Raw genomic sequence first — 54,924 nt, forward strand, 5'->3', positions numbered from 1 at the left:
CGGCGGCGTTGTAGCCGGTGGTGGTGATTTCGCCGGTGATGGTGTGCCGGATCGGCATGAACGGCTCTGCTGGTGCTTCGGGCAAAGCGGATCTCCTATCGGTGGCGGGCGGTCATGCTGGCGCGGGGCGGCGGCGGAGGCGGTGTGGTGTCCACGGCCGGGCGCGGGCGGGTGCGCAGCACGGGGGTGCGGTGCGGGGGCAGGACGGCGACGGTCGCACCGAGGTCCTCGGCTGCCTCTTCGACTTCGCGGGTGAGGAACTCGATCTGCCGGCCCAGCGCTGAGAGGCGGGCGGCGATCTGACGGCCCTGCACGGTCTCCAGGGCGCTGGCGAACTGGCCGCTCGTCTCCAGAAGTTCCTGCAGGCGGACCATCGGGCCGGCGGCGTAGCCGCGCTGGACGGCGCCCAGGAGAGCGTTCGAGGCGTCACCGGCACTGTGGCCTTCGACGACGTCGCGGATGAGGTCCTGCAGGGACAGCTCCGGGGCCGGCGCCGGGCGGTTGAATCGGGAGATGTCCGAGCGCAGCACGCCGGGCGGGACCGGAGCGGGCAGGGCCTTGCCCGCCTCGTACTCGTGGGCGAAGTGCCCGATCACCTGCCAGCCCGGTACGCCCGGGTCGCCCCGCAGCGCGACCACTGTGGAGTCGTCGTCTTCGACCAGGTAAGCGAGGGTGATCGGCTGTCCGTCGGCGGCGTACCACGACTCGGTCAGCTCCAGCGCGCCACGCGCCTGCGCGGCCCGGGCCCTGTCGGTCCACAGCTGCTGTTCCTCGTCGGTCAGCGGAGCCTGGTGGTGCTGGCCGTCGCGCTGGTCGGCGAGGTTGCTGGCGATCGGGCTGTGGTCCGCCCAGGCGGTGAGGTGCGGCCACAGGGCCGCGTGCTGAGCGCGTTCGGCGGGGGAGCCGGGCGCGGCCGGCCGGTCGAGGGCCCTGCGGATTTCGGCGGCGGACGATGCCAGGCCGTCCAGGACGGCCCGCCACCCGGTCAGGTGCCGGGCGGGCGGCAACTCGTCGAGCGCGAGTCGGACGGCATCGAGGAGAGCCTCGGCGTGCGGGGCGAGGTGGGTGGTGTACGCCTCCAACGCCGCCTTGTCACGGTGGGCTCGTGCGGCTGCGGCGGCGTCTGCGTGGACGGAGCGGCCGTAGCGGTCGCGTGTCCTGTCGAGGGCGGCATCGGTCTCGCAGTCGATGACGGCCATCCGCAGCCGGAAGTCGCGTGCCTTGCTGGCCAGTGCGGACGCTGTCGGCAAGGGGCTGTCGGGGACCGGACTGTTCGCGGGTGTCATCGGGACCGCCCGCCGGCTGCGGCCGTCAGGTGGACGGTGGGAGCGTAGGTGGGCTTCGGCGGGATCGGCCGGGCCGATGGAGGGGAGGTGGCGGGCGGCGTGGAGCGCTGCGTCGTTCGGCCTGCGGCGGCCTGGGCGAGCCGGCTGCGGCGCTCCTGGAGTCCGTGGGGCCGGACGGGGCGCGGCGGGCCGGTGGAGAGGCCCGGGTTGAGGCGGATGTCGGCCTGCACGGTGTAGCCGTGGCGGCGAAGGTCGTGGACGGCCTGGCGGGTGCGTCGGACTCCGTCGCGCTCGGGCTCGCTGAGGCGGTACAGCCCGGGTTCACCGGGGACGGGCTCGAATTGCTCGCGCTCCAGGAACCAGTGGGCGAGGTGCTGGGGAATCGAGGAGGTGAAGGAGGCGACGAAGCCGTGTTCCTTGTGGTCTCCGAAGGAGAAGTGGGTGCCGGGTTGCAAGGGAGCGGGAGTCTCCAGTCGTTGTCGGGGTGGAACGGTCAGTGGCTGCGGTACGCCGACCGGGCCGCGGCGAGGGGGCGGGCTGGGGCTGCGACGGGGAGGGCCGGGCGGCGGTGGGGTGCGCTCAGGCGGGCCTGGCGCAAAAACGCTTCGCCGTCGGTGAGCCAGGTCTCGATCGCCGGCCACACGCGTGCTCGGCGCTCCTGCTCCGGCACGGCACCACCGTGGACGATCTCGTCGACCAGGGATTCCGCATCGATCACGGCGCCGGCTAGACGGGAGAGGGCTGCGGCGTCGTCGGGCCACGGGCTGTTCACGGGCCGGCACCGGTCGAGCAGCGTCGGGGCGTGGTCGACGACGATCAGGAAACGGCGCCAGGCGTGGTCGAGGAACAGCTCCGTCGAGGCGCTGACGGCGGCGGCGCTCAGCGGGGTGGCGTCGCTGTAGCGGCCGCTAGGCGTTCATGGCCTGCCAGGTGTCGTGCTCGCAGCGGATGTCCCCGAGCACGGCGGCGATGGCCGCCGTCTGGCGGGCATGGACGGCCTGCTCGTAGGCGGGAAGGTACCGGTCGGTGAGGGCCTGGGCAGCCCGCCCGGGAAACGGCGGCAGGACGATGCTGCGCGGAGCGTGGGGATCGCCGTAGCCCCCTTCGAGCCCTTCCGGCGAGAAGGCGCCTGCCAGGTAGTCGAGTTGCCGGCCGGGCCGCTCGATGAACAACAGCGTGGTGCCCTGCGCCGCGTCGGTGAGGACCGCGGCGTAGGAGATCCGCTCGCTCTGGACGGCGCGGCCGAGTTCGCCGCTGTCCCAGATCCACAGGACCAGATCTCCCTGCCAGGCAGGGTGCGCATAGACCTCGACCGAGGCGTGCCACTGGCCGGGCAGCAGGCGCGCGAGGTCACGGGCGGCGTCGCCGATGAACCGGCGGCTGCTCGTGTGCACGCTGACGCGGTGCCGCTTCGCGCAGGTGACCAGATCGACCACGGTGGTCTGGGTGCCGTCCGCGGGCAAATGCCAGACCCCGTCGTCGGCCCGCTGGAAACCACTCTCCGCGAGGGCGGTGTGCGCCCACGGGTACTGCTCGCCCGAGGCGATGGCGACGATCCCCGACTCCCGGCTGTGCGACAGGATGATTTGGGCCTCAGCCACGGGCCAGGTCCTCGCTACGGCGCAGGACGGCGCGCAGGCTGCGTCCGTACGCCCAGGCGTGCTCCCGGGCCGCCGCCTCCAGCTGGTCGTACCCGTTCTGGGCTGTCAACTGCCCGGGGTGCTTGCGGTATCTGTACACGGGGAGGGGCAGCAGGATTCCGGGAGCGAGCGTGGTGACGCCGAGGGCCGTGCAGTAGTCCTCGCCCTGGACGAGACCGCCCATCGGCGCGGCACGCACGAGGTCAGTGCGGGCGAGGATCGTGGTCGGCCCGATGGGGATCGTGTCCGCCGGCGACTTCCAATAGGTCCACACGTCGCCGGCCTCGTGCCGGCCGGGCGGGGTGGGGCAGCGCCACAGGGTGGTCGAGCCGTCGGGGTGCTGGTCCTCGCTCCAGCCCGCGCACCAGCCGACCCCGGTGGATTCCAGGGTGTTCAGCCGTACGGACATGGCGTCGTCGGTGAACTGGTCGTCATCGTCGGCCCAGTTGACGTAGGGGGTGCGCACGTGTGTGAGGGCCAGGTTCCTGGCGCAGGCGGCGCCGACCGGCCGGGGCAGCGGCAGTGTGCGGATGCGGGAGTCCTGCGCGAGCGGGGCCGGCAGGCGCTCGGGTGTGGTGCCGTCGAGCGCGATCACGGCCTCCCACGGCACGGACTGCCGGGTGAGGCTGGCGTGCATGGCGGTCAGGTAGTCGAGGCGGTCGTCGCACAGGCGGGTGGCGATGACGACCGTAATCAGGGGAGCGGGCAGGGGAGTCTCCGGCAATGTGGGGCGGTGAGGGTCAGCGGCGGACAGCCGTGCGGAGTCCGGGCGGCGCTGCTCCGGCAGCGGGCAGCGGCGTGTGCGTGGTGGGCGTCCGGCGTGTGGTGATGGCAGGCCAGTGCGCCGGGTGGTCGCTGAAGGGGGTACTGGGGTCGGTGTCCCAGGCGACGAGGGGGCCCGTGCCGGTGTGGGCCATGCTGATCACTTCGATGCCCTGCGGATGCAGGATGTAGTCCCACGGCATGCCCAGTTCGCCGGCGGTGGTGTCGGTGACCGTCATGCGCACGGGGGCGAGCCGTCCGGAGTGATCAGGTGATCGAGGGTTCGGCTGGGCCAGTGGTCGCCGTCGGTCAGCGCGGCCACGAGCGTGGGTGGGGCGTCGTCGAGGAGAACGGTGCCGAGTTCGTCCCAGCCGACGGCGATGCCGTCGATGAGGTGCTGGGCCATGGCCTCGACGTCGCGTGCGAACTTGTACTGGTAGGCGGCTAGGAGGAGTGGGAGGTGGTGGCTGGGCACGCCGTCGAGCTGGACGTGGATGCCGCTGTACCCCGTGCCGGCGGTGGGGCGGGCGATGAAGGAGTGTGTGAACAGGGAGTTCTCCGGAGCGAGCATGGGCGGGGGTGTTCGGCGGCCGTCGAAGTGGCGGGCCGGTGCGGTTACGCGCGGTGTGACCAGGAGGGGACCGGGGGGCCGGAGGCGTCGGTGCGGGCGCAGGTGTAGCCGATCAGGCGGGAGGGCTCGGCCTTCGCGGGGACGGTGGCGGCGTCGTTGCACACGAATGTGTACCGGATGGACATGCGGGGCACGTCGTGCAACCAGGCCCGGTCACCCATGCCGGGGTTGAGCTGCAACCCGGAGTGCGCGACGGCGTCGGTCTGGGTGTGCGTGTGGGAGAAGAGGATCAGCGCGCCGCCGTCTGCAGTCTTGAGGGCGTAGGCGTCCGTGAAGCGGTTGTCGGCTCCGTCGAAGACGCTGGTTCCGTTGTCACCGAAACGGGTTGCGGCATCGCTGTGGACCTTGACCTGCCGCTTGCTGGCCTTGGTCGGCGCGAACACCTTCGTCCCGGTGTTCGTTCCTCCGGTGGCGAAGTTGTCCAGCACGGCGGCACGCAGCAGGTCGGCGTCGGCCGCCAGATGCTTGTTGCCGTTGGCCGCGACGGCCGTCGCGTATCCCTCGCGGTCCAGGGCGACATCGGGCAGCTTCTGGCTGTCCAGGTCGACGACCGAGACCATCTCCCAGCGCTTGTGCCGGGGCCGTTCGGCGAACACGGCCAGACGCGAGGGGGCCTTGCCCTTCTCGCTGGAGAGGGCGGCGGCGAACCAGCGTTCCTGCCCGTCGGCCAGGCGGGGGATGTACAGCTTGGCGTTCGCTACGTCGTAGGACCACGCCTTGTACGGCTCGCGGTCCTTGGCGGGGAGCCCTTCGGTCTCGGTGTAGTCCGAGACAGACATGGCGTACAGCGGGCCGTCCTCGACCGTGTTGAGCAGGCGCCGGTTCCGGTCGGCGTTCGCGTCGTTGTTGATCTTCGAATAGTGGGTGATGACGTCGCGGGCCTGGGCGGCGCTGAGAGCGGGCACGGGCTTCGCGGCAGTATCGGCGCTGGGCGTCTTACGGGCCTGGTCGGGGGCGTCTTCGCCGGCGCAGCCGGTGAGGGCCAGGGTGAGGCAGACGGCGCCGGTGAACAGTGGCAGGGAACGGCGGGAGGTGCGGATGGAGGGCTCCAAGGATCTGCTGGGCGAAAGGGGGATCAGCGCGTACGGCTGGCCGTGGACGCGGCCTTCGCTGATGCCGGCGGAAGGGCCGAGCTCGTGCTGGGCGCCGAGTGGCGGAGGTTGACGCCGATGCCCTTGGCCGTGAGCTGCTGGACCACGCCGTGGACGCGCAGTGCGCGACCGCTGTCCCCGTACGCGGTGGGAAGGAGGAACGCCGCTTGGTGCGGGTGGTACTGGAAACCGTGGGCGTACAGCGTCATGCGGGCATCCACCGGCACGCTCTCGTACGGTGCGCCGAGGGCTCCGTCGCTGTACAGGGTCAGGGTGAGGACCTGCTCGACCTGCGGCGGGCCGGGCCGGTACGGAGGTTCTGGCTGGTTGGCTGCGTTCGTGAGCACTTGCTGCAGGGCGCGCTCGTAGCGGGGCAGCACCCGCCGGGCGACTCGCGACGCCGCACAAGCGGGATCCCGGGGAACGGCTATGCCGTTGGGTTCCTCGGCTGTGCCGAAGTGGTGGGGCTTGATGTGCGTGCCGGCGGGGACGAGTGGCGCGACGACGAACTGGTGCGGGTAGCGGGGCCGGTCGGTCACGTACAGCCGCTGGCAGGACGGCCCGTGGAGCACGGCGTCGTGGGTGAGGACGTACTGGCTGACGATGTACTCGACGTGACCGGCGTCCCAGAGCTGCTCGGTTCGGGGGAACTGGCCCGCATACTGCGCGTGGCGCTGATAGTCACTGGTCCAAAGGCCCGGCAGACGGTCGGCGAGACTGGCAGCGAAGGCGGACAGGTCGGTGCGGGGTGAGGGCATGTGTTCCTGGAGGGCGGAAGGGCTACGCGTCAGCGTGTGTGCCGTGGTGGTGCTGTCGGGAGGGCTTGCGGCGGAAGGGACGGCGTACGGGCCGGGGCGGAGGACAGCCGCGGCGCGGGCGCGAGCGGGGTGAGGGCCCGCATCCGGTCCTCGGTCACGTGCAGAACCTCACCGAGGTTACGGATCTCCGCGGCGGCATCGACGAGGTCGTAGGACAGGTCGAAGCCGTCATCCTCCTCAGCTTCCTTGGCCTTCTCCCCGGCTGCTTCGAAGAACTCGCCAAGCTGCGCCAGCAGGCCATTGACCGGGTCCAGAACCTGGTGCAACAGGGCAGCGGCATCCGCGTGGGACTCGGCTCCGTTGAGCCGGTCGGTCAGAGCGCGCAGCGCGTCGCCGTAGACATAGACGGTGGCACGGTCAGGCGGGCCGGGGACATCCCGGGTGTGGGGCTGGGGCGTCGTTCGAGCGGGGTGCACGTGAGAGCTTTCCTGGGGCAGGACGGGGTGTGGGAGCAGCCCGAGCTGGGTAAGGCGCTGGTCGATCGCCTCGATCAGGGGCGGCGCGCTGCCGCCGTAGCGGGCTTCTGGACGCTGGCGCGTACCGGTGCCCTCAGAGGGGGCCGAGTCGTAAAGGACCTCGAACAGCGTCTGGTCGTCGGGGTGCTCACGGGTCACGATCCAGCCCTCGGCATCTCCGGGCGGGCGCTCGGAAGACGGTTCCTGCGGCGGACTGATGACCAGGTAGCTGTCGTCGGGGAGCGCAACGCGCACCACGTAGGCGCTGAGCCCGAACTCGATGTCGCACACCAGGCCGCGCGCTCGCAGCGGCGTCGTGATGTGCGCGTGACGATGCCACAGCTCCTGCCACCACGGCGTGTTCACGTTGCGGTGGTCGGGAAGCGGCGCGAGCGGAGCAGCGCACGCGTCCGCGGCGTGTGCCTTGTCAGCGTCCACGGCTTCTCCCGCGGGACGCCGATCGGTGTGGCCGAGCTGGCTGGCAAGCTAGGTCGGCTTCCGGCTTCGGGTCCCGACTGCAGTCGAGTTCGTACTCGTCGCGGGCTGCGATCAGGTCGTCTTCCATCTGCACTTCACGGTCGGCGAGCTGCGCCATGAGGTCGTCGAGTTCGGCTCGGCGGTGCTGGTCTTCGGCCCATTTGGCGGCTTTCACATGAGGGGGGCGTTCCAAGAGGACTCCGTGTGTGGACGGGTGGGGGTGGACGTTGAAGGCCGTCCGGGATCGGGTTCGCGTGCGGCGAGCGGCACGGGGCTGCCCGTTGAAGGGCTATCGGCGGGGCGCATTGCCGGGGGCCGGAGGAGCGGGCGGCAGCCCCACGGCAGCCCCAGGCTCAGCACTTGCCGGCGCGGTGGGGGTGGGGGCCGGGTCGTAGCCAGCACGCAGCCTGCTCAGGCCGGCTTCGTCGACGATCGCCAGGACCGACAGCGCCCGGCTAGCCGCTGTCATCAGCAGGCTCGAGGGGGAACCCTTGGCAGCATCACGGTTCTCGCGCCGCCACCGGGCGGCGGCGACGAGGTAGTCACTCACGGCGCGTAGCGCGGGCTCGGCGGCATCCAGGACGTGGTCGGTGACCGCTTCGATTTCCGCCGGCGTCTGGGCCGCGGCGAGGGCATCCAGGTACGGGGTGAGGTCGGGGGTGGGCCAGGGCTGGTCGGGCAGCGGATGCGCCTTACGGAAAGGCTCTGCGTCGCGCCGTGCCCACCGTTTCAGGTCGCTGCGGGTGGCGAGGTTGTAACGGGCGGCGTGGATCTGGTCGGCGTCGCGGCCGACGTTGTCGTACAGGTCGAAGTCTGGGTCGCGTGGGGTGATGCGGAAGCCCTTCGGGCGGGTGCGGGGATGATGGCGTCGGCGGCAGCGAGTTGCGTGATGAGTGCCAGGCCCGCGAAGCCGTGGCACAGGGACACGTCCGCGGTCGCGCCAAGCTGACCGGGGTCGGTGCGGTCGGCATCAGGTTCTAGTGCTCGGTCGGCTCCTTGGCCAGCGGCACGCCGTCAGCTGTGTCGCATGTGCTCGGCTTTCGCGTGCAGGTGGCTGTTGCCGTCGTGGTGAAGGGCAGATGGCGCCCCTTGATGCGGCAGTGGCGGGCTGTGGGCGTCCGGTCACCGGCGAGTGCGGCGAGCAGCTGTGGACGGTGCGGGCGTGGCATGTGGGTGGGGGGTGGCGGTGGGCTTGTCCGCCGTTACCTGGCGGTAGGCGTTGATGGCTTCCCCGAGGCGGTCGACTGCATCAGCTCGACGTGCGGCGAGGATGTCGATCTGAGTGGCGGAGTGCTGCAGGACGCCCAGGGAGTTGATCGATGTCGTGCCGGCGACGGCGCGCGTCAGAGTGGTGGCTGCCTGCTGGGCGGCATCGGTGAATTGTCGGTGCACGTCGTCCAGGTGACGTGCGGCTCTGCCTACGAGGACAGCCAGCACCAGCTCGGTGCCCTCGTGGAGGAACCTGAGTTCTGACGGTGCCTTACCGAGGGCTTGGCGCACCATCTGGGAACCGGGTGCAGCGGAAGGCTGGGTGGCGGAGGTATTCATCAGGGTTAGTGGTCCGGAGAGTTGAAGGTGATTGCCACGGGGAGGGCAAGGCCGGGTGGGCCCGTGTGCGGAAGGCCAGGCCGATTCACGCAGTGTCGGAGTCGAGGTCGAGGTTCTCGAAGGAGCTCTGTCGGTAGCCGGAGACGGACTTTTCGAGCGTGGAGAGCCGCTTGCAGTGGGGGTTCTCCCGGTAGGCGTCGCTTCGGCTGCTGACGTGCTCCTGCTTGTGTGCTTCTGCCGTGGCGGTTCGGACGAAGTTTCGCGAGGAGATTCGGCCCCACCCAGATGCCGTTGCCGAGCTTCATGATGCTCTTGGGGTAGTACAGCCCATCGGTGGTGCGGTGACGGCGTGGATTGTGGCGTTCCCCGAGGTCTCGCATCAGGGCCTGGCCGGCCTTCTTGATAACCAGGCCGAGCAGTTCCTTACGCGGAGCAAGCCGCTCGCAGAGCGCTTTGAGAAGCTCGTCTCGGTGGATACGGCCGATGTCGGTGGTGACCTGCTCGGCGGCCTCCAGTGCGATCTTCCGGAGAACGGGGTCGGAGGTGAAGCTCACGGAAGGTCACGCTCCTCCCACACCGAAGCCATCTCGGCCAGTGCCGTGGCTGCATGCTCGATGACCTCTCGGGTCACGGCCCGGCCGGGCGGCGCGAACTCGGGGTCGTACTCAGTGCATGCGGGCGTCGGTGTCGAAGAGCGCCAGTTCGTGGCTGTGCAGGAGGTGCTGCACGATGAAGGATCGTCCGGCGACCTTCCACAGGCCCCGGCCGCGGTTGAGGTGGGCGATGGCGTCCATCTCAACGGAGGTCAGGCCGAGTAGGGAGGCCGCGGCGTGGAGCTGGTCGGTCTCCTGGCGGTAGATGATCCGGGTGGAGCAGTCCGCCAGGAGGCCCTCGGCCAGGGCGCGGCCTTTTGATCCGGCGTCGCCGGCGGTGAGCAGGTCGGACAGCCGGTGGATCACCATGAGGTTGGCGATGCCGAGGCCGCGGCTTAGCTTCCACTGGGACTGCATCCGCTGGAGGAGGCCGACGTGCCGCATCAGGCGCCATGCCTCGTCGTACACGATCCAGCGTCGGCCGCCGCCAGGATCGGAGAGGGCGGATTCCATCCAGGCGCTCGCGCAGGCCATCGCGAGAACGAGGGCGGTGTCGTCCCCGGAGCCGCCGAGGCGGGACAGGTCGATGGTGAGCATCGGCGCGCTCGGGTCGAAGCTCACGGTGGAGGGGGCGTCGAACATGCCGGCCAGGTCGCCGTGGACCAGGCGCCGCATGGCGTGGGCCAGGTCGCGGGCGGCGTCACCGAGCTGGCCCGACATCATCCCGGCAGCCTCGTCGAGGGCGTGAGGGTTGTTGAGGGTGGCGGCGATGTCGCCGAGGAGCGGGGTGCGGTGTGTGTCGGCGGCGCGGGTGACGACGGTGTCGAGGGCGACGTCCAGGGCGGTGTGCTCCATGGGCATCAAGTCCCGGCCCAGGACGGTCCGGGCCAGGGAGCCGAGCAGAAGCAGGCGCCGCTTGCGGATTTCGCCGACCCAGTCGGCCTCGGCCACGCTCTGTGGGCGCGGGGCTGCGTCCAGGGGGTTCAGGCGTCCGGGCAGTCCGGGACTGAGGGCGACGGACCGGCCGCCGAGGGCTTCGGCCACCGGAGTCCACTCGCCCTTCGGGTCGCACGGTACGTAGACGCGGTATCCGAAGGCGACTGACCGCAGCGCGAAGGACTTGGCCAGCGCGCTCTTGCCCTGGCCGATCACGCCGGCGAGAAGCAGGTTCGGGTTGGTGAACCCCTCGACCTTGCCGTACAGCGCGAACGGGTCGAAGACGAATGACGCCTCGGCGTGGACGTCGCGACCGATGTAGATGCCCTCGGCGCCGAGTCCGCCTTCGGCGAGGAAGGGATAGGCGCCGGCCGCGACGGCGGTGGTCATGCGGTGGGCGGGAAGTTTCAGCCGGTTCCCGCGGGCGGAGGCGGGCCCAGGGCGCCCGCTCGGTGGGTAGAGCGAGGCGGGCATCTGCTGCTCAGAGCGGGTGCTTTCGCTCTGGTGGGCACTGGCTTCCGCGCGGGCTTTGGCGGCGGCCTCGGCGAGCTGGCGGCGGGCGGCCTTGCGGCTGGCGCGGTCGGTGCCGTGGGGGGTGAACAGCGGGCTGGCGGACGCGCGGCGGGCGCGACGGGCGGGCCGGTGGCTCATCGGGGGCCCTCAATTCTGCGGGTGGTGCTCATCGCACGCAGGTCGTGGTGTGCGGGCGGAGGTCGGTGGGGGTGGTCTTGCGGCGGACGACGTGTCCGGCGGCGAGGTGGCGTTGGCAGATCGTCAGCACGGGCGGGCCATCGGGAAGCCGTTCCGGATGGCAGGCGCTGGTCCTGGCAGTGGCCTCGGTCGTGCCGGGCAGCAGGTGGAAGGCGGCGTGGACTTCGGTGGTGGCCTGCCAGAGCCTGGTGTGGGCGGTGGCCAGGTGACGTCCGGCGGCTGGGTGCGGGGGCCGGGTGTGGTCGGCGAGCCGGTCCAGAAGCTGGAGCAGAGCGGTGAGGTGGGCGTGCAGTACGTCGAGGTGCAGACGGTCCACGGGTCTAGGCGGGTCTGCGTCCGACGGCGCCAGGGCTCGGGCGTGGTGGCGGATGCCGGCGCTCGAGGCGCGGAGGTAGGGGTGCGCGTCGTCGGGGCGCGTGGAGGAGGTCAAGGTGGTGGTCCTTCCTGCCGGTAGGCAGGGTGGTGAGGGGCGTCCCGTCGTGGGTGATCCGGATTGCAGTGGGTCAGGGCGTGTACGGGCGCTGGTTCACAGGGCGGTGCGGGCGAGCGGGAGCGCGGAGAGAGCGAAGGCGTCCGGCTGCTGGTAGTTGAGCCTGCGGAGATCGACTCCGGAGGTGACGGCGTGGGTCTCGATCTGTGCGCAGGCGGCGTCCAGGAGGGCGTCGGTCTCGGCGGTGACGGTGACCAGGCCGGTCAAGGCCACGTCCGCATGCCCGGCGATGAGCTGGCGTTCGCGAGTCTTGACGTCGGCGTACTCGACGGAATCCTCTTCGGAGTCGACCTGCCCGCGGCGGGCGCGCTCGTTGGCGTCGGCGATGATCGCGGCCTTCTTGCGCTGGACGTCCCGCAGTGCGGACTCGAGCCCTTGGGGTACGTAGACGAGGGAGAGGCTGCGACGCACGCCGGCCGTGAACATCAGCCCGTGCAGGAACCCTGCCCCCATCTCGGTCCTCGGCCAGTTCTCCACCCAGTACGTCACGTGCCGCGCGCTGTCGGTGGCGAGGCGGTCGTACTCCTCGAACTGCACGACGGGACCGGCGGCTGCGGGGTCGGCCTCGGCACGGCCGGTCTCGGACCACTGCTGGAGCGCGGCGAGCGCCTTCGGGTCGTAGGCGGTGCGGATGACGGCGGCGATCTCCCGCGCGCTCAGCCATCCGGTGACCATCAGGCCGGCGCTGCGGGCGGCCTGGGCGATGGACGTGGTGGTCTGCTGCATGACGGTGAACGCCCCGGGCAGCCCTCCGCCGGCTTGGTTGATGAGGCGCCGGGCGGCCTTGAGGTCGAGGGAGATGGCGAGGTAGGTCTCATGCGGGGCGGCGGCGGGACCGGCCGAGGCGACCAGTTCGGAGTAGATCTGTCCGGCGACGGGAGTCTGGGGTTGCCCGTTCTGGGTCCAGTGGCGGGTGAGGGTGTCACCACTGTCGGGGACAGTGCGTTCCAGTACCTGCACGGTGGCGATGTGTCCGGTGCGGGCGATACCTGCCAGCGCGCGCCCCCAGCTGCTCACGTTGTGGTTCTGGGTGGCGGGGTCGAGGAGGGCGAAGGCACGGCTGGTGACGCGGGCGATGGCGGTCAGGGTCTGCTGGTGCGGGTCGTGGACGGCTGCGGCTCCGTTGGCGGAATCACCGGGGGTGACCACCTTCAGGGAGGCGACGGTGCCGGGAAGGTGGAGGACGCCGTCCTGCCGGGGCCTGGTGACGGGCCGGGCGAGCCAGAGAGTCTGGCCGGTGCGGCGGCGGTGCGCGTACCGGGTGACGATCGGTGCCCAGTCGATGAGGGAACGCCCGTGCCGACGGATGGCGACGAGCGCGCCGGATGCTGCCCACAGCGGTGCCAGGGCGAGGGCGCCGAGCAGTCCGGTGGAGATCACCGTCATCAGCAGCAGGGCCAGCGTGCAGGAGACGAGGACGAGCTGGGGCAGGGAGAGACCGAGGAGGATGCCGCGGCGACTGCGGTGCGGGAACTTCACCGTGACCGGGGCGACGGAGAGATCAGACATGGGGCGGGTCCTGGGGGCGCGGGGAGTCCGAGGGCGGGAGGTGGTGTGCACGTCCCGCCCCCGGGAGTCGGGCAGGAGTCAGAGGCCGGTCGGAGGCGGCGGCGGCGGAGCCGACCTGCTCGACGCGGCGTTCTGTGAATCGGAGGATGGGGGTGCGCCCTGCGGAGGCGGTGTCGTCGTCGGCGGAGTGGTCTGCCACCCGCCACCCTGGCCGGACGCGGGATGCGCGCCGGATCCACCTGGTCCCGGGCTGCCTCCCACCTGGCCGCTGGTGTTGTCGGACACGCTGGTCGGCGCGGGCTGGACGGCCTTCTCCAGGCCGGACTTGGCAGCATCGCCGCCGGGTGAACCGCCCGTTCCGCTGCCCTGCGAACCGTCCTTGCCCTCGGTGCCTCCGCCGGTCGGGTCGGCGGCGACGTCGCCGGGGAATCCGCCGCCGTCGGGGCCTTGCGGTGCAGCATCCGCTCCGGCGGCAGCGCCACCCGCTCCGGCGGCAGCGCCACCGGTTCCGGCGGTGGCCGCGGCTGCGGCGGCCTTGCGGGCGGCCTTCTCGGCGTGGGCCTTCGCGATCTGCGCTCCGGCGCCGCCAGCCCGGTGGATGGACTCGCCGTCGGTGCCGTCGGCTGCCCAGTGCACGAACTTGAAGACGGCGTACGGACACAACAGCACCAGGACCATGATCACGATGCCGGACATGACGTCGGCGAGCGCGGCGACGCCGTCCTTGGCCTCGGTCTTGCCCATGGCAGCGATGCCGAGGACGAAGATCACGGTCATCAGGAGCTTGCTAACCACGAGGGTGGCGGTGGCTTCGATCCAGCCCCTGCGCCACCGGCGAGCGACCTCCCAGCCGCCGCCGGCGGAGGCGAAGACCGCGAGGGTGACCATGACGAGGATGCCAACCTTGCGGACCATCATCACGCACCAGTACAGGACGGCACCGACGGCGGCGCCCAGACCGGCAACGACCGCGACGAGCCAGCCGAGGCCGGCCAGACCGGGGATCTGGTTGACCTTCACGATGCGGCGTACGGCCGAGGCGATGTCCAGCTTCGCGGCCTGGAGCAGGCCGTCGGAGACCGCGTCGACCACTTCGATGGCGACCGTGGTCAGGGAGATGGCGCAGAAGGCGAACAGGACGCCGCTCATAGTGCCGGTAAAGGCTTGAGTGAGGGCTTGTCCGTCCCGTCTGACGGCTGCCCGTACCAGTTGCGCACAGAAGGTGGCGACCAGCAGGACCAGGCCCAGCGGCAGAAGCATCTCGTAGTTGTCGCGGAACCACCCGGCGTTCAAGTCGACCCTGGTGGTGGTGTCGACCGCCTCAGCGGCCAGGTCAGCCGATGCGGCTGCCAGCTCACCTGCCGACTTCGCCATCCAGTCACCGATGGCCTTGCCAGGGTCCGAGGCGAAATCCACCGCGTCGCCGACGGCGCACAACTTGCCTGCCAGAGGCAGATCGCAGAAACCCACGGGGAGTTCTCCTCCTTTCTCGTGTCAGGCGCGGGTCACTGGGTGACGCTCGGAGCGATGGCGGCCAGGGAGCAGTCGTGGCTGGGGCGGCACTGGACGGCGAGGGTCACGGCGCGTTCCTCGGCCCCTGCGCCGCCGTTCTTCCAGGCGATCTGCTGCGTGCCGTTGATGGTGACGACGTAGATGTACGCCTCGGTGATCGCAGACGGGTCGTCGGCCAGCGCCTGCTTGAACGCGCCGGGGTAGTGGCCCTCGGTGACGTGAGCGGTGGCGTGCTGGTCCTGGTCGGCCAGGCGCGACCACAGCACCGGGTCGGGGACCTGGCCAGAGACCGAGGCCCAGTCGGCGTACTTGGTCTCGGTGGTCATCCAGGCGCGCATGCCGGCGAGTTGCTGGTCACGGCTGGTGTAGCGGGTGTCATAGGACCAGAGCATCTGGGCTGCCGCCTTGGCGTATGCGACCGGTTCGGAGATCTGTGGAGGCTTGGGCACCGATCCGGATCCGGAGGAAGGCTTGGGGGCGGCCTCGGAGGAGGACGGGCTGCCAGTCGGGGCGGGCGCGGCACTGTCCGGGGCTTGGTGGTCGTTGCCGCCGCCGGTCAGCAGGGCGACGATCCCGGCGAGGGCGAGCAGGCCGGCGACGGCGGCAGCGACGACCGCGATGCGCCGGTTGGCAGACCAGCCCGCGCCGTACGAGGACAGCGAAGAGGAGGGGAAGCGTTTCCGCATCAGTGGACCTGTGATCCCAGGTCGGAGAAGAAGGCCACGATGCCGTTCGCGGCACCCAGACCGAGGGCTGCGCCGGCGGCGACGACGGCGCCCTTCTTCCCGTTGGCCTCGGCTTGGTGTCCACCGGTGTGGTGGCCCCAGGCCCATACGCCGAGCGAGACGGCGAGGGCGCCGACGACGGCGATGATCCCGAACATGTTGATGCTGTTGACCACGTTCTTCAGCACGGCGAGGCCAGGCAACCCGCCACCCTGAGGCGAGATTCCTGGGTCGTAGGCGAGCTGTATGACGCGGTCTGCAAGAGGGACGGACATAGGTGTGGCGGGCTCCTTGCATACGCGGGCCAGGTGAGGGCCGGCGGGAAAAGTGAAGCGGAGGGGGACGTGCGCTCGGGGCGCGAAAGTGGCCGCGGCGGCGGCTTACCCGGACCTGCGTCGGGCAGAGGCGGGGAGAGTCCAGTCCTCGGGCCGGGGCGCGGCTTCGAAGCCGCCTTTTCTGCTCGGGGTTAGGGAGGGCTGTCGGGGTGCGCTACTTCGGAATCGGCGGCTCCGGTGCCGAGTTCGACGCGTACGGGTTGGCGCAGTCGTAGATCATGTATCCGCGGATCTTCTTACCGTCGGACTTCCGGGTCACCGCGCCACGGGTGTACCAGGTCTTCTCTGCGCGCTTGTACGCGAACTGGTTGTAGGCGACCTTGTCGTGCCGGTAGGCGATGCCCACGACGGCGGACTTCTTGGAAGGATCCTTGTGGACTTTGACCGCCTTGCACGAGATCGTCGTGTGGCCGGTGTCGTACGCCTGGGCTGTGGAGGCGCTGGCCAGGCCACCGGCGGCAACTGCGAGGCCGATCGAGCTGGCCGTGAGGGCGCGCCGGACGCGGGAGGGGATTGTCACGTGGACGCTCCGGGGGTTGGGAGATAGAGAGTGGGCCGTTCGACTCGTCCCGCTGGGCGGTTCGCCGGGCGAGACGGCGAGCGCGGAGGGGGTTGGCCTCCGAGCCCGGCTATCGGGCAGTCCAATGGCGAGGTCCTGGCGACGGCGGCTCGCTGGCCTGCGGGCTGACTGGGGTCAGAGGACGCGGCGGGCGGCGAGAATGTCCCAGTCCTTGATCGGGGTGATCCGGACCGGTTTGGTGGTGCGCGGTGCCTCGATCACGAGGCCCTCGCCCATGTACATGCCGACGTGCTCGGGCCGGGCGGCGGTACCGCGGCTGAAGATCAGGTCGCCGGGCTTGAGGCGAGCGGGCGAGACCGCCTTGCCTTCGTTGACCTGCGTGTACGTGGTGCGGGTGAGCGTGATGCCGACATGGGCGTACGCCTGCTGCATCAGGCTGGAGCAGTCGCAGCGGCCCATGGGGTCGGGGCCGTGCGCGTTCGTGCAGGATCCGCCCCACTGGTAGAGCGTGCCGAGTTGGTGCATCGCCCACTCGATGGCCTTTCGGGCCTTCGGGTCGGCGTCCTTGGGGATCGAGTAGCCCTTGGGGACGCTCCCTTCGGGGATGCGGCCGAAGCCTGACCCATCCTGGCCCGGCGCACAGCCGGTCGTGCTGGTCGAGGGCTTCTCGCCCTGGTGCGCGTCCTTGTCGTCCGCGTCATCGCCGGCGCCGGGGAAGGTCTTGGCGATGGCGCTCTGCAGCGCGGTGGCCAGGCTTTCCCACTGCGCATACGCGTCCGGGAAACCGGACTTCTGCACGGCTTGGGCAGCCTGGGTGACAGTCATCTGCTGCCAGCCGTCCACCTTGAGCAAGTGCTTGTAGAACTGCTCGGAGGCGTAGACCGGATCATGGATCTGCTGGGCGCTGCCCCAGCCCTGGGAGGGACGCTGCTGGAAGAGTCCGAGGGAGTCGCGGTCGCCGTAGTTGAGGTTGCGTAGTCGGCTCTCCTGCATCGCCGTGGCGAGCGCGATGATCTGTCCCTTCTTAGGGACGTCGAGGGAGAGGCCGGCGGCCACGATCGTCTGGGCATTCGGGACCTGCTCGGCGGGCAGGTCCAAGCCCTCGACGTGCACGTCTTTGCCGGAGGCGCCGTCGAGGATCTTGGTTACCTGCTCGGCGACCTTGTCGCTGTCGATATCGGTCAGGCAGCCGCTGAAGGAGCCGCTGCTCTGCACGGCATCGGCGGAGGAGGCCAGCATCATGCCCATGCCGACGATCAGGAGCGGGGAGAGGAAGACAACGCCGATGCCGGCGGCGAGACCCTTCAACCTGAGCGGACCGCTCGCCGGTCAGCAGTTTCGGGCATGGGTGGGTAGCGAGACGTCATGAACGGCTCCTTGAGAGTGCGGTGTCCGGCTGGGCGCGTGCGCGAGGCGTGGTGGAAGGACGCGGCGGCCGGGGTGGGCGATCGGAGGCGGGCCGGTGTGGGCGAGTTGCCGCTCGCTCCGTGTGTGGCCGTGCCGTGAGCTAAGTGTGCCGGGGCAGGGGGGTACCTCCGTGAGGTGTGGCAGGGGAGTAGCCAGCGGCGGTGTGCGCCGGGCGGTTCAAAAACAGTAGGCGCGGATCGGCGGTTGACCAAAAAGTTCGGCGTGAGGTGCCGGAAACCGGCACCTCAGCACGGCACTTCTTGGTCGTCGGCGGATTCGGCTCTACAGTTTTTGGACTCCCCCCTCGCCTTCCTCCGCCTGTGGCCATGGGCTTCTGCATGCCCATTTCCTGCCCGTGAGGACTCCTGTGCGAGGCGGGGTCTCCATCCGCGTTTCCGCACCCGAATTGGGGTTCCTCTTTGCCTTTTTCCCTGCATCAGGGCGACGCTCTGGCCGTTCTCTCCGGTCTCCCGGACGGCTGCGTCGACTCCGTCATCACCGACCCGCCGTACAACAGCGGTGGCCGGACCGCGAAGGAGCGCACCACGCGCTCGGCGAAGCAGAAGTACACCTCCGCCGATGCCAAGAACGACCTTGCCGACTTCACCGGCGAGAACATGGACCAGCGGTCCTACTCGTTCTGGCTCACGCAGATCATGACTGAGACCCACCGGCTGACGAAGACCGGCGGGACCGCGCTGCTGTTCACCGACTGGCGCCAACTCCCCACGACGACGGACGCCATCCAGGCCGCCGGATGGCTGTGGCGCGGAGTGCTGGCCTGGCACAAGCCGCAGGCCAGGCCCCAGAAGGGCCGGTTCACCCAGAACTGCGAATTCATCGTCTGGGCGTCCAAGGGGCCGATCGACGGCTCCCGGAACCCGGTCTACCTGCCGGGTATGTACTCGGCTTCGCAGCCCTCGGGTGCGAAGCGCCGACACATCACGCAGAAGCCGGTCGAGGTGATGCGCGAGCTGGTCAAGATCAGCCCCGAAGGCGGCACGGTCCTCGACTTCTGCGCCGGCTCCGGCTCCACGGGCGTCGCCGCCCTGCTGGAAGGCCGGGGCTTCATCGGCGTGGAGAAGACCGAGCACTACGCGTCGATCGCGGCCGACCGGCTCACCGAGACGATCCGCGCAACCCTCACGCAGGACGACGTGGTTCTCGCCGTCTGATCCGGGTCCTCTCCTGCCGCCAACACAACCGGCTCCCTGCATAGCCGCTGGCGGAGCACCACCGGAGCGGACGTGCGATTTCGCTGTCCGGTCCGTGCAACGACGCTTCCGCCCTTCTTTTATCCCGTGTCTCGTAGGAGGCCGAACTTTCAATGTCCGAAACTGCAAAGCCCTCTGAAGATGGGGAGTTGGAGCCGGTTCGCATTCCGGATCCGCAGTTGGAGGGAATCGAGGCGAGCGTGCGGCGGCTCATGGAGCAGTCGGCGCAACAGGCTCAGCAGCTCGACCACCTCGCATCCGCGCCGGCGCCGAGCGGGTCACCGTTCGCCGCGTTCGGCATGCCGGGACTCGGCGGCCCTCCAGTCGCCGCTCCGCCGGAACCCCGCCCGATCCTGGAACTTGACGGGGAGGAACGGGAAGACGAACTCGACGCCCTCTCGGACTGGGTCGACGACTTTTTCCTCCCGGTCTACGGGGCAGAGGTCACCACCGCGGCGCCCTGGTGCCTGCAGTGGCAGGAACACGACGACGTCGTGGCCTGGCTCCACGCCCTATGGCTCGCCTACCAGCAGCACAAAGACCCCGAAGCCGGGCTCTCCGGGCTGTTCGTGTGGCACCGGGACTTCCTCACCCATGCCGTCGCCGCGATCCGTGCTCCGGGCGGACCGCTGTCGGCCTGCATGACCTCCCTCGACCGGCCCGCGCACCGTCTCCTGCCCGGCCCGCCGCCGTCCGTGCGCACCGAGACCGCGGCCACAGAGGAAGCCACCGAGCCGGACGAGCCGACGTCATGACCGCGGGAGCGGGACAGTCCGCCTTCGGACTGAGCTTCGACCCTCGCGCGCTGACCGATCTCCTCCAGGCCCCCAGCGATATCCGCGACCTCACCCTCGCCTACCTGCAGGAAGTGGTGAACGCGCAACGCTTCGGACAGCGCCTCGATGGCGACCTGGAGGGATTCCGGAAGCTGTTCGTGGACCGCCGCAAGGACTGGCGCGTCATTTACGGCGTCCGTCCGGCGCCTGCGGAATCCGCCCACCCCAAGGAAATCCACGTCGTCGCGGTCCGGCCGCGTGCGGGCAACGATGTTTACGACGAAGTCGGCCGCCGCCTGGGGATGACCCGCCGGCCGCTGAGCGCTCGGACGCATGCGGCCCGCTCGCGTTCCCCGCAGCTGACCACCCGCACTCCCGTACTCCGGCCTGGTCCGCCGCCTGCTGCACTGCCGGGTCTGCCCCGTCCCGCACTCAACCCCGCGCACCATCCCACCCGCTGAACGCACGGAGCGTCGCCCATGTCCCTCAACCCGCGCCGACACCCGCCCGGCGTGCGGTCACGCAGCTCGACCATCACCGGCCACGACATCGACGCCCTGTGGGCCTACCGCGACCGCGGCGCCCTCGACGAACCACACGCCCAGCTGGTTGACCGGCACCGCACGCTGGCCAACGCCCAGATCGGCGTCACCTTCCACCTCAAGCTGCTCAACCGGCTCATGAGCGGCGAGTTCCCTGTCGACGGCGCCCTCTTCGTACGCATCGACCGCACCGTGGACCAACTGGAGGTAGCCACCGACGCGCGCGACGCCGCCACCCAAAAGGTGCTCGCCGCCCTGGAGCCCATCGAGGCCGCCGCCTCAGCGTCGAGGCCCGACGGACCACCGCTTTCGACCGATGACCGGGCGGCACTGCTTGCCATCGTCGGCGGTGCCAAGCTCCACGAACACCTCCTGACCGGCAGAGCATCCGTGACCGCCTCCTCCGGCACCTGCATCCCCTACCCCCAGATGCAGAAACTGCAACGCGCCGGCCTGATCGTCCGGGACACCAGCCACCCGGTACACGCCGGCCAGCCCGTCTCCCTCACCGACGCCGGACGAGCCGCACTGCTCGACACCCGCCGGACTTCAACGACGCACGCGCCGAAGAGCCCGGCTCGCCCCGGCGCCTCGCCGTCCACTCCCGCGAAGCGGCGCTGAACTCCACCGATCCCGAAAGGCTCTTGTTGTCCCCCACCGAACCGGCGCCGGTCCGGAAGTCCATCCTCCACGTCGACTTCGAATTGGACGGCCTCGACTCCGACGAGGAGAGGTACCTCGACTTCTACCGCAAGGTCGCTGTCCACGAGGACATGCTCGTCCCCCTCGCCGAACATCACGGCGGCCCGAACAGCTACTACGTGCTGTTCGACCGCACCGCCACCTGGGGACACCCCGGCATGCCCCAGATACTCGCCGTGCATCTGCAACGGGACTACGAGAAGCAGACATTCAGCTTCGAGCAGACACCGCTGCCGCTGCCCGCGATGGCGCAGTCCTGGCTCATCCATCGCGGCTGCCCGCACGACGCCATCGGACTCGACGCCGAATCGGGACCGCCTCCGGCGGACGAGGCCACGCGAGCACTGGAGCGACGCCTCGTCGGTGACGGCGACCACTACGCCATGGGCTACTCCTACACCAGCGACGACCCGGACGACATGGTCATCGTCGTGGTTCTGCGTGCCCGGGACGAGCAAGCCCCTGGACCGTTCCGCGTGGTGGTCGAGGAGGTCGATACCGAGAGGTGGACGCACACCCTGCGCGAGGGCGGCTTCGACAAGGCCGATGAGGCCCTGCAGTGGTGCAACGACCGCCTCACCGGCGAGGCCGCCCCTCTCCCGCCGGTCCGCCCGGCAGCCACCGCCAGCCACCCGGCCAGCGTGGCGAAAGTTCCTGCTCCGCGCCCGCCAGGCCGTTCACGCTGAGCGCTCAGCCTGAGTCGGGCGGCGCAACATAGCCGACGATCGCCGGTTAGCCAAACCGGCGATTCTCCGGACTCTTATACAGCCGCCGGGACAACTCCCGCGGCCCCTTCCCTGCATTCCCCGTGCCTTCACGGAGGTTTCTTCCGCATGCGTTCCACCCGAATTGCCATATCCGCAGCGATGCTCGGTGCGCTCGCGCTGCCGGTGCTGTCCGCCACGACTGCCAGCGCCGCGACCGTACCCACCGCAGCAACCGCCACCCCTGCCGTGAGCTGCCACAACCTGCCGCCGCTCCCGTACGAGGTGCACGCCAAGGCCGTGATCATCCGGTCCAAGGCCAGCTCGAAGTCCACCGCGCTCGGTGTGCTCTACAAGAACCACAAGTTCAGCGTGGCCAAGAAGAGCGGCAACTGGCTCTACATCACGGACAAGACGACCAGCGTCAAGGGCTGGGTCTCCGGCACGTACGTCTACCGCGACGTCCGAATGTGCCTGGACTGACTGACCGGATCCAGCACGTCCCGCGAAGCGGCGCGGGCACCGAGTACAGCCGCCCCTCGTATTCCCCAGGAACCGGCCTATCCAGAACAGGAGATCCCTTTGACCGACGGCATATCCGATGAGTCTGCGGATGTCGTGGGCGTGCTCACCGAACGGATCGAGGCCCGCTTCGACATGGGCATGGACCAGTTGAAGGCCGCGGTCGCCGCCGCTCCGACTGCGAACCCGGACGCCACCGACGTCGTCAAGTGGCACGGCCTTCTCGTCGAGGCTCAGTCCGTGCTGGAGCGCGCAGAGGACGACCTCGTCGCAGCCCTGCAGACCCAGCCCAGCGAGGTCGACGATCCGACGATGGGCCTTGCCCACCAAGTGAACGCCGCCGTCACTGCCCGCGACGGCCGGGCCATGGTCGTACGTTGGCTCCTCAACCCGGACGCTCCGGGCAAGAAGGACCTCGCCGCAGAGCGTCTGGCCCGTCTTCGGCCCCGAAGCGGCCCGGCGGTGCAGACCAGCGCCCCCAACCGGCCGGCAGGGGCACCCGCGCCGGCGTCGGCGTGGCGGCCGGTGAGGTCCGCCCGATGAGCCGGGACAAGGCCAGCACCATGGACACCGACCTGCAGAAGGTCTTCGGGAACCCGGTACCCGAGCTGTACGAGGCGGCTGCCGGCCACGATGCTCCACCCGCACTCGCCCACGCTCTGGAGCTGCGCTCGTTCCTGGCGCTCACCGAGGAGCAGGTCGCCCGCGTCCGCGACCGTGTCCATGCCGGCATGGATCCCGACCTTGACATGGACGAACTGTCGGCGGACAAGCTCCGCTTCGACGCGCAGTGGCTGGAAGCAGCACTGGAGGCCCGCGACGGCTACCGCGCAGCCCTCGGCGAGCTGCTGCGCAGCATGCCCCAGCCCTCCCAGCAGGCCCGGCCCGTACGAACGGCTCAGCTCAGGGCCACCGCCACCCTGCCCCCGTCTGCCGCCCCGGCACCCCAGCGTGCCGGGGTGGCCCAGGCCCGCCGACCGTGAAAGCCCCCGATTGCTCCACCTCACGTCCACTGACATAGCCGGACAGATCGAGGACCTGTACGGCGCACCGCTCGCCGACCTCAAAGCCCACGCACAGGACCAGCCACCCGGCATGCTCTCCGCCCTGCTCGGCATGCACGACACCCTCGCCCTGGCCGAGGGCAGCATCGACTTCCACCGCGACCACCTCACCCGGCTCATCCACCCCGAGCGGCAGATCGGCCCGCACGAGGTCTCCCACCTCCTCGACGGCACCCGTCGACTCGCCGAGGCCGTCGCCATCCGCGAGATCCAGGCCAAGTCGATCGCCGCCGTCCTGCAGAGCCTGGCCCGCGCCCCGGCCTCGACGCCTGCCTCGCCGACTCCCTCACAGCCTGCCCCGGCCGCGCCCCTTGCGGCGCAGAGCGTGGCACACAGCCGCTGACCCCCAGGCGATCCCCCTTTCCTTTCACCCAGGAGTTCCTCCCTTGGCCATCACCGCTCTGCCCCCCGATGCCGACGCCGACATCACCCGGGTCACCGAGGCCCTCGCCATGATCACCCCGCGTTGGAACGTGAGGATCCTGCTGGCACTCTCCGGCCCGCCGCTGCGCTACAGCGAACTGGCGGCCAAGGTGTCCTGGCTGCAGAACGGCCAGCTCCACCCCAAGCTTAAAACGTTGTGCGACGCCGGACTTGTCGAGCGCGCCGAACACACCGCACGGCACGTGACCTACGGCCACACCGAGCGAGTCACTGCCCTGCTGCCGGTCCTGCCGATGATCGTCACCTGGGCCGAGGAGCATCTGGAGAAGGCGGAGCGCCCGCTGGCAGCGATCGAGCAGATCGAGGACAGCCTCACCCTGCTCACCCGGCGCCACGCCGCGGCCATTCTGTGGGTGCTCAAGTCGCGTAAGGAGGTCAGCGGCCGGGTTCTGGCCCGGATCGTGATGCCCAGCAGCGACTGGACGAACATCTATCCGCCGTTGCGCCAGCTCGTTGCCGACGGTCTGGTCGACACTGAGGGAAACGGCCGGCCCTACCGGCTGTCCGCCGCCGGCGATGCCCTGGGCCCCGTGCTCGGCACGCTGTCCGCCTGGTCCGCCGGGCAGCCCCTTGACCAGGCGGTCCGCCACCCCGTCTGGGGCCAGTTGCAGGCCAAGAGCGCGCCGAGGCCGTGGGTCAGCAGCCAGTCACGGCCGACGCCCGCGGCGCTGCCACCCGCTCGGGCGGTTGGGTCGTCCCCGGTGTGGCACCACCGCGACCTCTTCTCGCACGCCGCCGCCGGCCGCCCGACGGCAGCCCTTCCGGTGGGAGGCCCGCGCCGATGAGCACTTCCTTCACCCCTGCCGAAGCGCGTCACGCTGTCGAACTGCTGGCCTCGCGCTCCTTGATCCGTCTGGTCACCGAGATCGACGACAACGGCGCCATACCGCCGCGTCGGCTCGCCGGCACCCTGCCCGACCTTTCCGCGCACCAACTGCGCAGTGCATCTGACACGGCCCGCGCCCACGGCCTCGTCCGGGTCGCGCCCGGCGCCAGTCTGGAACTCACGGACTCAGGAAGGGAGCTGGCCGACCTGTACGACGCGCTAGCCCGGTGGGCGCGACGTCACTCGCTCCCCGCCGCCGTCTGCGAGTTCAGCAGCCGTGTCCAGCATGTCCTCGGCCTGCTGGCACCATCGCTCACCCCCGAGAACGCCGACCGCCCCGCACCCCTACCCAACGTGCGCCCCATCAGCGTGGAGGCTGAGGCGGACCTGGCCTGTGCCCGCACGCTCCTGACCCAGTGGCTGGCCGGGAACTCCCAGGTGGCCAGGGCCGAGCCCGAGCGGGCCGCGTGAGCGCAGCGGTCACACCCCGGCACGCACGCCACACTGCCGGGCTGATGAGCAGCATCTACCTTCCGCGCACGGCGGACGCGTTGGCGTTCGCGATGTCCACCTACGGCATCCCGTTGCTCGTTCTGGCCACGACTGGCTCCGCCGTACTGACGGGGACCGCCTTCGCCCTGGAGTGGATCCCGCGCCTGGCAGCGTTCGGGTGGGCCGGATCGATCGTCGACCGGCGCGGCGCCTCGGTGGTCTTCCACCTCGCCTCCCTGGGACGTGCGGTGGCTCTCGCCGTCGGCGCGGTCCTGCTGTACCTCTACCCGTCCGGCACCGTGGCGACCGCGACGGTGATGGTGCTGGCGGCGACGACCGGTGTGCTCACCGAGTTCAGTTACATCGCAGTCGAGACCGCAGGTGCCGCCGCCGGCCGCCGAGCGGGGCCTCGGGCTCACCGAGTCCAGGCTGCCCTGCTCGGCATCGACCAGACCGCGACCTTGGCCGGGCCGGCGCTCGCCGGCGTGCTGTTGCTCGCCGGGCCGCCGTCGATGCTCGCGGTGGTCACCGTGCTCTCGCTGCTCGCCGCGCTGCTCGCCCTGCGCACACCGCCCTCGCCTGTAGCCCCGGCCCGTGCGCCGAAGGGGCGGCCCGGGGCTGGGCTGGTCACCGGGTGGCGCACCATCCGCTCGCTTCCCGCGCTCGGCTGGCTGGTGACCGGGCTGACGGTGTCCAACCTGTCTATCGGCCTTCTCCAAGCAGCCGGTCCCGTGATCGTCGTCCAGCACTTCGGGCAGTCCACCACGGCAGTCGGCCTGGTGTGGTCCGCCGCAGCGGCGGCCACCCTTGTGGCCGTCACCATCTGCCGGTTCGCGTTGGACCGCCTGGGTCTGTGGCCAGTGGGAGCAGCCTGCTCCCTCATCGCTTCGCTCGCCTGTCTCGCTGCTGCCCTGGCCCCCGACTATCTGTCCTACCTGGTCATGGTCGCGGTCCTGATGGCAGCCGATGGCGGCCTGGCGGTCGTCCTGCGCACCCTGCGCTCCCGCCTGATCCCCCCGGAGATGTTCGGCAGCACCCTGTCGGCCACCATCCTCATCCTTCTGCTGCCCTTCCCGGTCGCCGGTGTGCTCACCGCGCTCACCCCGCCCGACGCGCTGGGCCACGTCATCACCGCGTGCGCCGCCCTGCAAACCCTCGGCCTGTTCTGCGCCTTCGCCCGCCTGCGCACCGACCCCGCTCTGCGCACCTGACCCAACTGTCCCCGGCCCGTGGAGAACCTTTATGACCATCGCCGCCCTCGGGTCGCACCGAGCGACCGGCCGCACCATCACTGAGCAGTTCCACGCCTTCGACGCCCGCAACCCGCACGTATACCGCGCCCTGGAACGCCTGGCCGCCCGCCGCCTGGCCGCCGGAGCCACACGGGTCAGCCTCAAGGACCTCTTCGAAGACCTGCGACGTCAACTCCCGTACGGCGTCGCCGGGCTGAACAACAACTTCACGGCTCTCTACGCCCGTCGCCTGATCGACGACCACCCCCACTGGGCCGACGCGTTCGAGCTACGCCGTCGCCGCGCCGCCTGAGACACCCCCCTTTTCCCGCCCTACCATCCCTCGATACGGAGAACTCCTCTTGCCCGCTCGCCCTGTTGTACTTGTCGTTGCTCCCGGAGCTGAGAACTACCGCGGCTACTGCCTTGAGCAGGTCGCCGACGCCTACGACGTCGTGCTGCTCACCGGCACCGAACCGTCCTGGGAGAAGCCGCACATCACCGATCACGCCGTCGTGGACCTCAGCGATCCTGCCGCCCTGCTGGCAGGGGGCCAGGCTCTGGCCGGACGCCACGACCTCGCCGGTGTCATGACCTGGGACGAGTGGAGCGTGGTCCCGACCGCCCGCCTCGCCCGCCAGCTCGGCTTGTCCACCACCGCACCCGAAGTGATGCAGGGGTGCCGCAACAAGGCCACCGCTCGTTCGCTGTTCGCCCGTCACGGCGTGCCCTCGGCCGCTTCGGTGAGCGTGCGGACCCGCCAGGAGGCCGAAGCCGCCGCCGAACGGATCGACTACCCCGTGGTGCTGAAGCCCGCCTCACACGCAGGTGCCATCGGCGTGCTTCGCGTCGACGACCGCGATCAGCTCACGGCCGCCTACCAGGCAGCCGAACGGACGGCCGATCAGGGCACCGAGAGCACCAGCGTCCTCGTCGAGGAGTTCCTCGACGGGCCGGAGATCTCCGTGGAGTGCGTCACCTACCGCGGCGCCACCACGGTGGTCGCGGTCAACCGCAAGACCATCAGCCCTCCGCCGTACTTCGAGCAGCTGGCCCACAGCGTGGACGCCGACGACCCGCTCCTGAAGACCGTCGCGCCGGCCGCCCGGGCGGCGATCAACGCCCTCGGCATCACCGACGGCGTCAGCCACATTGAGATGCGACTCGTCGACGGCAGACCCCGCCTCATCGAGGTCAACGCCCGCCTGGCCGGAGACATGATCGGCCACCTCGTGCGTCTCGCCACCGGCATCGACCTGCCTCGTGCCGCCGCCGACATCGCCTGCGACCGTGCCCCCGACCTCACGCCCACCAGGTCCTCGGCCGTCGCCATCCGGCTCCTCTACCCGGACACCTCCGGCACCCTCACCCACCTCACCTACGACGAGCCCCGCCCGACGTGGCTGGACCGGCTGCACTTCCAGTGCCGCCCCGGCGACCAACTCCTCCTCCCCGCCGACGGAGGAAACCTGTACACGGGCCGGCTCGGTTACCTCATCACCACTGCCGTCACCGGCCAGCAGGCGCGTGCACGCGCCGACCAGGCCGCTCGTGCTGTCACGGCGGTCCTCGACCGGACCCCCGGCAGCCGCAGCACCGCGGCGTGAGCGCGGTGTCTGCGGCTGACCGGCACAGCCGGGCGCTGCTGACCGGTTACTTCCTCGGCCTCGGGGCCATAATGGCGGTGTGGGGCGCCCGGATGCCTGCTGTGCAGCAGGCGGCCCACCTCGGCACCGCAGGGCTGGCCCTGGTTCTGCTGGCCGCTGCCGTCGGCATGGTCGCCGGGCTTCAGCTCGGAGGCCGCTACGCTCACCCGGCGCGGCTACCGGCTCTGCTCAGCGCTGGGTCCATCGCCCTGGCCGGATGCCTCGTCCTCGTGGGCCAAGGCGAGAGCCTGTCCGCATTGCTGGCGGCGGCTCTCGCGTTCGGTCTCGCGCACGGCGTCCTTGATGTAGCCGTCAACACCGCGGCCGTCCGCTGCCAGAACAGTATCGGTCGGCCCATCATGTCCGGCCTTCACGCCACCTACTCCCTCGGCGCCCTCGCCGGCGCCGCCCTGGCCGCCCTCACCGCCCAGGCCCCACACAGCACTCTCTTCACCGCAACAGGCACCCTCCTGGCCGGCGTCGCAGTCGCTGCCGTGCCGGTCACCCGAAGCCTGAGCGGCGCAGACCGCCCCGCATCACACACCGGAGCCGGGGAGCTGCCCCTGCTTCCGTCGCCGGGAAAGCTCTGGCTTCTGGCCGCGCTGGCCGCTGCGAGCTTGCTTGGGGAGGGAGCCGCCGCTGACTGGGCCGCCGTGCACCTGCACACCCTGGGCGCCCCGACGGCCGCGAGCGCCGCCGCGTTCGCGCTGTACAGCGCGGCCATGGCCGCAGGACGGCTGACCGGAGACCGGCTCACCGCAGCCTTCGGCGCCCCGACAGTCGTACGGGCCGGAGCCGTTCTCGCCACGGCCGGACTGACCATCGGCGTCATCGGGAACAGCACCCCGCTGGCGCTGACCGGCTGGGCGGTCTTCGGACTCGGCCTGTCCACCACTGTCCCCTCGCTCATCACCTCGGCCGGAGCCGGCGGAGCCAAGGCCGTGGCCACGGTCACCGCCACCGGCTACCTCGGCCTCCTCGCCGGACCGGCCCTCATCGGCGCCCTGGCCAGCGCCACCACCTTGTCCACGGCCCTGCTGCTGCCCGCCCTCCTCGCAGCAGCCGTCGCCGCCCTCGCCCACCGTGCCCTGGAGAACCCCACCCCGTGACACCCACCACCGCCCAGGCGGGCCTGGACGCCGTCATCCTCGACTACAACGGCGTCATCGGCCTGCAGCCCACCACCGGCCAGTGGCTCCGCCTGGCCCGTACCGCCCTGCGGTCCGAAGACGACCTGCCCGCCTTTCAGCACGCCTTCTGGAGTGCCCGCTCTGCATACGACGCCGGCCAGCTCAGCGATCTCGAGTACTGGGCCACGGTCCTCGGCCACCACCCCGGCGCCCGACGGCTGCGTGAACTCCGCGACGCCGACACCGACATGTGGACGTCCACCGATGACCGCGTCGTGGAAGTCCTGCACCAGGCCCACGAGTCCGGGCTGCCGCTGGTGCTGTTGTCGAACGCACCCCGCCACCTCAGCGATGTTCTCGACCGCCACCCGTGGCGCCGCCTGATGACCCACGCTTTCTACTCAGCCCGGCTCCAGGTCTGCAAACCCGACCCGGCCGCCTACCAGCATGCGATGAACGCCACCGGCGCCGACCCTCACCGCGTCCTCTTCGTGGACGACCGGTCCGACAACTGCCACGCAGCCCGCCGCCTGGGCCTGCGCACCCTGCACTACACCGGTCGCCCCACCGACCTCGCAGCCGCCCTGCAGTCTCCGAACTGACCCCGCCCTTTCCCATAGGATCCAGTGCCTCACGACGACCACGACACCATCGACGGCGACGTCTACGTCTCCCCACGCCACCTGGCCCGTGCCGCTGCGGTCGGTGATCCCGGCCTCGACCCGCTGCGCGGCCTTGGCTGGGATCTGCACCACGACGACCTTGGCAACGCCTACCTCACGGCCCCCGACGGCAAGGTCCGCCTCGGCTACCTCCCCGAAGGCAACGACGACGGACTGTGGCGCATCAACGCCTACAAGGACGCTTTCGGCCCACCGGCCTGGGGCGTCTGCTTCAACGACAGCGCGCCGACCGAGTTCGTCACCGCCTTCACCACCGCCCTCGCCGAGGCGTACCAGCAGGGCCCGGACCACTACCTTGCCCGCCCGCTCGCCGGAAGCGCCGACCGCGACCCGTTCCAGGCCGTCGACCCGCTCATCAACCACGGTTGGCAGCTCGACGGCCCGGACTCGAGCACCTTCGCAATCACCTCACCCGACGGTCTCGCCACGCTGGAGTACACCACCGGGAACCTAGACCCAGCGATCGAACTGGACACCCACGACGCGCGCTGGCACCTGTGGGCTGGCACCTCCTCAGCCCGGCCCTTCTGGTACGCCACGGCCAGCACCGACACCCCCGCCGCCCTCCTGCGGGCCGTGACCGAAGCCGTGGCCGACCCCGCACCCCTGCCTCGATGGCGGGACGACACCTACAGCTACGTCAAGGGCCACGCCCAGCTCTCCCCGATCCTCCCGCCGGGTCCGCCATCGCCCACCCCGCTCGACGTCCGGCGGGCCGCCGCGTCCCGCCGCCCGGCCGCGCTTCCCGCGGCCAGCGTCCCGCGCTGGAGCACCACCAGCCGACCTGCCCTGCCCGGCCCACGCCGCTGACCCCAGCCCAACCCCGACCGGAGACCCGCGTGTCCCTGCAGGCCCCCGAGTTCTTCACCGAGCTATGCCTCCCTTTCCACGACCACGCCGTCGTGGGCAACACCTACTACGCCGCTCCCGTCCCGGGCACGCCGCTACGGCTGCGGATCGACTTCACCCGCACCATCCACGCGGACACCTACGGCGGGCTGCGTGTCGCAGTCGTCCACCCGGACCGCGGCGAGATCGACGCGGTGGCGCTCAGCTTCGTGGACCACGGGACCTTCCACCGCCGCGACGAAGCCACCCACACCCGTCCGAACACCAAGCAGTACGGCACCTTCGACACCTACCACCGCCCCGGCCGCCCGCCGTGGGACGGGGCCGTCACCACCGGGCTGCGCGATGCCATCGAGCAGTACACCGCCGTCTGGTTCCCCGGTGCCTGGGCCGCCTCCGCGCCCAAGCGCCAGGCCGGCCGCACGCCGCGCAGCACTCCTGCCCCGCCGGCCGCCCCCACAGGGGCCCGCACCCGCTGAGCCTCTTCCCGATCCCCGCGCACCGCACGCCGCGTCAGCTATCGAGTAGGAGCCTCTCCTCTTGTTGCCCGATCCGCCCCCGACCCCTTCAAGGACCTTGACCCTGCCCAGACCGTGGGGGTTCTCCCGCGTCACCTTGCCGGTCCCGGCCAGGCAGACCTGGAGACGATCTGGTCCTTCCCCTCCGACGACGGCTGGCACCTTCACCAGGGGCTCGGAGGAATGGTGTTCGCCATCAGCCCCTGTGCCCGGCTGTGGACCCGCTTCGCACCCAAGCCCGAGGAGCGAGGACAGGGGACGTGGAGCATCGGCATGGACCGTGTCCCCTTCGGCCTGCGGGCCTGGGAGATCGCCTTCGACGCCACTACCCCCGCCGAACTCTTGCGCGACGTCCACGCCGAGTTGCTCGACCTGTACCTCGGAGACCGCCACAGCGGCCAGGACCACCTGTTCGAGGACGCGAAGGCCCCGCACGAGGTGTACACGCCGCTCCTTACCCACGGCTGGAGTCACAACGTCAAAACGGACGGCACACAGAACTTCCTCCCACCGGACGGCCTCGGCGGCGTGCGCCACCGGTACGCCACCACCGGCTCCGACGGCCCGGTCTGGCGGGCCTGGGGCGGATACCCGAGCGAGCCGTACTGGCAGGCGCGGTTCTCTGCCGGCGCGCCCACCACCCTCGCCGCGGCTTTCACCGCCTCGCTGATCTCCACCGAACCGCTACACCGGACCGTGAAACACATCCCTTTCCATACCCGTCGTCACCTTTACGCCGCACCCGCTGGGGCCCCGCAGCCACTCAACCGTCCGACCCCCGCGATACCACCCACCGGCCATACGACCGGCCGCACCCGCTGACCCCGACCGATCAAGGAGTCTTCTTCCTCGTGCACGCACGTCTCGTCCGATCCGCCGCCGCCATCGCCGTCGCCGCGGCCGGCACCCTCACCTGGGCGCCGGCCGCGAGCGCCGAGCCCTCCGAACCGAGCCCCTCGACCTCCGCCGCCCTTGCCGAGACTCCGGCCCCGGACGCGGGCAGCGTCGAGATCACCACCAAGGACACGGCCGGAGACGCCCTGCCCGGCGCCGTGTTCCTGCTGCTCGACTCCGCCGGCCAGGAAGCCGGACACGGGAAGACCGACGCACAGGGAAAGCTGACCTTCTCCGACCTCGCGCCCGGCGTCTACCGGCTCAAGGAGACGGCCTCCGGCAGCCCGCTCCACGAGGTCGTCGCCGACCAGGACGTCATCGTCACCCCGGGCGCGACCACACGGCTGACGATCACCGACCCCTTCAAGGCCGCCAAGGTCCTCCTGCAGGTTAAGGACGACAAGACCGGCAAGCTCCTGCCCGGCGCAACCGTGAACATCGGCACCGGCACCTCGACGCTGCTCACCCTAACCACGGGAGCCAAGGGCACGGCCTCCGGAGAGCTGCCCATGTCGAGCCGAAGGGCCCAGTTCTGGGTCAAGGAGATCAAAGCCCCTGCCGGCTATGACCTGTACAAGCCGACCAAGACGTTCACCGCTGGTCCCGGCGACCCGGTGACCGTGACCGTCAACAACGCCAAGACCCCCACCGACTCGAAGCCCGAACCCTCGGTCAAGCCCACGCACACGCCCACCGACACCCCCTCCAGCCCCGGCAAGCCGAACAGCGGTACCGAAGGGGCCACGCCGTCCGCGTCGGGCAGCGACACACCGGAACCCGACTCCTCCAACGTCGCCGCCACTCCAGTTGGCGACTCCACACCGAAGACGCCGACGGGCACCCTCGCCCACACCGGCGCTGACGCCACACCATGGCTGATCGGCGGAGCGGCCGTCTTGATCGTCGGAGGTGGAGGCGCCCTTATCATGGCTCGCCGCCGACCCGTGGACGACTCCAACGATGACGGCTCCGCCGAGAGCTGACCCAACCGACCTCATGAAGCTCCCGGAATCATTCGATTCCGGGAGCTTCATCGTGCGAGCGTGAACGGAGGCGCAGCTCCTTGGCTCGAAAACCAGTGACAGTACTTTGTTTCAGGCTGATGAATGTGCGCTCTACCGTGCCCTGAAAATCACCCCCAGGATCCGCTCAGCCCTCGCCCTCACCTGCGGATCAGGGTGTGCGAGTGCTACGACAAACAGTGCCGTGAGCAGGGCGAAGATCGGGCTGGATGTGATCATGACCTGCGTTTCGAGTCCCATGTGCAGCGACGGTATCGGATGCCCTTCGCGGCTCGAATTTCCTCTAATGTGCCTTCGGGTGGGGAATTGCGTTTAGGTAATAGGATCACCTCTAAAGGATTGCTGGTCACGCGCATAAAGGCACCCGGATTCTTCGCCCCGCCGCCGGAGTAGGGTGCAATTCGATTGTGATGGGTCTCACTTAGGGAACCGGGATGAATCCGCGCAGATCCCAGCCCCGTTCTGGGGAATGCGGAGCTTGCTGGGCTGCAGGCGGACGAACGCAGCTGCGGGCCGTGGCGGCGGGCGAGATGCCCTGGAGGCAGGAGATTGCTGCTGCCCTGCCACCCGCCGTCCACGCTCAGTCGGGGCGCAGTGCGCTGGCCGACGCCTGGCGTGAAGCCGGCTGGACCGTTCGGGCCCTCGGGTGTCCCTGAGTCCTGGCGGGGGACATAAAAGCCTGCGGCCGACGTCACCCGGATGGTTGCGCTGGGTGCATGTTTGAGTGTGCGCTTTGCGGCGCCCCTGTCAAGGGGCGCCGCGAACATGTCCGTCCCCGCTGGCTCTTGGAGCGCTACAAGGACGACGGTCCCTTCATCTTCTACAAGGGCGCGGAGCCGATCCCCTATCGGAGCGGAATAACGGAACGGTCGCAGCTGTCACGCGTGATGGCTCCTGCCTGCGGGCAGGGCGACGCAAGCGGACGCGACTGCAACGGCTGGCTTGACACCCACTTCGAGAAGCCCGCCAAGGATCACGTCCGGGCCTTGCTGAACGGCAAAGCCATCAGCGGCTCCGCCGTCGAAGCCGCAGCCAGCTGGGCGGTCAAGACCCTTCTTCTCGAACAGCATCCGGAGGCGCACGACGCGGAACTACCTAACCACGAACGCGAGTCGTGGCCGAACCTCGACACCCTACTGTTCCCCATGCGGGCGACGGGACAGTTGCCACCCGATCTGTCCCTGTGGTGCACCGTCACCAGCCAAGAGGAGGCCGGACCGGACACGCCTGACGAAGTCGTCCTGCTCCCGCACCTCCACGTCGCCGGGCAGGCTCCAGCAGTCTTCGAATTCTCGGCATTCGGCTACGGGATGACGGGCGGACGGCAGCTTGCACTGCAGTTGTTGCACCACCCGTACGTCGAAGTCGAGCACCCTTTCGAGGCGGCGAACCTCGCCACACGGCTCTGGCCCGAGCCTCCCACCACGCTCGACCCGGCCGAGATGCCGACGCTCGGCATCCAGGGCACACAACACTGGAACCGAACCTTCTGCAAAGGAGGGGACATGACCGATCTGAACCTCATCCGCATGTCTCAATCCGCTTTCTTCCACGAGCTCGTCAGCCCTCGCATCACGGTTCGCGAACCGAGGTCAGGCGGACTCGCTGTCTGAGCGCTGGCGGCGCCACGAGACCCTCACCACCTCACCGCCGGCACCAGCACCCTGCGCGTCATCGACGGCCGCGGCACCCTGAGCACCGACTCCTGACACCGGCACAATTCCTCCGTCTCGCCCAAGAAACCGAAACGGCTGAGTTCGCTGTCAAACGACTCGATTGGATGACAAGGGGCAGCAGTTCGCCGGGGGCAGACAGGAAAGATCTCGGGAAGACTGGCCAACGGACGCGAGGGCATGTCAACGTAGACGACCTTGCAAGAAACCCCAGGTCAGAGAGGTGATTGCCCGTGACCGTGGCTCCTGCGGGTCCCGGTTTCTCCACCAACGTTGAAGTCCTGCGACCGCGGGAGTGGCAGCTCGGCCCCGGTCAGCCGACTCTGGTCATGGACCAGTTCTCCGCCGAGGACTTCCACTTGATCGTCGATGATCGCGCGGACGTGCACGTCAGCTCCAAGGACGGCCGGTTCTACCTCGGCTGGTTCCCGCACGGCCGCCCCGGCACGGACCGCGAGGGATGGAAGATCGCCGTCACCGGAACCGCCCAGGTCCGCGGCTACCACCTGTCGTTCGACACCGAGACGCCGGCCGACATCATCGCCGCCACCGTGGCGAGGGTGCTGGAGACCTCACGCTACCTCTGACAGCGCGGACATCGACACATGGTGCCCGCCCTGTGAGCGCCGGCCGTTCCCGACGGCTGGCCCGTATCCCCCTGCCCCGTATTCCCGCGCCCCAGGAGGCTGTCCGTGACGTCCCCGGAGATGACCGTCGGCGATCTCATCGACCTGTTGTCCGGCTGCGACCGGAGTGCTCCGGTCCGTCAGGCTATGAACCCGTTCTTCCCGATGGCGCACCGCTTGACGCAGGTCCTGCAGTCGGTCGACGAGACCGGCCGGACCGTTGTCTACCTCGCCGAAGGACGGGACGAGGACGCGCAACTCGGCCACCTTCCGTCGGAGGTCGCCATCGCCCTGACCTGGCAGGGCCCCGTCCAGGCGCCCCCGCGTCGCCCTCGCCGCCGCGCCGGCGGCAACTAGACCCACACCGAGCCCTTGGAGGCGCCCCTGTACCCCGACCTTCCGCCCGACCCGTCCGCCCCGCGCGGCGGCCAGCCCGCGTTCTGGGTCGGCCCCCGGCACTTGGCCGGTGACGATGGACGCCTCTACGACGCCGTCGCTGACGCGCTCGCCGGCCTGGGCTGGACGAGCCTGACGATCGTCCGCGGACGGCACGAGCCGGACGAGGCACCGGAGGACCGCCAGGTCCTGCGCAGCACCGTCTTGCACATCAGCCCCGACGCCTTGCGCTGGGCCCAGTGGGGCTTGGCGGACGAGCCGTTCCACCTGGGCGAGCTGCCGATCGCCTGGCAGATCTCCGCCCGAGCCGAGGCGAGCAGCCCGCTCGCCCAGTGGTCGGCCTACTTCACCCGTGACGTCCCCGGCGAGGCGGTGGTCGACTTCCTCGTCGCGCTCGACGCAAGCGACCAGCCTGCCGTGCCGCTCGCCGGATCCGAGCTGGTCCTTGACGCTGTCGCCGCCCACGGATGGTTCCGCGACATCGACCAACCCCAGGCGGCGGCGACGGACCCGACGTTCACCTCGCACATCAGTCTCGGCGAGGTCCCGCCTCTCATCCAGGACGCCGACCCGCGGGCCCTGTCCGCCGAGGGCGACGAGATGGGACTGGTCGGATGGCAGGCGTGGGCCGAGCCTGTGCTCAGCGCGCCATGTCTGTGGGCGGCATCGTTCGCCGCCAGCGTTCCGCACGATCTTGTCGCCGCTTTCGCCGCCTCCCTCAGCTCGACCGCACCAGTCCTGCGGCGGGTACTGCCCGAGGCCACCCAGGAGCGACTCCTGCGCGCGCCGACCATCTAACGGCCCGCGTACCGCACTCGATGATCGCAGTCCGGCACCCTCCCCCGGGGGGTGCCGGACTTTCTTGCTTCTCGGGTGAGGGGGGCGTTCGGTCTTCGATGCTCACCGTGCTCTATGTCCAGCTCGGTCAGGTCCGAGCCCGGTACCAGGGCAAGCCGCTCGCACCGTTCAACGCGTCAGTCAGTAACGCACTGCTGCCCCCGACCTGCGGTGGTCGGAGGCAGCGTGACGTGCACGCAGGTCAGCTCGTTGCCGTGGCCTTGGCGAGGGCCTTGTCGAGGTGGCGGTCGACGAGAGCCGGGGAGCCGGAGACGATCAGCAGCAGGCTGTCGTCACGGATGGCGGTCTGTTTGACCACGGTGCTCCGCCCTCCCGTGGAGAACGTCAGGAGCTGGCTCCACTGCTCGTCGCCGAGGCCGTGGGGCGCGGGCAGCTTCTGTGAGGTCATGTCGACAGGGGTGCCGCCCGCGACGACCTGATAGGTCGGGCAGCCGGTCATCGCGTCGAAGATCCGGCCGATGCCCTCGGACAGCTTCTGCGCGCTGTCGCTGTACAGCTCCTCGGAGATTTCCGAGGAGCTGCCGCCGTAGGTGAAGTCCGCCTTCGCCTTGTGCGGGAATGCGAGTGTGCCGTCAGTCGCCGCGTCGTCGCCCAACTCGCTCAGGGCCGGGCAGCCGATGACGGTGACGTCGTCGTGCTGGGCCGGACGTTCCGGCTTGGGAAGGTAGCCGCTGCCGAGGTCGCTCGGATCGAGCAGGCGGGACTCGAGTGCGGCCGATGAGAGTGCGGCCGGCTCCTGGACGGCGTCGGTCGGCTTTCCCGTATGGGAGGAGGAGGTCTGGTGCTTGGACCTGGTGGTGTCGATGGAGCAGGCGGGCACAGCGAGGAGGGTGGCGGTGATGCCGAGTGCGGTGGTGGCGACGCGAACGCGCATGACGGAACTGACCCCTTGGTGCTAGGCGACGGGTGGTCAGTGCGGGCCCACGGGCCCGGTGGGGTCGTAGGAGTGGTGGTCAGTGCCCGAGGTGGCGCAGGCAGTCCTCGAACGTGGCGTGCGTCGCGTCCGCCGGCCCGGAGTGCCGGTTGTACCAGGCGGTGTCGATGCGGGTCTCCAACTGCTGGTGGCCGGCCCGGCAGCGCAGCCAGATCTCACCGTGAGTGGAGAGGATGAGCCAGTCCCGGTATGCGCCGCACTCGACACAGGCGGCCATCTCACCGTCTAGGACCAGAGGCTGCTTCCACGGCATCATCTTGCCTTCGACCTGGTCGTGGCTCGGCACCCGCAGTTCCGGCGGGAGGAAGTCGTCCACGATGGCGGTCGGCTCGACGGACTGTGGCTCGGGTGCTGGCACTCCGATGCCGGGCGGGACTTGGCCCTGCAGTTGCGCGTGCAGTTCGGCGAACCGTCTCTGAGCTTCGCTTAGTTCCTTGGCCCTGCGGCGTATTCGGTGAAACACCCTGGCGCTCTCCTCTACCTTGGCACCTCGTCCTGCGCGTTTCATGATCGTGCCTCATGCCCCTGGTGGTTTCAATTCACAAAGTCCACAGTCCCCTCCGGCCAGGTCAGCAGGGGCACTCGGCCCCTCGGCTGCCCGGATGACGAGCCTGCCGCGATGCGTGTCGCGGTATGGCGCGGCGGTGTTGCCACGGCGGTGATGCGGTGAGACTGCGTGCCGGCATCCGGTGGGCTTACCGGGACTGGCGCGATGTCTCCTCTCCGGTGCGCCGCCTGGCGGGTGAGGCGGGCTTGGTGGTCCTATCGTGCGTCGCGGGCCGGTTCTCAGCGGTGCTGGTTTCGGGAAGGTGGGAGGCATCGGCGGGCAGGTCGGCTGTCCGCCGCATGCGCCACACCAGCACGTCGCTGACGGAGTCCGCGGTGCCGAGTTCGCGCCGTGCGACGACGTCGGACAGGAGGGCGGCTGGGTCGTAGCCGGCGGCTTCGGCTTCCTCGATGGTTGCGGCCAGGGCGTACCAGCCGGGTTCGGCGAGGATCTGCTCGGCCAGCTCTGGCAGCGCCTCGCGCAGCAGCACCGTCTGCCGCTGGAGCATCGGCCGGCTCAGACGCCGGCCGCGCTGGTGGAGCACACCGAGCGGCTGGGCCGAGGCGGCCCGGTAGGCGGTGCGCAGGTGCTCGGCGGCCCGGGCGGCGGCCTCGGCCTGCTGGGCGTGCCCCTTCCTGGCGTGCCAGTGCGCGGTGGCGGTGATCAGGAAGAACAGCATGTCGATCGCCATCGCCGTGGTGGCCCCGTCCTCACCGCGGCCGAGGGCCGGGCCGCCCTGGACGAGGTCGCGGGCGGCTTGCCGCAGGGCTCGATCGTGCCCGCGTACGGCGCGGACGTGGGAGCGGGAGGCCCGTTCGAAAGCTGTTGCTGCGTCGTACAGTTCGCGGCGGGTGTGGGCAGCGGACGTCTTCGCGAGGGCGTCCAGAACCTCGCCGGTCGCTGCGATGTGGGCGGCGGCGACCAAGTCCTCGCCGCGCTCGACGACGAGCACGGCCTGCCACACGGCCGATGCCGTGCCGCGGCGCGCGGAGGCCGGACTGCCCGACCCCGTACGGATCGCATCCTCCCGCCGGACATCCGGGGCGTCACTGGACCAGCGCTCGCGGATGCGGGGCAGCGACAGGTCGGGGGCCAGGCGCGCGCCGGGGTAGAACACCGGCTCGCCGTCCTTGTTCAAGTCGTCGGGCAGGGCGACCTTGTATCCGAGCAGGTCGCCGGAGGGTGCGACGCGCTTGCGGATCAGGAGGCCGGCGCCAGCAAGCCGGTCGAAGAACTCCTCGTCGCTCCTCGCACCGGCCACCGCGCGCCGTACAGTTTCGCGCAGTTCCTCGCGGGCGGTGCGCTCGCGGCCCTGCCGTTCGGCTTTGTGGCGTTCGGCGCTGGTCGGCCGCTTCGCCGCGGTGCCGTCTCCCTTGTTGAGGCGTCGCAGGCCCAGCTCCGCTTCGAGCATCCGGGCCTGGGCCTGCACACGGTTGGCGTCGTTGTCGAGGTCAGGTTTGTACCCGTCTTCGCGGACGAGGGTGGCGACGATGTGGATGTGGTCGTCGGCGTGACGCACGGCGGCCCACCGGCAGCCCGCTCCTTCCTCCGGGTTGTCGATCCCGGCCGCAGTGACCATACGGCGGGCCACGTCACCCCATTCCTGATCCGAGAGGATTCGGTCCTCGCTGCCGTTACGCACGGACAGATGCCACACATGCTTCTTCGGGCGCTGCGAGGGGTCGATGTTCTCGACGGGCTGGTCCAGGAGCTGCTGGAGCTGCTTGAGGGTCGCGGTGGCGTCGCGGCCGGGGTCGGGAGCGTTGTGGTCCCAGGACGCGACGAGGTGGGGATCGGTGTGCTCCTCGAACTTGCCTGGTCCGTAGAGGTAGTAGAGGAGGCCGATGGTGCGCTGTCCGCGCTTCTGGATCCTGGGGATCATGGAGGTTGTGAGGTCCTAGTCCTGGTGGAGGAGCCGGTCGGTGGCGTGCTGGACACGCTGGACCGCGCGGCCGGTGGCCGAGATGACCACGTCGAGTTCACCCGGGTGTGCTCCGGCGTTGACCGCTCGGGCGATCTGGTTCAAGTTGTTGCCGACGTGACCGAGGTGGCGACGGGCGGCGAAGAACTCGGCGATCACCTCACGCTCGTCCGCAACGGCACTTGCGGTCCGTTCAAGGTCACGGGCGGCAGAGAGAGCAGCGCGGGCGAGGAAACCGGCGAGGGTGAGGCCGGCAGCGTTCGCGCCGGCGGTCACGAGGGCGAGTTCGTCATCACTGAAGCGGGTGTTGCGGACGTGCGGACGCTGGCGACGCTGGTACTTGCGGCGGCGCGTACGCGGCTGCTCGCGCGTGTCCTGTGTCCCTTCTGGCTGCGATCCGCCCTCGGTCGCAGCCTCCTCGTCTGGCGTCCCCCGGCGCCGGACGAGCCCTGGCCCCCCAGGGACGGGGGAGCCCTTGGATACTCCGCTCAAGGCGGAGTGTCCAAGGGGATAACTTGCTCGCCCTGAGACCGAGTTGGAGCCAGGATCAGGTTCCGGGGTGGTGCCGTTCTTGGGTGCGTTCGTCATCGGGATTTGGGCCTCGTAGAGCGGGTGCGTTGCTGGATGGTTGCGGCCAGCGCGAGGACATCGGCTGGGCTGGCAAGGACACGGACCGGTCCGTTGGGACGGTCCTGGACGAGCCACTGCCCGGTCGGCGTGAGGACGACGGCGTGTAGGAGTTGCCGGCGGACCAGGACGTCCGCCCAGGCATTGGCCTCGGCGGTGGTGGGCTCGGAAGAGCGAGGAGGATGCGGGGTCACGGCGTACCTCTAAGTGGGGCGGTGGCCCGGCGTGGAACCGGGCCACCTTTACGGGTACAGGCTTTGAGCTGGGTTTTGCCAGCTCAGCCGCACTCGGGGCAGCGCCCGACGTGGCTGTTGAGCGCGCGGGCCATCCGCTGTTTCGCCGAGGCAGCTTGCTTCGCGCTGGACTTCGCCGCCGGCCTGCCCGCGTGCCGCTCGGAGTGAGCGAGCATGAATCCGATCTCTCGCTCGTACTCCGCACGGACGATCTTGAACTGGTGGCAGGTCTTCATCGGGCGGTGCTCCTCGTCGTCGTGATGTCCCCGTTCCGCAGCTCCTGAAGGACGAGGCCGAGTCGGTCGTTACCGACTCCCGTCAGGCCCTGGCGGCGGATGATTTCACGCAGCTGCACCCGAGTGATCGCGCCATTGCCGTCCCGTTCGAGCAGGGCGGGAATATGGGGGCGCACCTCACGGACAAGCTGGCGCTCGGACTCGCCCAGCTCGCGTGCCTGGCGCTCCGTCTGCGGAGAGCGGGACCGGGCAGGCTTGTCCTTGTTCCTCGTCCGGGACGTCCTGGTCGGCTTCCGGCGAAGCGGGACCTTGTGTCCTCGGTCCTGGGTGGTCTCGGTCCCGGACTGTGGGGCGGTCGGTCTCCGGTCCTCGGTGGCCTCGGTCCCCGACTTCGCGATGCCCGGTCCCCGATGAGAATCCGGGTCCTGATCTGCTACTTCTCGCGTGTTGCGGTCGGTCCTCGTGGCCGCTGCGTCCGACGCTGCGGCTTCCGGACCGGCGAGTTCGGTCCCCGGGACCGCACCGTCTTTAGAGGGCTTGGTCCCCGCGGCCGTTCCCGTTTCGTCGCCCTCGGTCCTCGCGCCGACCTCGGCTTCCGGGTCCGCCTCCTCGGGGACCGGTCCCCAAGGACACCTCGGTCCTCGGTCCCGGACCGGTTCGTCGGAACCGTCGGGACCGGGGACGGGGACCGGCACATTCGATGTCGGCTGTACGGGGACCGTGGCCGCCGATGCGCTGCTGTGCGCCGGGGACCAGGGAGAAGGGAGCGGGACCGTGGCGAGCGCCAGCGCGTGTCGCCGAGCGGCGAGCTGGTCGAGCAGCTGTGCCCGCTGGAGGGGATCGGTTCCGACCGAGGCCCTGCCGACCGCCTTCGACAGGCGTCGCGTCAGCCGCCGGCCTCGACGGTTCCGCTGCTGCTCGGGTGTGCGCTCGGCGAGGCGGGCGGCGAGGGTGACCGCACGGGCGGTGGCCCGGTCCCGGGTGATCTGCGCGGCGTCCCGGTCTCGCGCGGCGATGCCCAGGCGGGACAGCAGGCGCTCGCGTGCCTCCCGGCCCAGGATGGCGATCAGTCCGTGCGAGGCTGCACCCGGGGTGCGCAGGCGCAGTTCGATGCCCATGGCCAGGTGCCACAGCATCGCCGCCATGACGGGTCCGACGAAGGCGCGGACCGTGCCGCCGATGGGGCCGCTCTCGGCGTAGGCGGGGATCACCTGCACTGTGGTGATCACCCAGACCAGCGTGCCCGGCAGACCGGGGGCGCCTTGGACGGCGAGGTTCTGCCGGGCCATCAGCGCTGTGGCGAAGAGGGCGAGTTCGGCGGCGGCGAACATGGCGGCTCTCTCGGCGGTGCCGGCCATGTCGAGGTAGTCGGCGGCGAAGCGCCATGAGGTGTCGGCGCTGTAGGCGGTGCATCCGAGGGCGGCGACGGCGGCGACCTTGACTGCCGGGCCACCGAGACGTTTCTGCGGGCGAGTCCTACGGCGCCGGATTGCCCGGGCGGTCAGCACGAGCGCGAGGGCGGCGGGCACGACGGCGGCGAGGAGGAGAGGGAGGTCCGAAGGAGCACCGAAGGCGAGGACAGGGTGGGTCATGCTGCCTTTCCGAGAGGGGCGTGCGCCGGGGTCGACGCCGCCGGGCGGCCTGCCGGCTGCTGAGTGCCGGGAACTGCGGGCGCGGGGATGCCCTTGGCCTTGGAGGTCTTCCGCTTCTTCTTGGAGCGGGGCACGCCGTAATTGCGGTCGCGGTCGCAGACCTTGTTGGCCGCTTGCCGGAGCAGGTCGCGGGCGTGCTTGTGGCTGATCTGCAGGGCGGCAGCGAGCCGGTCGGGCTGCCAGCCCCGGACGTAGGCGTGGTCGATGACAACCTGCCGCTCGGCCTCCGTCAGGTGCACGTCGCGTCCCTGGAAGAACGCGGTCACACGCCGGTAGTCCAGGCGCCGGTGCAGGTTGTCGTGCAACGGGCGCCGCTCGGCTTCGGTGAGCCCGCCCCAGACGCCCTCCTTGAGGACGTTCTCCAGGGCGAAGTCCAGGCACGCGCGGCGTACGGGGCACCAGCCGCACAGCTCCTTCGCCTCCGCGATCTCCTCGTGATCCCGGGGCCCGGGGAAGAACACGGCGTCGGCGTCCTCGACGTCCATGCCGTGGCACGCTCCGCGGACGTGCCAGCTGGTGTTTCCGATGCCGCGCAGGCCGGTGGCCGGCGCGTCGTGGGTGGTGATGTGGCGCAAAGGGAGTCTCCGATGTGCTGCCACACCGGCCGGCTAGCGCAGTGCTCGGCGGATGCGGCGTCGGGTGCCGGCTGCGGCGTGTGGGCGTGCGCCGCAGCCGGTGCGGGACGGTGAGGTTGCGGCGGTGCAGCGGACGGGATGCACGCGCCGGGTGCGCCGGTCAGGCCAGGGCGGGCTGCTGGGCCTGCTGGGCGGCGAGGTCGAGACGGCCGGGGTGCGGGGTGGTGCGCGGCGTGATGGCGCGTACTCCGTCGTTGGGGCCGATCCGGCGGCGGCGACACGGCTCGCCGACCGGGGCCAGACACCACTCGCATCGCACGCTCAGGGCATCGGGCAGCCCCTGCGCGACGGCGGCTTCGCGTGCTGCCAGGGCGGGCCGGAACGGTGCGAGGGCGGCTCGGGCGGCGGGCGGTATGCAGGAGCCGATCTGGTCCAGCCGAGCCTGCAGCCTCGGGTTGATCCCCTCTTGGCTGCTGGTGATGGCCCGGGCCTGCGCGGGCTGCGCTATGCCGGCGGCGACAGCGCGGCGGGTGCTGACCAGCTCTGCGGTCCAGGCCGGCTGGTCGTCCGGGTCCGCGGACGGGGTGGGGTCGGAGTGGAGGGCCAGGCGGTTGCGCCGGTAGCTCTCCCAGGGGCGGACCACGTCCGCGGGCTGGATCTGGTATGGCGAGGCGCGGTAGTGCTGGCGGGCGGCGACGCGGGCGTCCCAGCCGTGCGAGGTGGCCATCGGCACGTCACCGAGCAGCTCGTGCCACTGGGCGAGCTGATCGCGGGCCTCACCCTCGTCGATGCGGATGCTGCGGGGGTCGAGTCGGCCGATGTAGGCCAGCAGGGCGGCGATTTCGCGGCGGTCCACGGTCAGCCCTCCGTTCCGGTCGGCTCGTCCAGGGCGGCGAGAAGGGCAGCGGTGTGCTTCTCGGCCCGCGTCATGCCACCGTGCGCGGCGGTGTTCTGGCCGGGCACGGCGTAGAGGTTCGGGCGGCTGGGGGCGTGCTCCCGGGTGATCCAGGAGCGCCAGTCGGCAGCCCAGGCTTCCGCTGCCCTCGGGGCGTGGGCCGCCCGGTGGGCACGCCACTTCGCGTCGGCGGCCTGCAGGCCCTGCTCGCCGAGGCGGTCGAGGTGTCCCTGCTGGCGGGCCCAGGTGTGGGTGGCGGGGTCTACCTGCCACTCGGCAGCCGAGGTGATGGCAGCACCACCACTGCTGTACCTCCGGTTCAAATCAGGTTCACTACGGTTCTGTGTGCCGGTGGCCGGTACATCGCTGTGCCGGTGGCCGGTACGCTGCCGTGCCGGTTTCCGCCTGGACCTGCCGGTTTCCGGTACTGCCGGTTTCCGGACCCTCGCGGGGGATTCCGGCACCTCACGGGGGCGGATTCCGTACCGCCGCAGGGCCGACGGCCGGAGCTTCGCAGGGGAGGCTGGCTCGTCCGACACCGCCGTGTCGCCTGCTTCCTCCCGCTGCTCGCGCTGTGCCTGTGCGACCGCTTCGGCGGCGAGAGGCAGGCGGTAGACCGTACTGCGCTGCGGGCCCACCAAGTCGTCGAGCTGCTCCAGCTCGCCGGCCAGGAGCAGGCGCTCGACGGCTTCGCGCACCGTGGAGACGGAGGCGCGCGTGCGCTTGGCCAGACTGGACAGCGAGGCCCAGGAGATGCACTGATCGTCGGCCACCCGGTCGGCGATCGAAAGCAGGACCAGACGCGCGGCCCCTCGGCTGGAGCTGTGCTCCCACACCCACTCGCGGGCTTCGCTGCTCATCGGCCGCTCCCGGGGAGCGGCCGGGAGCGGCGGTTCGCTGGGGCCAGGATGGTGCGGTCCGGCTCGGGGCGCTGAGGCGCCGAGGCGGAGCTAGCTGCCGCGCAGGCCGGACGGGAGGGCCTTTTGCGCAGGGAGGAGCACATGCAAGAATCTCCATTGGTGTTGCCATGCTGAGACGCCCCGTGGAAGGGATCAGCGTGGTGATGGTGGCGATCTCCGCCCTTGCCGGGGCGGTACAGCCGTGAAGCGTCCGGCGTCCGGGAGTTGCAGCTCTCGGACGCCGTCGCTGTGTCCAGGGACCTATGAGGCCCGGAGGTTGTGCACGTCATTGCTCCTGTGCTCGTCCATGCGGGCGGCTTGCCCGGCGGGGGACGACGAACATACGCACGGCTCCGCGTCAAGGTCCAGAGTTGGTTCTTAAACCCTGTAGAAGTCGCGTGAGCTGCTGCGACGGGGGTGAAGCGATCATGGGCGGGTCCTAGCGCGTACGTATGTCATGAAGGCCGGGCAAGGAGCGCTTACCGCACCCTGCCGACGTCGCAACACTTCAGTGAAGCCGTGGTCGAGAACCTACGCCAAAGTGATCCCTGCCTGTCAATACTGAAGTGAAGATCCTTGGGTTTTGGCCCTAGGAACTACACTGGAGTACAGTCCAGAGTTCACGTCTAGATGGGAGGAGTCGGTGATGGTGGAGTCCAGCGGACCGGCGGAGGCGCTCGGTGGCGCGGCCGGCGCTCGGCGCTCATTCGCCGACAAGCTCAACCACCTGTTTCAGACCGTGAAGAACCCGGAGACCGGCAAGCGTTACACGAACGCCGAGGTCGCCCGGGCGATCTCCGTGTCCGAGAGTGCGATCTCACAGTTGCGGACTGGAGCTAAACCCAACCCCACCTACACGACGGTGGAACGCCTTGCCGGCCACTTCCGCGTTAAAGAGCAGTACTTCTTCTCGGACTACGACGCTGAGGAGGCCGAGAAGGTGCGCGCCTCCATGGAGCTGATCGAGGCCGTGGTCGACAGCGAAGTACGCGGACTCGCGCTACGGGCCAACGGCCTTTCGGCAGGCAGCTTGAAAATGATCACCGACGTGATCAACCAGGCACGCCGATGGGAAGGGCTCGACAAGCCCGAGCAGTGATGTGACCTCTCTCACCGGCTGGGTGGATATGACTGGTATGCCGCACCTGGTCCTTCAAGATCGCCTTGGGTAACCGCCTATGCGTGTGCAAGGCTCCGCCGGAACCACTCGGAATGATGGATTCCGGTTAGCGGAGGCCGTGTCAGCGCTCATTCGGGAGCTATAGCAAGGATCTCGTCCATGTTCAATCGGCGATTTGCGCGCAGAGAGGCGCAGCTGAGGCGACTGTGCGAGGAGCAGTTGCGAGGGATCGAGATACCTGATCCCTACGCGGTGGACGAAATATGCCGGCAGCTCGCCATCAAGCGTGGCCGTCCTCTGCACCTCCACGAATTGCCTGAAACCGGAGGGGCCAACGCCCCCTGTGGAATGGTCCTCTCTTTCGACCAGGGGGACCACATCTTTCACGTTGCGGCTACCAGCGAACGGCATCGTGCGCAGATCGTGCGCCACGAGCTGGCGCACCTGCTGCTCGGGCATGCCGATAGTAACGAAAGCGTCGTCAACTCCCTGCTGGGGATCCTCCCAGACGGAGTCGATCCCTCCGCCGTGCTCTCTGCTTTCGGCCGGACGAGCTACGACAGTGAAACCGAGTACGACGCCGAGATGGCTGCCTCCTGCCTGGGGGAGCTGTTTCAGGATCTCGCCCACTCGATTCGGGAACGAGGTCGGTCCGGCGCGGTGTCGCGGCTCGACGACGCTCTGGTCCACCCCCGGAGGAACCGCCGCTCATGAGTACATCCACCATCGTCGCCGGCGTCCTCTGGCTGGTGGCCCTGTGGCGGTTGCCGTCCATCCGGCACTCCCACAAGCAGCGAAGCCTGGCGCTGACCCTGGCGACTCTCGCGGTTGCCATGACGTTCGAGGTACCGCAGGTCAAAGAGGCAGTCGACGCCGCCGTCGGTGCAGACGCCAGGCTGTCGCCGCTGCTGAAGCACCTGCTCGGCGTTACCTCGGCGGCGTATCTGCTCGACTTCGTCATCGCAGTCGTTCGACCGCAGGGCCTGGCGCGTCGCACACGACTGGTGGCCGCCGGCGTGACGTTGCCCCTCATGGTCGCTTCCTACGCTCTGGCCAACTGGACGCCGGGAGGGCCGGTCAGGCTCGGGGAGGGTCGCGGTGCCCTCTTCCCTGTCCTCTACATGGCGGTCTTCACGCTCTACATCGGCATCGCCATGGTCGTAGCGACGTGGCTGTTCCTCGGTGGCATACGCCACAGCCGGACTGTCCTTGGGAAGGCCGGCCTCGGATTTCTGGGCTTGGGCACCCTGCTCGGAAGCCTGTACGCGTTCCAGCGCATCGTCTTCGTGACGGTTCAGCTCGCCTCCGGCACCAGCTATCCAGACTTGGAGAACCTTCTCTCCACAACGCTGAAGCAGGCCACCGTCCTGTCGGTCGCACTCGGCGTCTGCTTGCCTCCTCTCTCTGTCGCCGTGGATTACGTCAAGGCGTGGAGCACCCTGCGGAAGCTGCATCCCCTCTGGGCGCAGCTCACGGAAGCGGCCCCGTACGTGGTGCTGGCGACATCCGTAGGCAGGTGGCGTATCCCCTTCCGATTGGAGCGGTGCGTCATCGAGATCGAGGATGCCTGCCTGGCACTTCGCGAGTACGTGTCAGTCGACATGTACGCAAAGGCTCGGAGGTTCGTCAGTCAAGAAGGGGTCGACGCGCAACTCGCTGACGCAGTGGCGGAAGCCTGCTGGTTGCGTGCAGCCGTCCAGAGCGCCCGAAACGGGGAACGACTACAGGGAGTGGAATATCCACCCCTCGGCGTCACTGGCCGAGACAGAGCGAGCGAACTGTCATGGTTGCGCACCGTTGCCCGCGCGTACCTCTCCTCGCCGGTCGTTTCGGATTTCGTCCGGCAAGAGCAGCCGTCCACCTTCCACGGGCAGGGCGATTCGGAAAGGACCTCCTCACATGACAACTGACCTTCGCCCCAGCGAGTCGCAGATGGCCCGCCGTATTACGGACTGGCTTGAACCGAAGAACTGGATCATCGCTGTCACCCTGCTGGTCGGTTGGCACACCGCGCAATGGACAGGTGTTGCCTGGGGAGTAGTCGGCGCCCTTTTCGCGGCCGTCATCCCAATCACCTTCATCAAGTACGGCATTCGCAAGGGTCACTGGGGCGACAGGCACGTCGGGGCGAAGCCAGCACGGCTTGTCGTGATGGCCGTCATCCTGCTCTCCGTAGCCACCGGCATCGTCCTGATGCTAGTTGCGGGGGCGCCGCGCACCATGGTTGGTCTCATCGTCTCGATGTTGGTGACGCTCGCGATCCTCACTGCAATCACCTTCGCCTGGAAGATCTCCGTTCATCAGGCCGTGTCAGCGGGTGCCTGCGCGATGCTCGTGCAGACCTATGGGCCGTGGATGGCTCTTGGCTTCCTGCTGGTCATCCTCGTTGGCTGGTCCCGCATCGAACTGCGTGACCACACACGCAACCAAGTAGTCGCCGGCACCATCCTTGGCACCATCGTGGCGGCGGCGGTGTTCCATCTGGCGCGCTGACCCGGTGGTGGGAGCCCAGCAGGCCCACTTCTCGGTGCGATGCTGCCGCCCGCAGTCAAGCGTGGGCGGCAGTCCTGCTCTGGATCAGACCGGCCGGAGAAGCGTCGCGTCGGACACAGGGGATTCGGGGACGTGCTTGATACGTTCGAGCCCCCCACGAGCTGCTCTCCGAGTACGGCGACAAGCTCGGCGTGATCCCCGAGGAGGGACTGCACGCCACGGTCCAGGGAATCCATGACGCGATCGACGACAGCCAGCTGGACAAGCTGCGGGCCACCCTGCGTGACGAGTTGGCCGGCATAGACCCGTTCCAGGTCCAGCTCGGTCTGGTGTGGCCCGGCGTCACCGCCGTGACGGTCGCCGTCTACCCGGAGGACGGGACGGCCGAGCTCAACGGATGCGTCCGCACGGCGATGGGTAAGGTGCCCGGAATCACTTTGAGGGCTCCTGAGCTGCGGTTTTGGGCCTACTCGTCGCTAGCGTACGTACTCGCAGAACTCCGGATACTCGCTCAGTAGCACGAGGACGTGAGGGCAGGGGCCTCCGCCCTGCCAGGTCTTCTTGGGGGTGAAGAAGTTCTCCAACGTTGGGCTCCTGATGTGGTGAAGCTGCCTGCCTCGACGGTAGCGGCAGGCTGGGCGTGTGTTCTGCGCCGGAAGATTTTTGAAGTTCCTGCGGTCTACGAGTGGTTCAGAGTGCGCGGGCGTGCTGGAAGATGATGTCGAGCCGTTCACGCAGCCCGGGGTCGGGGATCAACTTCACGGCGCGGGCGAAGTCGTCATGGGCGGCAGCCAGATGGGGCCGCTGTTGACGTTCGTGGTCGGCGAGGACGGCGTTTGCGGCCCCGGTGGCGCCGGGACGGGCCCGGGCGGCGTAGATCATCGTGAGGGGGAAGGCGAAGCAGGCGTGGAGGAACCCGTACGCTGGCCGCTGGGTGCCACGCCACGGGGAGAAGTACGTCTCGTCGTCGGGGATCGTGATGTGGAGCGCGGCGAGGGCGTCGTTGAGCCAGTTGTGGGCGGCTTCGTGGACGAGGTCGCGGCCCAGCACGGCAGCGTCACCGGTGTGGTCGGTGAAGACGGTCGCCGGCAGACGGGTGATGGCGAAGCTGCGCAGGGTGTGGTCGGGACGGCGCCGGCCGGTCAGGCAGATCACGGCGGCGTGCGCTGCGGCGAGAGCATCAAGGCGGGTGGCTGCGATGTGGCCGAAGGCATCGTCGGCCAGCACGGCCAGGGCCTCGGCGGCGCCGGTCGTGTCGGGACCGATGACGTAGTACGGGGTGTCGGAGTGCGGGCCGCGGATCATCTCGTCCTCGTTCGGGGCAATCACGATGCGCGGGCCGAGGCAGGAGGAGTGGGCCAGACGGGACAAGGCGGGCCCGGCGGTGTCGCGGTACCAGTCGAGTGTGGTCGCGTCGCGGCGGCGGGCGGCGTTCTCGGCGCCTTCGAGTCGGTGGTGCGCCAGGGCGTAGGCAAGGGGCAGCGCCTCGTCGTCCGGCGGTGAGACAGAACCGGGGTGGAGCAGGGTCAGGGTGGCGGAGGTGCGTTCGCGGCGGTGGGCGGTGATGGCGTCCAGATCGAGGGCGGCGGCGATGTCGTTCATGTCGGGAGGCTCCCTTGGCAGCGGGCCCCGGTGCCGGGCCCTGGGGGCGTCGGCACCGGGTCTGAGATGTGGGGCAGGCCGGATGGCCCAGCCCGATCAGCTGGCGCTGTCCGCCTCCGGGGTGGCCGGCGCCAATTCGGCGCCGGCGGGGGCGCTCCAGGCGTCAGCGGAGACGCTGGAGGTGTGGGCGGTCAGGCGCACGGTGCCGCCGTCGTCCCGCAGCTGGTCCACCGCGGCGAGGAACTCGCCGCACACATCGGTCGTCATCTCTTCCTCCGTGGGTTGCAGGGTCTGGTCCAGGTGCAGCCCGCCAGGGGCGGGCTGCGTATGCGCGGGGGCATAGCCGGTCAGGCTTCGCTGATCAGCCAGCTGATGAACTTGCGTTCGCGCCCCGTGTGGACCGGCTCGGTGCCGTGGGTTACCTGGGATCCGTACAGCAGCGCGGTGCCGGGGGCGGGGTGCACGCTCCAGCGGGTGCGCGGCATGGTGCGGAACCAGTCGGCGGAGTGGTCGGCTCCGTCGTGGGTGAACGCCATGGCCGGGTCGTAGCCGTCGCCGCCGTGATGGTCGCTCCACAGGGCGGAGTGGGAGGTGGTTTCGACGAAGAACTCCCCTCCGTCTTCGGCGTGTTCGAGGACGACGCTGATCCCGGCGAGCTGACGGACGGGGTCGGTGGGGTTGGGTGCGATGCCGTCGACGTGCGGGGTGATGTGTTGTCCGGGGGCGTACTCGACGTACATCCATTCGCGGCAGGAGGTCAGGGCGGGCAGGGCTCGCCGTAGTGCGGGCATCGCCCGCTCGACGGCGTGGGCGAGGATCTTGGCCGCGGTCTCGGGCGGCGGGTGGATTTCGAGGCGGCCGACGGGTTCGTAGACGGCCATAGCCTGCTCGCTGGTGCGGCCGGGGATGGAGTGCAGGGTGGTGGTGCGCTCGGTGTCGAAACGGCGGAGGCCGTCATCGCCGAGGGCGTCATCCACGGCGCTGATCAGCGTGGTGATCTCTTCGGGGGTGAGGAAGTTTTCGATGCTGGAGACGGTGAGCGTCTCCGCTATATGGATCATCGTGCCTCCCGGGCAGGGCGGGGCGGACGGAGGGCGCAGGCACATCCGGTGACGGCCGGCGTGTGACGGGCGACGTGCGTGAGCGTGCGCACGGCCTGGTCGAGGCCGGTGAAGTAGTCGGCCCATGTGCTGTCGGGGGCCGGCGTGAGAGTGAGGTTGAGGACGGACTTGCGGCGGCCGGTGCGGGAGCTGGTCAGGTCGGTGCGTGCGACGTGGCCGGTGATGGCGGGGGGCAGGTAGCCGTCAGCGGCGGCGAGTGCGTGGCACAGTCGGGCGGCGAGTGCGGCGTACTCGGTGCGGGTGCGCGGCAGCAGGCCGACGCGGAACGCGGACGGGGCCAGGTCCGTGCCGGTGTGGGCGTGTCCCTGGCAGGAGTCGTAGGTGACGGCCTGCCAACTGCGGGTGATCGTGTCGACCAGCGGCCACACCCGGTCCTCGATGCCCTCGCGCCACTGGGGGTGGTGCGGGTCGAGGTCGTCGGCCGCCTGTTCGCCGGGCAGGCCGGTGGTGTTGATGTTGCCGTGGTCGCTGGTCCGGAGCCGGGCCGGGGAACGGAGGGCTGCCGGATCGTCCCAGCGGGTGAGGAAGGCGTCGGTGTCGTCCATGCTGTTCGGGGCGAGGGGCCGCCAGTGGGCGCGGAGGCAGTGAGCGCCGGCCGGGTGGTCGGGGGCAGCGAGCAGGTGAGCCATTCCGTCGATGAGGCGCCCGCGGTAGTCGCAGTACGCGTCATCGCTGCCGGTCGCCTGGGCCATGCGCCAGCGGGTCGCGGTGCACCCGCCGCCGCAGACCGCCAGGTACGGGCAGGAGACGCACTTCGTCATCAGCTCTCGTCCGGCGGTGAGCAGCGGGTTGGCGTGTTGGGCCTCGATGACGTCCGTCTCGCTGCGGGCGGCGGCGAGCGGCAGCAGGTGGGCCTGGGGCCAGGGCAGTTCGTCGCACGAGCCGAATCGGCCGTCGGGGTAGGCGGTGAAGACGTGGGAGCACTTGTGCGCGGCGAAGTGGCAGTGGGCGGTGTCCAGTCCCTTAAGTCGGCGGATCGTGGCGACGGCCGGGTCGAGTTTGATCCGACGGAAGTGGCCGGCGCCGATCCAGCGGGCGGCGGCCTCGAGGACGAACTCGGCGTACTGGACGGGAGTGATCGCCCAGGCCGCGCCCTCGGCACCGACCGCACGGGCCTGGATGAGGCGGCTGGGGCTGGTGCGTCGGCCGGACGCCGTGAGCGGCTTGGTGACGGTGGTGTCGAAGGCGGGCAGGAGGTGCACGGCGCGTACCGCGTCGAAGGCGGCGATGTGATCGATGACCTCTGCGGCGCGGCTCAGGACGGCGGGGGTGACCACGGTGACGATGCCGCAGGTGCGTCCGCGTTCGGCCAGCAGATTCAGCGCCTTCACGATGCGCGGGTAGATCGCGGTGCCGTCGTAGCCGATCCGCCAGGAGTTGCCCTGTTCGTCGCCGTCCATGGAGATGCCGATGTGCAGGCCCGGGTAGTGGGCGTCGAACAGGTCGAGCCACTTGCCGTCCAGCCGCACGCCGTTGGTCTGCAGGTGGACGCGGTGCACGGTGGGCTGGGCGGCGAGTTCGTCGAGGAGCGCGGCCATGGCGTCCTTGCCGACGGTCAGAGGTTCCCCGCCGTGCAGTTCGATCGCGAGAGGTCGCTCACCGAAGCTCTGGCCGAGGCGGCGTATCTGCTTGACGGTGATCTGGGCGCCGCCGGGGGCGAGTTTGCGCTTCTCGAAGCAGTAAAGGCAGTCGACGTCGCAGGTCTCACCTCGCAGCTTGAGGACGACGGAGACCGCCGCGGCGTGGTCGGTGTCCTCCAGAGGCCGCCACACGTCGGCGCCGACGGTCGTGGTGGGGGTGGTAAGCGTGCTGCGCATCGGGACCTCCCCGGTCGAGGGTGGGCGGATGGGTTCAGCTGCGGGCGCGGCGTGCGGCGGACTTCTGCCAGGCGCGTATTGAGCCGTCGGTGAGCGGGACGCGGGCATCTCCGCGGCGCAGGAACCAGCCGTCGCTGTATCGCTGCGGCAGCCAGCCGAAGCCGCCGAGCCCTGCCTCGTCGACCGGCTCGGGCTCGGCATCGGTGGGCCAGAGGACGAGCAGGGCGTCGGCGAGGCGTGCTTGGACGGAGGCGAAGAAGGGACTGTGCGCGGCGGCGCTCAGCCACCGCGGCTCGGGCAGCGCGGGGACGGGCCTGAACGCTTCAGCGTGGTCTCTGCTCAGCAGGCTCGGTAGCCATTTCTCACCGAGCAGCGGAGCGCCGGCCGCGACGGTCTCGGCCTGGGCAACGACGCGGGCGAGCTGGTTCCACACCAGGTCGGCGTGGGGGTACAGGCCGCTCTGGGCCAGACCGAGAAGGTCTTCGGCCAGGCTCGCCGCCGCCTCGCATCGGTCCGCAAGCGCCCACCGTTGATAGGTCGCCCGCTGCTCGGGCACCAGGATCTCCGCATGGGCCGGTGCCGTGACCAGCGGCCGGGCAGTGCGCAGGAGGGTGAGGTCACTGAGCTGGGCTCGGACGGTGCGGAACGTCTCGATGCCGTCGCGGGTCACGGTGAACGCGTCGAGCAGTGTGCGCCAGTCGTGCACGGTTCTCTTGCTCACCGCCCGGACGTCCACGCGGATGCCGTAGATGAGGCTGGATCCCGGTCCGGAGACGGCCTCTGGGGTGATCAGGAGCAGATCCACGTCACTGTGCTGGTGGGCCAGACCTTCGGCGAGCGCGCCCACCAGCCACACGTCGGCACCGGCATACTCGTCTGCCAACACGGCGGCGGCGTGCTCGGCGACCTGCAGTCGCGTATCCAGCCACGGGGCGGCGGTCATCGGACTGTCCTGCCGAAGCTGGCGAGAACATCGGCGGCGGTCGTGGCGACCCAGCGGTCGAGGAGGGCGCGGACGTCGCTGCGTTGAGCGCCGATGTGCGGGGTGGCGATCAGGTTCAGCGGTCTGGGCAGGGTGTCCGCCGGCCACAGCGGCAGATCCGATTCCTCGACGGGATCCAGGGCGAGACCGCCGACCTGACCGTCGGCGAGCGCGCGCAGACAGGCGTCGATGTCGAGCGTGCCGAGGCGGCCGACGCAGATCAGCAGCGGACGCCGTTGCCGCGCCGCGGCCAGGAACCCGGTCCCGAACCGGCCTCGGTTCTCGTCGGTGAGCGGGAGCGCCACAAGGTGGGCGTCTGCCCAGGCGGGCAGTTCACTGCCGGGCCGCGAGGGCAGGGTGTCCGGCAGGCTCGGCCGGGCGGCGAAGGCGAACTCGGCGACATGCGGAGCGAGGGAGTGCGCGCAGGCCCGGCCGACCGGCCCGGCGCCCCAAATCGCCAATCGCATCCCGGAAACGGGCGGGGCGAGGCAGTGCTGCTTCGCATGCCGCCCCTGGAACAGGGCGGCGTGCCCGTACGGGATCCGGCGAGCGAGCGCGAGCAGTGCGGCCAAGGCCCATTCGGCGACCGCGTCGCCGGCTGGCTCCGGGTTGCGGTGCACGCTGATTCCCCGCGCGGCCAGGGCGTCGATGTCGATGCCGTCCAGTCCGGAGCCGGCCCGGATCACGTGCCGCAGCGCCGGCCACTGGCTCAGGCGCTCGGTATCCAGCCGGTACCCTGACCGCAGCACCAGCACTTCGGCCCGGGCGGCAAGTTCCGGATCCGCGGTGGCGAGCGCGGTGATCTCCCGGATCGCGCAGCCGGGGAGGCGTTGCTGCAGCAGCGCGGTGTCGGCCGCGCCTCGCACGCTTACGAGCAGCGGCGCCTCGCGCTCCGCGCTCACTGCTGGGTCCCGTCGGGGGGAGCCGTGTAGCGGCCGAAGGCGAGGTCACCGGCGCCGGTGATGACCTGAAGCGGTGTGGGGGCGCGGAAGTAGTCCTCGCAGGCTGCCT

General features: G+C 70.0%; 66 protein-coding genes (2 of these 66 running past the window's edge). 29 read left to right on the top strand and 37 right to left on the bottom strand.

The window, feature by feature from the left end:
- From HTV45_RS16160 to HTV45_RS16250, 21 genes are all read right to left on the bottom strand, one after another.
- A protein-coding gene (locus tag HTV45_RS16160) for a hypothetical protein (protein WP_189906652.1) crosses the window boundary here: on the bottom strand, nt 1-58 show its 5' end (the start). 164 nt of this gene lie to the left of the window's left edge; only the first 58 of its 222 coding nucleotides appear in the window; it begins with the start codon at nt 56-58; its stop codon lies beyond the left edge, outside the window.
- A gap of 37 nt (nt 59-95) precedes the next feature.
- Nucleotides 96-1,286 carry a hypothetical protein gene (locus HTV45_RS16165; RefSeq protein ID WP_215206480.1) on the bottom strand — a complete coding sequence of 397 codons (1,191 nt, stop codon included), beginning with the start codon at nt 1,284-1,286 and terminating at the stop codon, nt 96-98.
- Nucleotides 1,283-1,741 carry a hypothetical protein gene (locus tag HTV45_RS16170; protein ID WP_215206481.1) on the bottom strand — a complete coding sequence of 153 codons (459 nt, stop codon included), beginning with the start codon at nt 1,739-1,741 and terminating at the stop codon, nt 1,283-1,285. The genes HTV45_RS16165 and HTV45_RS16170 overlap by 4 nt, the downstream gene beginning before the upstream one ends.
- A gap of 38 nt (nt 1,742-1,779) precedes the next feature.
- Nucleotides 1,780-2,004 (bottom strand): hypothetical protein, encoded by a 225-nt coding sequence (locus HTV45_RS34295; protein WP_251692175.1) that lies wholly within the window; start codon nt 2,002-2,004, stop codon nt 1,780-1,782.
- A gap of 190 nt (nt 2,005-2,194) precedes the next feature.
- Nucleotides 2,195-2,887: a hypothetical protein gene (locus HTV45_RS34300; protein WP_251692176.1), complete on the bottom strand. Its 693-nt coding sequence runs from the start codon at nt 2,885-2,887 to the stop codon at nt 2,195-2,197.
- On the bottom strand, nt 2,880-3,623 hold the full coding sequence (locus tag HTV45_RS16180; protein WP_215206572.1) for a glycosyltransferase family 2 protein: 744 nt from the start codon (nt 3,621-3,623) through the stop codon (nt 2,880-2,882). The genes HTV45_RS34300 and HTV45_RS16180 overlap by 8 nt, the downstream gene beginning before the upstream one ends.
- Nucleotides 3,624-3,666: 43 nt before the next feature.
- Complete coding sequence (locus HTV45_RS35040) at nt 3,667-3,927, bottom strand: hypothetical protein (RefSeq protein ID WP_308309674.1); 261 nt, start codon at nt 3,925-3,927, stop codon at nt 3,667-3,669.
- Nucleotides 3,924-4,259: a hypothetical protein gene (locus HTV45_RS16185; RefSeq protein WP_308309675.1), complete on the bottom strand. Its 336-nt coding sequence runs from the start codon at nt 4,257-4,259 to the stop codon at nt 3,924-3,926. The genes HTV45_RS35040 and HTV45_RS16185 overlap by 4 nt, the downstream gene beginning before the upstream one ends.
- Before the next feature lie 44 nt (nt 4,260-4,303).
- Nucleotides 4,304-5,371: a hypothetical protein gene (locus tag HTV45_RS16190; RefSeq protein WP_215206482.1), complete on the bottom strand. Its 1,068-nt coding sequence runs from the start codon at nt 5,369-5,371 to the stop codon at nt 4,304-4,306.
- A gap of 23 nt (nt 5,372-5,394) precedes the next feature.
- Nucleotides 5,395-6,168, bottom strand: a complete 774-nt coding sequence (locus HTV45_RS16195) for a hypothetical protein (RefSeq protein WP_215206483.1) — start codon at nt 6,166-6,168, stop codon at nt 5,395-5,397.
- Nucleotides 6,169-6,197: 29 nt separating this feature from the next.
- Nucleotides 6,198-7,121, bottom strand: a complete 924-nt coding sequence (locus HTV45_RS16200; protein ID WP_215206484.1) for a hypothetical protein — start codon at nt 7,119-7,121, stop codon at nt 6,198-6,200.
- 328 nt (nt 7,122-7,449) lie between these two features.
- Entirely contained in the window at nt 7,450-8,079 is a 630-nt protein-coding gene (locus tag HTV45_RS34305; protein ID WP_308309678.1) for a hypothetical protein, read from the bottom strand.
- 203 nt (nt 8,080-8,282) lie between these two features.
- Nucleotides 8,283-8,708, bottom strand: a complete 426-nt coding sequence (locus HTV45_RS16210; protein ID WP_215206485.1) for a hypothetical protein — start codon at nt 8,706-8,708, stop codon at nt 8,283-8,285.
- A gap of 665 nt (nt 8,709-9,373) precedes the next feature.
- Nucleotides 9,374-10,888: a VirB4 family type IV secretion system protein gene (locus HTV45_RS16215; RefSeq protein ID WP_215206486.1), complete on the bottom strand. Its 1,515-nt coding sequence runs from the start codon at nt 10,886-10,888 to the stop codon at nt 9,374-9,376.
- Nucleotides 10,889-10,916: 28 nt separating this feature from the next.
- Nucleotides 10,917-11,378, bottom strand: coding sequence for a DUF6238 family protein (locus HTV45_RS16220; RefSeq protein WP_215206487.1), 462 nt, complete (start codon nt 11,376-11,378; stop codon nt 10,917-10,919).
- 96 nt (nt 11,379-11,474) lie between these two features.
- Complete coding sequence (locus tag HTV45_RS16225) at nt 11,475-12,947, bottom strand: SCO6880 family protein (protein WP_215206488.1); 1,473 nt, start codon at nt 12,945-12,947, stop codon at nt 11,475-11,477.
- A 78-nt stretch (nt 12,948-13,025) separates the two neighbouring features.
- Nucleotides 13,026-14,417 carry an ATP-binding protein gene (locus HTV45_RS16230; protein ID WP_215206489.1) on the bottom strand — a complete coding sequence of 464 codons (1,392 nt, stop codon included), beginning with the start codon at nt 14,415-14,417 and terminating at the stop codon, nt 13,026-13,028.
- A 35-nt stretch (nt 14,418-14,452) separates the two neighbouring features.
- On the bottom strand, nt 14,453-15,145 hold the full coding sequence (locus HTV45_RS16235; RefSeq protein WP_215206490.1) for a hypothetical protein: 693 nt from the start codon (nt 15,143-15,145) through the stop codon (nt 14,453-14,455).
- The gene (locus tag HTV45_RS16240) at nt 15,145-15,459 is read right to left on the bottom strand and encodes a DUF6112 family protein (protein WP_215206491.1); all 315 of its coding nucleotides are present in this window, start codon (nt 15,457-15,459) and stop codon (nt 15,145-15,147) included. Before HTV45_RS16240 ends, HTV45_RS16235 begins: the two co-directional genes overlap by 1 nt.
- A 214-nt stretch (nt 15,460-15,673) precedes the next feature.
- The gene (locus tag HTV45_RS16245; RefSeq protein ID WP_215206492.1) at nt 15,674-16,039 is read right to left on the bottom strand and encodes a hypothetical protein; all 366 of its coding nucleotides are present in this window, start codon (nt 16,037-16,039) and stop codon (nt 15,674-15,676) included.
- A 174-nt stretch (nt 16,040-16,213) separates the two neighbouring features.
- The gene (locus HTV45_RS16250) at nt 16,214-17,347 is read right to left on the bottom strand and encodes a C40 family peptidase (protein WP_215206493.1); all 1,134 of its coding nucleotides are present in this window, start codon (nt 17,345-17,347) and stop codon (nt 16,214-16,216) included.
- A gap of 518 nt (nt 17,348-17,865) precedes the next feature.
- On the opposite strand from HTV45_RS16250, the gene HTV45_RS16255 reads away from it, so the two are divergent.
- The 24 genes from HTV45_RS16255 (at nt 17,866) to HTV45_RS16370 (ending at nt 36,199) form a co-directional block, all read left to right on the top strand.
- Nucleotides 17,866-18,621: a site-specific DNA-methyltransferase gene (locus HTV45_RS16255; protein WP_215206494.1), complete on the top strand. Its 756-nt coding sequence runs from the start codon at nt 17,866-17,868 to the stop codon at nt 18,619-18,621.
- Nucleotides 18,622-18,872: 251 nt separating this feature from the next.
- Complete coding sequence (locus HTV45_RS16260) at nt 18,873-19,415, top strand: DUF4913 domain-containing protein (RefSeq protein ID WP_215206574.1); 543 nt, start codon at nt 18,873-18,875, stop codon at nt 19,413-19,415.
- The gene (locus HTV45_RS16265) at nt 19,412-19,897 is read left to right on the top strand and encodes a type II toxin-antitoxin system RelE/ParE family toxin (protein WP_215206495.1); all 486 of its coding nucleotides are present in this window, start codon (nt 19,412-19,414) and stop codon (nt 19,895-19,897) included. Before HTV45_RS16260 ends, HTV45_RS16265 begins: the two co-directional genes overlap by 4 nt.
- 18 nt (nt 19,898-19,915) lie before the next feature.
- A complete protein-coding gene (locus HTV45_RS16270; RefSeq protein ID WP_308309680.1) occupies nt 19,916-20,599 on the top strand; it encodes a hypothetical protein in 684 nt (227 codons plus the stop codon).
- Between the two features lie 23 nt (nt 20,600-20,622).
- A complete protein-coding gene (locus HTV45_RS16275) occupies nt 20,623-21,366 on the top strand; it encodes a hypothetical protein (protein ID WP_215206496.1) in 744 nt (247 codons plus the stop codon).
- 147 nt (nt 21,367-21,513) lie between these two features.
- The gene (locus HTV45_RS16280; RefSeq protein WP_251692177.1) at nt 21,514-21,867 is read left to right on the top strand and encodes an SH3 domain-containing protein; all 354 of its coding nucleotides are present in this window, start codon (nt 21,514-21,516) and stop codon (nt 21,865-21,867) included.
- 99 nt (nt 21,868-21,966) lie between these two features.
- On the top strand, nt 21,967-22,449 hold the full coding sequence (locus tag HTV45_RS16285; RefSeq protein WP_215206497.1) for a hypothetical protein: 483 nt from the start codon (nt 21,967-21,969) through the stop codon (nt 22,447-22,449).
- Entirely contained in the window at nt 22,446-22,889 is a 444-nt protein-coding gene (locus HTV45_RS16290) for a hypothetical protein (RefSeq protein ID WP_215206498.1), read from the top strand. Before HTV45_RS16285 ends, HTV45_RS16290 begins: the two co-directional genes overlap by 4 nt.
- Nucleotides 22,890-22,899: 10 nt before the next feature.
- Nucleotides 22,900-23,313, top strand: coding sequence for a hypothetical protein (locus HTV45_RS16295; RefSeq protein ID WP_215206499.1), 414 nt, complete (start codon nt 22,900-22,902; stop codon nt 23,311-23,313).
- A gap of 43 nt (nt 23,314-23,356) precedes the next feature.
- Nucleotides 23,357-24,199 carry a winged helix-turn-helix transcriptional regulator gene (locus tag HTV45_RS16300; protein ID WP_215206500.1) on the top strand — a complete coding sequence of 281 codons (843 nt, stop codon included), beginning with the start codon at nt 23,357-23,359 and terminating at the stop codon, nt 24,197-24,199.
- On the top strand, nt 24,196-24,711 hold the full coding sequence (locus HTV45_RS16305) for a regulator (protein WP_215206501.1): 516 nt from the start codon (nt 24,196-24,198) through the stop codon (nt 24,709-24,711). The genes HTV45_RS16300 and HTV45_RS16305 overlap by 4 nt, the downstream gene beginning before the upstream one ends.
- Nucleotides 24,708-25,943, top strand: coding sequence for an MFS transporter (locus HTV45_RS16310; RefSeq protein WP_215206502.1), 1,236 nt, complete (start codon nt 24,708-24,710; stop codon nt 25,941-25,943). Before HTV45_RS16305 ends, HTV45_RS16310 begins: the two co-directional genes overlap by 4 nt.
- Nucleotides 25,944-25,974: 31 nt before the next feature.
- Nucleotides 25,975-26,277 (top strand): hypothetical protein, encoded by a 303-nt coding sequence (locus HTV45_RS16315; RefSeq protein ID WP_215206503.1) that lies wholly within the window; start codon nt 25,975-25,977, stop codon nt 26,275-26,277.
- 49 nt (nt 26,278-26,326) lie between these two features.
- Nucleotides 26,327-27,571, top strand: coding sequence for an acetyl-CoA carboxylase biotin carboxylase subunit family protein (locus tag HTV45_RS16320; protein WP_215206504.1), 1,245 nt, complete (start codon nt 26,327-26,329; stop codon nt 27,569-27,571).
- On the top strand, nt 27,568-28,719 hold the full coding sequence (locus tag HTV45_RS16325) for an MFS transporter (RefSeq protein WP_215206505.1): 1,152 nt from the start codon (nt 27,568-27,570) through the stop codon (nt 28,717-28,719). Before HTV45_RS16320 ends, HTV45_RS16325 begins: the two co-directional genes overlap by 4 nt.
- The gene (locus tag HTV45_RS16330) at nt 28,716-29,342 is read left to right on the top strand and encodes an HAD family phosphatase (protein WP_215206506.1); all 627 of its coding nucleotides are present in this window, start codon (nt 28,716-28,718) and stop codon (nt 29,340-29,342) included. Before HTV45_RS16325 ends, HTV45_RS16330 begins: the two co-directional genes overlap by 4 nt.
- Before the next feature lie 24 nt (nt 29,343-29,366).
- Nucleotides 29,367-30,233, top strand: a complete 867-nt coding sequence (locus HTV45_RS16335) for a DUF317 domain-containing protein (protein ID WP_215206507.1) — start codon at nt 29,367-29,369, stop codon at nt 30,231-30,233.
- Nucleotides 30,234-30,262: 29 nt separating this feature from the next.
- Nucleotides 30,263-30,751, top strand: a complete 489-nt coding sequence (locus HTV45_RS16340; protein WP_215206508.1) for a hypothetical protein — start codon at nt 30,263-30,265, stop codon at nt 30,749-30,751.
- Nucleotides 30,752-30,865: 114 nt separating this feature from the next.
- Nucleotides 30,866-31,612, top strand: a complete 747-nt coding sequence (locus HTV45_RS16345) for a DUF317 domain-containing protein (protein WP_215206509.1) — start codon at nt 30,866-30,868, stop codon at nt 31,610-31,612.
- Nucleotides 31,613-31,641: 29 nt separating this feature from the next.
- The gene (locus HTV45_RS16350) at nt 31,642-32,667 is read left to right on the top strand and encodes a SpaA isopeptide-forming pilin-related protein (RefSeq protein ID WP_215206510.1); all 1,026 of its coding nucleotides are present in this window, start codon (nt 31,642-31,644) and stop codon (nt 32,665-32,667) included.
- Between the two features lie 824 nt (nt 32,668-33,491).
- Nucleotides 33,492-34,319, top strand: coding sequence for a hypothetical protein (locus HTV45_RS16355; RefSeq protein WP_215206511.1), 828 nt, complete (start codon nt 33,492-33,494; stop codon nt 34,317-34,319).
- 293 nt (nt 34,320-34,612) lie between these two features.
- Complete coding sequence (locus tag HTV45_RS16360; RefSeq protein ID WP_215206512.1) at nt 34,613-34,966, top strand: DUF317 domain-containing protein; 354 nt, start codon at nt 34,613-34,615, stop codon at nt 34,964-34,966.
- A gap of 105 nt (nt 34,967-35,071) precedes the next feature.
- Entirely contained in the window at nt 35,072-35,362 is a 291-nt protein-coding gene (locus HTV45_RS16365) for a hypothetical protein (RefSeq protein ID WP_215206513.1), read from the top strand.
- Nucleotides 35,363-35,377: 15 nt separating this feature from the next.
- Nucleotides 35,378-36,199: a DUF317 domain-containing protein gene (locus HTV45_RS16370; protein ID WP_215206514.1), complete on the top strand. Its 822-nt coding sequence runs from the start codon at nt 35,378-35,380 to the stop codon at nt 36,197-36,199.
- 241 nt (nt 36,200-36,440) lie between these two features.
- Here the strand turns inward: HTV45_RS16370 and HTV45_RS16375 are convergent, their stop codons facing one another.
- The 9 genes from HTV45_RS16375 to HTV45_RS16415 all read right to left on the bottom strand — a co-directional run bounded on the left by HTV45_RS16375 (nt 36,441) and on the right by HTV45_RS16415 (nt 44,739).
- On the bottom strand, nt 36,441-37,133 hold the full coding sequence (locus tag HTV45_RS16375; RefSeq protein ID WP_215206515.1) for a hypothetical protein: 693 nt from the start codon (nt 37,131-37,133) through the stop codon (nt 36,441-36,443).
- Between the two features lie 79 nt (nt 37,134-37,212).
- Complete coding sequence (locus tag HTV45_RS16380; RefSeq protein ID WP_215206576.1) at nt 37,213-37,656, bottom strand: hypothetical protein; 444 nt, start codon at nt 37,654-37,656, stop codon at nt 37,213-37,215.
- 232 nt (nt 37,657-37,888) lie between these two features.
- Entirely contained in the window at nt 37,889-39,622 is a 1,734-nt protein-coding gene (locus HTV45_RS16385) for a relaxase/mobilization nuclease domain-containing protein (RefSeq protein WP_215206516.1), read from the bottom strand.
- 15 nt (nt 39,623-39,637) lie between these two features.
- Complete coding sequence (locus tag HTV45_RS16390; protein ID WP_251692181.1) at nt 39,638-40,249, bottom strand: MobC family plasmid mobilization relaxosome protein; 612 nt, start codon at nt 40,247-40,249, stop codon at nt 39,638-39,640.
- Nucleotides 40,250-40,565: 316 nt separating this feature from the next.
- Nucleotides 40,566-40,757 (bottom strand): hypothetical protein, encoded by a 192-nt coding sequence (locus HTV45_RS16395; protein ID WP_030827515.1) that lies wholly within the window; start codon nt 40,755-40,757, stop codon nt 40,566-40,568.
- The gene (locus HTV45_RS16400; protein WP_215206518.1) at nt 40,754-42,349 is read right to left on the bottom strand and encodes a hypothetical protein; all 1,596 of its coding nucleotides are present in this window, start codon (nt 42,347-42,349) and stop codon (nt 40,754-40,756) included. Before HTV45_RS16400 ends, HTV45_RS16395 begins: the two co-directional genes overlap by 4 nt.
- The gene (locus tag HTV45_RS16405) at nt 42,346-42,984 is read right to left on the bottom strand and encodes a WhiB family transcriptional regulator (protein WP_215206519.1); all 639 of its coding nucleotides are present in this window, start codon (nt 42,982-42,984) and stop codon (nt 42,346-42,348) included. The genes HTV45_RS16400 and HTV45_RS16405 overlap by 4 nt, the downstream gene beginning before the upstream one ends.
- 160 nt (nt 42,985-43,144) lie before the next feature.
- The gene (locus HTV45_RS16410) at nt 43,145-43,840 is read right to left on the bottom strand and encodes a hypothetical protein (protein WP_215206520.1); all 696 of its coding nucleotides are present in this window, start codon (nt 43,838-43,840) and stop codon (nt 43,145-43,147) included.
- Nucleotides 43,841-43,842: 2 nt separating this feature from the next.
- Nucleotides 43,843-44,739: a helix-turn-helix domain-containing protein gene (locus HTV45_RS16415; RefSeq protein ID WP_215206521.1), complete on the bottom strand. Its 897-nt coding sequence runs from the start codon at nt 44,737-44,739 to the stop codon at nt 43,843-43,845.
- A 685-nt stretch (nt 44,740-45,424) separates the two neighbouring features.
- Between HTV45_RS16415 and HTV45_RS16420 the strand changes: the two genes are divergently transcribed.
- From HTV45_RS16420 to HTV45_RS16440, 5 genes are all read left to right on the top strand, one after another.
- Nucleotides 45,425-45,877, top strand: a complete 453-nt coding sequence (locus HTV45_RS16420) for a helix-turn-helix domain-containing protein (protein WP_215206522.1) — start codon at nt 45,425-45,427, stop codon at nt 45,875-45,877.
- A gap of 180 nt (nt 45,878-46,057) precedes the next feature.
- On the top strand, nt 46,058-46,612 hold the full coding sequence (locus HTV45_RS16425; RefSeq protein WP_215206523.1) for a secondary metabolite protein: 555 nt from the start codon (nt 46,058-46,060) through the stop codon (nt 46,610-46,612).
- The gene (locus HTV45_RS16430; RefSeq protein WP_215206524.1) at nt 46,609-47,808 is read left to right on the top strand and encodes an MAB_1171c family putative transporter; all 1,200 of its coding nucleotides are present in this window, start codon (nt 46,609-46,611) and stop codon (nt 47,806-47,808) included. The genes HTV45_RS16425 and HTV45_RS16430 overlap by 4 nt, the downstream gene beginning before the upstream one ends.
- Nucleotides 47,798-48,391 carry a hypothetical protein gene (locus tag HTV45_RS16435; RefSeq protein WP_215206525.1) on the top strand — a complete coding sequence of 198 codons (594 nt, stop codon included), beginning with the start codon at nt 47,798-47,800 and terminating at the stop codon, nt 48,389-48,391. Before HTV45_RS16430 ends, HTV45_RS16435 begins: the two co-directional genes overlap by 11 nt.
- Nucleotides 48,392-48,582: 191 nt before the next feature.
- On the top strand, nt 48,583-48,909 hold the full coding sequence (locus HTV45_RS16440; protein WP_215206526.1) for a hypothetical protein: 327 nt from the start codon (nt 48,583-48,585) through the stop codon (nt 48,907-48,909).
- A gap of 172 nt (nt 48,910-49,081) precedes the next feature.
- Here the strand turns inward: HTV45_RS16440 and HTV45_RS16445 are convergent, their stop codons facing one another.
- The 7 genes from HTV45_RS16445 to HTV45_RS16475 all read right to left on the bottom strand — a co-directional run.
- Nucleotides 49,082-49,993: an HEXXH motif-containing putative peptide modification protein gene (locus HTV45_RS16445; RefSeq protein ID WP_215206527.1), complete on the bottom strand. Its 912-nt coding sequence runs from the start codon at nt 49,991-49,993 to the stop codon at nt 49,082-49,084.
- 96 nt (nt 49,994-50,089) lie between these two features.
- The gene (locus HTV45_RS16450; protein WP_215206528.1) at nt 50,090-50,260 is read right to left on the bottom strand and encodes a hypothetical protein; all 171 of its coding nucleotides are present in this window, start codon (nt 50,258-50,260) and stop codon (nt 50,090-50,092) included.
- Nucleotides 50,261-50,340: 80 nt separating this feature from the next.
- Nucleotides 50,341-51,054, bottom strand: coding sequence for a 2OG-Fe(II) oxygenase (locus HTV45_RS16455; RefSeq protein ID WP_215206529.1), 714 nt, complete (start codon nt 51,052-51,054; stop codon nt 50,341-50,343).
- Nucleotides 51,051-52,931 (bottom strand): radical SAM protein, encoded by a 1,881-nt coding sequence (locus HTV45_RS16460; RefSeq protein ID WP_215206530.1) that lies wholly within the window; start codon nt 52,929-52,931, stop codon nt 51,051-51,053. Before HTV45_RS16460 ends, HTV45_RS16455 begins: the two co-directional genes overlap by 4 nt.
- Before the next feature lie 34 nt (nt 52,932-52,965).
- Nucleotides 52,966-53,874 carry a nucleotidyltransferase domain-containing protein gene (locus HTV45_RS16465; protein ID WP_215206531.1) on the bottom strand — a complete coding sequence of 303 codons (909 nt, stop codon included), beginning with the start codon at nt 53,872-53,874 and terminating at the stop codon, nt 52,966-52,968.
- Nucleotides 53,871-54,815, bottom strand: coding sequence for a D-isomer specific 2-hydroxyacid dehydrogenase family protein (locus tag HTV45_RS16470; protein WP_215206532.1), 945 nt, complete (start codon nt 54,813-54,815; stop codon nt 53,871-53,873). Before HTV45_RS16470 ends, HTV45_RS16465 begins: the two co-directional genes overlap by 4 nt.
- On the bottom strand, nt 54,812-54,924 hold the 3' end of the coding sequence (locus HTV45_RS16475) for a TylF/MycF/NovP-related O-methyltransferase (RefSeq protein ID WP_215206577.1). It continues 577 nt past the right edge of the window; the window shows 113 of its 690 coding nt (coding positions 578-690); the start codon falls outside the window, past its right edge — the gene reads right to left on this strand; the stop codon is at nt 54,812-54,814. The genes HTV45_RS16470 and HTV45_RS16475 overlap by 4 nt, the downstream gene beginning before the upstream one ends.

Source organism: Streptomyces sp. CHD11 (assembly GCF_018638295.1).
Taxonomy (GTDB): domain Bacteria; phylum Actinomycetota; class Actinomycetes; order Streptomycetales; family Streptomycetaceae; genus Streptomyces.

Bases quoted from the DNA above. Each gene is read 5' to 3' on its own strand.
- HTV45_RS35040 (WP_308309674.1), bottom strand. From the start codon at position 3,927: ATGACGGTCACCGACACCACCGCCGGCGAACTGGGCATGCCGTGGGAC.
- HTV45_RS16215 (WP_215206486.1), bottom strand. From the start codon at position 10,888: ATGAGCCACCGGCCCGCCCGTCGCGCCCGCCGCGCGTCCGCCAGCCCG.
- HTV45_RS16265 (WP_215206495.1), top strand. From the start codon at position 19,412: ATGACCGCGGGAGCGGGACAGTCCGCCTTCGGACTGAGCTTCGACCCT.
- HTV45_RS16395 (WP_030827515.1), bottom strand. From the start codon at position 40,757: ATGAAGACCTGCCACCAGTTCAAGATCGTCCGTGCGGAGTACGAGCGA.
- HTV45_RS16375 (WP_215206515.1), bottom strand. From the start codon at position 37,133: ATGCGCGTTCGCGTCGCCACCACCGCACTCGGCATCACCGCCACCCTC.
- HTV45_RS16415 (WP_215206521.1), bottom strand. From the start codon at position 44,739: ATGAGCAGCGAAGCCCGCGAGTGGGTGTGGGAGCACAGCTCCAGCCGA.
- HTV45_RS16385 (WP_215206516.1), bottom strand. From the start codon at position 39,622: ATGATCCCCAGGATCCAGAAGCGCGGACAGCGCACCATCGGCCTCCTC.
- HTV45_RS16210 (WP_215206485.1), bottom strand. From the start codon at position 8,708: ATGAATACCTCCGCCACCCAGCCTTCCGCTGCACCCGGTTCCCAGATG.
- HTV45_RS16305 (WP_215206501.1), top strand. From the start codon at position 24,196: ATGAGCACTTCCTTCACCCCTGCCGAAGCGCGTCACGCTGTCGAACTG.
- HTV45_RS16280 (WP_251692177.1), top strand. From the start codon at position 21,514: ATGCGTTCCACCCGAATTGCCATATCCGCAGCGATGCTCGGTGCGCTC.
- HTV45_RS16455 (WP_215206529.1), bottom strand. From the start codon at position 51,054: ATGATCCATATAGCGGAGACGCTCACCGTCTCCAGCATCGAAAACTTC.
- HTV45_RS16260 (WP_215206574.1), top strand. From the start codon at position 18,873: ATGGAGCAGTCGGCGCAACAGGCTCAGCAGCTCGACCACCTCGCATCC.
- HTV45_RS16460 (WP_215206530.1), bottom strand. From the start codon at position 52,931: ATGCGCAGCACGCTTACCACCCCCACCACGACCGTCGGCGCCGACGTG.
- HTV45_RS16315 (WP_215206503.1), top strand. From the start codon at position 25,975: ATGACCATCGCCGCCCTCGGGTCGCACCGAGCGACCGGCCGCACCATC.
- HTV45_RS16240 (WP_215206491.1), bottom strand. From the start codon at position 15,459: ATGTCCGTCCCTCTTGCAGACCGCGTCATACAGCTCGCCTACGACCCA.
- HTV45_RS16185 (WP_308309675.1), bottom strand. From the start codon at position 4,259: ATGCTCGCTCCGGAGAACTCCCTGTTCACACACTCCTTCATCGCCCGC.
- HTV45_RS16420 (WP_215206522.1), top strand. From the start codon at position 45,425: ATGGTGGAGTCCAGCGGACCGGCGGAGGCGCTCGGTGGCGCGGCCGGC.
- HTV45_RS16225 (WP_215206488.1), bottom strand. From the start codon at position 12,947: ATGTCTGATCTCTCCGTCGCCCCGGTCACGGTGAAGTTCCCGCACCGC.
- HTV45_RS16195 (WP_215206483.1), bottom strand. From the start codon at position 6,168: ATGCCCTCACCCCGCACCGACCTGTCCGCCTTCGCTGCCAGTCTCGCC.
- HTV45_RS16450 (WP_215206528.1), bottom strand. From the start codon at position 50,260: ATGACGACCGATGTGTGCGGCGAGTTCCTCGCCGCGGTGGACCAGCTG.
- HTV45_RS16235 (WP_215206490.1), bottom strand. From the start codon at position 15,145: ATGCGGAAACGCTTCCCCTCCTCTTCGCTGTCCTCGTACGGCGCGGGC.
- HTV45_RS16435 (WP_215206525.1), top strand. From the start codon at position 47,798: ATGACAACTGACCTTCGCCCCAGCGAGTCGCAGATGGCCCGCCGTATT.
- HTV45_RS16400 (WP_215206518.1), bottom strand. From the start codon at position 42,349: ATGACCCACCCTGTCCTCGCCTTCGGTGCTCCTTCGGACCTCCCTCTC.
- HTV45_RS16390 (WP_251692181.1), bottom strand. From the start codon at position 40,249: ATGACGAACGCACCCAAGAACGGCACCACCCCGGAACCTGATCCTGGC.
- HTV45_RS16290 (WP_215206498.1), top strand. From the start codon at position 22,446: ATGAGCCGGGACAAGGCCAGCACCATGGACACCGACCTGCAGAAGGTC.
- HTV45_RS16445 (WP_215206527.1), bottom strand. From the start codon at position 49,993: ATGAACGACATCGCCGCCGCCCTCGATCTGGACGCCATCACCGCCCAC.
- HTV45_RS16270 (WP_308309680.1), top strand. From the start codon at position 19,916: ATGTCCCTCAACCCGCGCCGACACCCGCCCGGCGTGCGGTCACGCAGC.
- HTV45_RS16165 (WP_215206480.1), bottom strand. From the start codon at position 1,286: ATGACACCCGCGAACAGTCCGGTCCCCGACAGCCCCTTGCCGACAGCG.
- HTV45_RS16430 (WP_215206524.1), top strand. From the start codon at position 46,609: ATGAGTACATCCACCATCGTCGCCGGCGTCCTCTGGCTGGTGGCCCTG.
- HTV45_RS16465 (WP_215206531.1), bottom strand. From the start codon at position 53,874: ATGACCGCCGCCCCGTGGCTGGATACGCGACTGCAGGTCGCCGAGCAC.
- HTV45_RS16425 (WP_215206523.1), top strand. From the start codon at position 46,058: ATGTTCAATCGGCGATTTGCGCGCAGAGAGGCGCAGCTGAGGCGACTG.